This window comes from Akkermansia sp. JRP_AM1 (assembly GCF_049262625.1).
In the GTDB taxonomy this organism is placed as follows: domain Bacteria; phylum Verrucomicrobiota; class Verrucomicrobiia; order Verrucomicrobiales; family Akkermansiaceae; genus Akkermansia; species Akkermansia massiliensis.
This window is the reverse complement of record NZ_CP118234.1, coordinates 1,261,037-1,313,851: the sequence shown is the minus strand read 5'-3', so window position 1 is coordinate 1,313,851 and position 52,815 is coordinate 1,261,037. Positions and strand designations below refer to the sequence as shown.

The 52,815-nt window shown below is 53.4% G+C and carries 65 protein-coding genes, 2 tRNA genes and 2 pseudogenes (2 of these 69 only partly in view); 20 read left to right on the top strand and 49 right to left on the bottom strand.

Going from position 1 to position 52,815, the window contains the following annotated elements; translation table 11 throughout:
* The 12 genes from PVA48_RS06240 to PVA48_RS06185 all read right to left on the bottom strand — a co-directional run.
* A protein-coding gene (locus PVA48_RS06240; protein WP_423232411.1) for a hypothetical protein crosses the window boundary here: on the bottom strand, positions 1–1,014 show its 5' portion. It extends 12 nt beyond the left edge of the window; only the first 1,014 of its 1,026 coding nucleotides appear in the window; the start codon lies at positions 1,012–1,014; the stop codon falls past the left edge of the window.
* 92 nt (positions 1,015–1,106) lie between these two features.
* Entirely contained in the window at positions 1,107–2,075 is a 969-nt protein-coding gene (locus tag PVA48_RS06235) for a hypothetical protein (protein ID WP_423232410.1), read from the bottom strand.
* Positions 2,076–2,340: 265 nt separating this feature from the next.
* Positions 2,341–2,763: a hypothetical protein gene (locus PVA48_RS06230; protein WP_102727918.1), complete on the bottom strand. Its 423-nt coding sequence runs from the start codon at positions 2,761–2,763 to the stop codon at positions 2,341–2,343.
* 15 nt (positions 2,764–2,778) lie between these two features.
* On the bottom strand, positions 2,779–3,261 hold the full coding sequence (locus PVA48_RS06225; RefSeq protein ID WP_102727917.1) for an ERCC4 domain-containing protein: 483 nt from the start codon (positions 3,259–3,261) through the stop codon (positions 2,779–2,781).
* A gap of 207 nt (positions 3,262–3,468) precedes the next feature.
* A complete protein-coding gene (locus PVA48_RS06220) occupies positions 3,469–3,786 on the bottom strand; it encodes a hypothetical protein (protein ID WP_423232409.1) in 318 nt (105 codons plus the stop codon).
* A complete protein-coding gene (locus PVA48_RS06215; RefSeq protein WP_423232408.1) occupies positions 3,783–5,174 on the bottom strand; it encodes a hypothetical protein in 1,392 nt (463 codons plus the stop codon). Before PVA48_RS06215 ends, PVA48_RS06220 begins: the two co-directional genes overlap by 4 nt.
* A complete protein-coding gene (locus PVA48_RS06210; RefSeq protein ID WP_102727915.1) occupies positions 5,171–6,409 on the bottom strand; it encodes a toprim domain-containing protein in 1,239 nt (412 codons plus the stop codon). Before PVA48_RS06210 ends, PVA48_RS06215 begins: the two co-directional genes overlap by 4 nt.
* On the bottom strand, positions 6,399–6,806 hold the full coding sequence (locus PVA48_RS06205) for a hypothetical protein (protein WP_423232407.1): 408 nt from the start codon (positions 6,804–6,806) through the stop codon (positions 6,399–6,401). Before PVA48_RS06205 ends, PVA48_RS06210 begins: the two co-directional genes overlap by 11 nt.
* 311 nt (positions 6,807–7,117) lie before the next feature.
* Complete coding sequence (locus tag PVA48_RS06200; RefSeq protein WP_102727913.1) at positions 7,118–7,684, bottom strand: hypothetical protein; 567 nt, start codon at positions 7,682–7,684, stop codon at positions 7,118–7,120.
* A 246-nt stretch (positions 7,685–7,930) separates the two neighbouring features.
* A complete protein-coding gene (locus PVA48_RS06195) occupies positions 7,931–8,122 on the bottom strand; it encodes a hypothetical protein (RefSeq protein ID WP_102727912.1) in 192 nt (63 codons plus the stop codon).
* A complete protein-coding gene (locus tag PVA48_RS06190) occupies positions 8,119–8,313 on the bottom strand; it encodes a hypothetical protein (protein WP_102727911.1) in 195 nt (64 codons plus the stop codon). The genes PVA48_RS06195 and PVA48_RS06190 overlap by 4 nt, the downstream gene beginning before the upstream one ends.
* The gene (locus tag PVA48_RS06185; protein WP_215709442.1) at positions 8,310–8,462 is read right to left on the bottom strand and encodes a hypothetical protein; all 153 of its coding nucleotides are present in this window, start codon (positions 8,460–8,462) and stop codon (positions 8,310–8,312) included. Before PVA48_RS06185 ends, PVA48_RS06190 begins: the two co-directional genes overlap by 4 nt.
* Positions 8,463–8,588: 126 nt before the next feature.
* On the opposite strand from PVA48_RS06185, the gene PVA48_RS06180 reads away from it, so the two are divergent.
* The gene (locus PVA48_RS06180; RefSeq protein ID WP_146021057.1) at positions 8,589–8,921 is read left to right on the top strand and encodes a hypothetical protein; all 333 of its coding nucleotides are present in this window, start codon (positions 8,589–8,591) and stop codon (positions 8,919–8,921) included.
* 83 nt (positions 8,922–9,004) lie between these two features.
* Here the strand turns inward: PVA48_RS06180 and PVA48_RS06175 are convergent, their stop codons facing one another.
* The 7 genes from PVA48_RS06175 to PVA48_RS06145 all read right to left on the bottom strand — a co-directional run bounded on the left by PVA48_RS06175 (position 9,005) and on the right by PVA48_RS06145 (position 15,448).
* Complete coding sequence (locus PVA48_RS06175; protein ID WP_146021056.1) at positions 9,005–9,529, bottom strand: hypothetical protein; 525 nt, start codon at positions 9,527–9,529, stop codon at positions 9,005–9,007.
* Between the two features lie 240 nt (positions 9,530–9,769).
* On the bottom strand, positions 9,770–10,198 hold the full coding sequence (locus PVA48_RS06170) for a hypothetical protein (protein ID WP_343207018.1): 429 nt from the start codon (positions 10,196–10,198) through the stop codon (positions 9,770–9,772).
* 227 nt (positions 10,199–10,425) lie between these two features.
* Positions 10,426–11,598 (bottom strand): tyrosine-type recombinase/integrase, encoded by a 1,173-nt coding sequence (locus PVA48_RS06165; RefSeq protein ID WP_102727906.1) that lies wholly within the window; start codon positions 11,596–11,598, stop codon positions 10,426–10,428.
* A gap of 158 nt (positions 11,599–11,756) precedes the next feature.
* Positions 11,757–11,842, bottom strand: a tRNA-Tyr gene (locus PVA48_RS06160).
* A gap of 208 nt (positions 11,843–12,050) precedes the next feature.
* Entirely contained in the window at positions 12,051–12,536 is a 486-nt protein-coding gene (locus PVA48_RS06155) for a bifunctional nuclease family protein (RefSeq protein WP_022396415.1), read from the bottom strand.
* Positions 12,537–12,555: 19 nt separating this feature from the next.
* A complete protein-coding gene (locus PVA48_RS06150) occupies positions 12,556–13,083 on the bottom strand; it encodes a gamma carbonic anhydrase family protein (RefSeq protein WP_249853106.1) in 528 nt (175 codons plus the stop codon).
* Between the two features lie 136 nt (positions 13,084–13,219).
* Positions 13,220–15,448 carry a hypothetical protein gene (locus PVA48_RS06145; RefSeq protein WP_423232406.1) on the bottom strand — a complete coding sequence of 743 codons (2,229 nt, stop codon included), beginning with the start codon at positions 15,446–15,448 and terminating at the stop codon, positions 13,220–13,222.
* A gap of 289 nt (positions 15,449–15,737) precedes the next feature.
* On the opposite strand from PVA48_RS06145, the gene PVA48_RS06140 reads away from it, so the two are divergent.
* On the top strand, positions 15,738–16,391 hold the full coding sequence (locus PVA48_RS06140) for a nitroreductase family protein (protein ID WP_215451164.1): 654 nt from the start codon (positions 15,738–15,740) through the stop codon (positions 16,389–16,391).
* A gap of 8 nt (positions 16,392–16,399) precedes the next feature.
* On the top strand, positions 16,400–16,972 hold the full coding sequence (locus PVA48_RS06135; RefSeq protein WP_102727902.1) for a tyrosine-protein phosphatase: 573 nt from the start codon (positions 16,400–16,402) through the stop codon (positions 16,970–16,972).
* Between the two features lie 82 nt (positions 16,973–17,054).
* Here PVA48_RS06135 and PVA48_RS06130 read toward each other — a convergent pair whose 3' ends face one another.
* Positions 17,055–18,068: a beta-galactosidase gene (locus tag PVA48_RS06130; protein WP_423232405.1), complete on the bottom strand. Its 1,014-nt coding sequence runs from the start codon at positions 18,066–18,068 to the stop codon at positions 17,055–17,057.
* The gene (locus tag PVA48_RS06125) at positions 17,960–18,985 is read right to left on the bottom strand and encodes a beta-galactosidase (protein WP_423232404.1); all 1,026 of its coding nucleotides are present in this window, start codon (positions 18,983–18,985) and stop codon (positions 17,960–17,962) included. The genes PVA48_RS06130 and PVA48_RS06125 overlap by 109 nt, the downstream gene beginning before the upstream one ends.
* A 203-nt stretch (positions 18,986–19,188) precedes the next feature.
* Between PVA48_RS06125 and gpmA the strand changes: the two genes are divergently transcribed.
* From gpmA to PVA48_RS06095, 6 genes and pseudogenes are all read left to right on the top strand, one after another.
* Entirely contained in the window at positions 19,189–19,953 is a 765-nt protein-coding gene (gene gpmA, locus PVA48_RS06120) for a 2,3-diphosphoglycerate-dependent phosphoglycerate mutase (RefSeq protein WP_102721613.1), read from the top strand.
* Positions 19,954–19,969: 16 nt separating this feature from the next.
* A complete protein-coding gene (locus PVA48_RS06115; RefSeq protein WP_022396422.1) occupies positions 19,970–20,992 on the top strand; it encodes a 2-hydroxyacid dehydrogenase in 1,023 nt (340 codons plus the stop codon).
* Positions 20,993–21,421: 429 nt separating this feature from the next.
* Entirely contained in the window at positions 21,422–21,778 is a 357-nt protein-coding gene (locus PVA48_RS06110; protein WP_102721615.1) for a hypothetical protein, read from the top strand.
* A 295-nt stretch (positions 21,779–22,073) separates the two neighbouring features.
* Positions 22,074–22,964, top strand: coding sequence for a hypothetical protein (locus PVA48_RS06105; RefSeq protein ID WP_102733210.1), 891 nt, complete (start codon positions 22,074–22,076; stop codon positions 22,962–22,964).
* A 264-nt stretch (positions 22,965–23,228) separates the two neighbouring features.
* Entirely contained in the window at positions 23,229–24,386 is a 1,158-nt protein-coding gene (locus tag PVA48_RS06100) for an acyltransferase family protein (RefSeq protein ID WP_102721617.1), read from the top strand.
* Positions 24,387–24,501: 115 nt separating this feature from the next.
* Positions 24,502–25,909: pseudogene (locus PVA48_RS06095) on the top strand (DHA2 family efflux MFS transporter permease subunit).
* A 28-nt stretch (positions 25,910–25,937) separates the two neighbouring features.
* Here the strand turns inward: PVA48_RS06095 and PVA48_RS06090 are convergent.
* A complete protein-coding gene (locus tag PVA48_RS06090) occupies positions 25,938–26,405 on the bottom strand; it encodes an acyl-CoA thioesterase (protein WP_022396427.1) in 468 nt (155 codons plus the stop codon).
* Between the two features lie 406 nt (positions 26,406–26,811).
* Here PVA48_RS06090 and PVA48_RS06085 point away from each other — a divergent pair, with 406 nt between their 5' ends.
* From PVA48_RS06085 to PVA48_RS06065, 5 genes are all read left to right on the top strand, one after another.
* Positions 26,812–27,225, top strand: a complete 414-nt coding sequence (locus PVA48_RS06085) for a hypothetical protein (protein WP_180975125.1) — start codon at positions 26,812–26,814, stop codon at positions 27,223–27,225.
* Positions 27,226–27,357: 132 nt separating this feature from the next.
* Positions 27,358–27,594, top strand: a complete 237-nt coding sequence (locus PVA48_RS06080) for a hypothetical protein (protein WP_146021054.1) — start codon at positions 27,358–27,360, stop codon at positions 27,592–27,594.
* A 380-nt stretch (positions 27,595–27,974) separates the two neighbouring features.
* Positions 27,975–28,544 carry a chromate transporter gene (locus tag PVA48_RS06075; RefSeq protein ID WP_102727899.1) on the top strand — a complete coding sequence of 190 codons (570 nt, stop codon included), beginning with the start codon at positions 27,975–27,977 and terminating at the stop codon, positions 28,542–28,544.
* Entirely contained in the window at positions 28,541–29,107 is a 567-nt protein-coding gene (locus PVA48_RS06070; RefSeq protein ID WP_102721622.1) for a chromate transporter, read from the top strand. Before PVA48_RS06075 ends, PVA48_RS06070 begins: the two co-directional genes overlap by 4 nt.
* Positions 29,108–29,516: 409 nt before the next feature.
* Positions 29,517–30,416: an SDR family oxidoreductase gene (locus PVA48_RS06065; RefSeq protein ID WP_218957693.1), complete on the top strand. Its 900-nt coding sequence runs from the start codon at positions 29,517–29,519 to the stop codon at positions 30,414–30,416.
* A gap of 144 nt (positions 30,417–30,560) precedes the next feature.
* Here PVA48_RS06065 and PVA48_RS06060 read toward each other — a convergent pair whose 3' ends face one another.
* From PVA48_RS06060 to PVA48_RS06035, 6 genes are read right to left on the bottom strand one after another with little or no spacing between them, the layout of a single operon-like run.
* On the bottom strand, positions 30,561–31,370 hold the full coding sequence (locus PVA48_RS06060; RefSeq protein WP_423232403.1) for a nucleoside recognition domain-containing protein: 810 nt from the start codon (positions 31,368–31,370) through the stop codon (positions 30,561–30,563).
* Entirely contained in the window at positions 31,334–32,071 is a 738-nt protein-coding gene (locus tag PVA48_RS06055; RefSeq protein ID WP_423232500.1) for a nucleoside recognition domain-containing protein, read from the bottom strand. The genes PVA48_RS06060 and PVA48_RS06055 overlap by 37 nt, the downstream gene beginning before the upstream one ends.
* Complete coding sequence (locus tag PVA48_RS06050) at positions 31,954–32,712, bottom strand: FeoB small GTPase domain-containing protein (RefSeq protein ID WP_423232402.1); 759 nt, start codon at positions 32,710–32,712, stop codon at positions 31,954–31,956. The genes PVA48_RS06055 and PVA48_RS06050 overlap by 118 nt, the downstream gene beginning before the upstream one ends.
* Positions 32,709–32,933 (bottom strand): FeoA family protein, encoded by a 225-nt coding sequence (locus tag PVA48_RS06045; RefSeq protein WP_102721624.1) that lies wholly within the window; start codon positions 32,931–32,933, stop codon positions 32,709–32,711. The genes PVA48_RS06050 and PVA48_RS06045 overlap by 4 nt, the downstream gene beginning before the upstream one ends.
* 28 nt (positions 32,934–32,961) lie before the next feature.
* Complete coding sequence (locus PVA48_RS06040; RefSeq protein WP_423232401.1) at positions 32,962–33,252, bottom strand: FeoA family protein; 291 nt, start codon at positions 33,250–33,252, stop codon at positions 32,962–32,964.
* Positions 33,153–33,617, bottom strand: a complete 465-nt coding sequence (locus PVA48_RS06035) for a metal-dependent transcriptional regulator (RefSeq protein ID WP_423232400.1) — start codon at positions 33,615–33,617, stop codon at positions 33,153–33,155. Before PVA48_RS06035 ends, PVA48_RS06040 begins: the two co-directional genes overlap by 100 nt.
* Before the next feature lie 193 nt (positions 33,618–33,810).
* Between PVA48_RS06035 and PVA48_RS06030 the strand changes: the two genes are divergently transcribed.
* Positions 33,811–34,833, top strand: a complete 1,023-nt coding sequence (locus PVA48_RS06030) for an alginate lyase family protein (RefSeq protein WP_102721625.1) — start codon at positions 33,811–33,813, stop codon at positions 34,831–34,833.
* 30 nt (positions 34,834–34,863) lie between these two features.
* Here PVA48_RS06030 and PVA48_RS06025 read toward each other — a convergent pair whose 3' ends face one another.
* The 8 genes and pseudogenes from PVA48_RS06025 to PVA48_RS05990 form a co-directional block, all read right to left on the bottom strand.
* Positions 34,864–35,520, bottom strand: a complete 657-nt coding sequence (locus tag PVA48_RS06025; protein ID WP_423232399.1) for a thermonuclease family protein — start codon at positions 35,518–35,520, stop codon at positions 34,864–34,866.
* A 279-nt stretch (positions 35,521–35,799) separates the two neighbouring features.
* Complete coding sequence (locus PVA48_RS06020; RefSeq protein ID WP_022396437.1) at positions 35,800–35,994, bottom strand: hypothetical protein; 195 nt, start codon at positions 35,992–35,994, stop codon at positions 35,800–35,802.
* A 17-nt stretch (positions 35,995–36,011) separates the two neighbouring features.
* A complete protein-coding gene (locus PVA48_RS06015) occupies positions 36,012–36,527 on the bottom strand; it encodes an IbrB-like domain-containing protein (RefSeq protein WP_022396438.1) in 516 nt (171 codons plus the stop codon).
* Positions 36,524–37,323 (bottom strand): annotated as a pseudogene (locus PVA48_RS06010) (DUF3440 domain-containing protein). The gene PVA48_RS06015 and the pseudogene PVA48_RS06010 overlap by 4 nt, the downstream one beginning before the upstream one ends.
* A complete protein-coding gene (locus PVA48_RS06005) occupies positions 37,301–37,816 on the bottom strand; it encodes a hypothetical protein (RefSeq protein WP_423232398.1) in 516 nt (171 codons plus the stop codon). Before PVA48_RS06005 ends, PVA48_RS06010 begins: the two are co-directional and overlap by 23 nt.
* A complete protein-coding gene (locus tag PVA48_RS06000; RefSeq protein WP_102721629.1) occupies positions 37,813–38,022 on the bottom strand; it encodes a hypothetical protein in 210 nt (69 codons plus the stop codon). The genes PVA48_RS06005 and PVA48_RS06000 overlap by 4 nt, the downstream gene beginning before the upstream one ends.
* 923 nt (positions 38,023–38,945) lie before the next feature.
* Positions 38,946–39,383 carry a helix-turn-helix domain-containing protein gene (locus tag PVA48_RS05995; protein ID WP_418388648.1) on the bottom strand — a complete coding sequence of 146 codons (438 nt, stop codon included), beginning with the start codon at positions 39,381–39,383 and terminating at the stop codon, positions 38,946–38,948.
* A gap of 40 nt (positions 39,384–39,423) precedes the next feature.
* The gene (locus PVA48_RS05990) at positions 39,424–39,630 is read right to left on the bottom strand and encodes a type II toxin-antitoxin system HicA family toxin (RefSeq protein WP_418173230.1); all 207 of its coding nucleotides are present in this window, start codon (positions 39,628–39,630) and stop codon (positions 39,424–39,426) included.
* A 431-nt stretch (positions 39,631–40,061) separates the two neighbouring features.
* Here PVA48_RS05990 and PVA48_RS05985 point away from each other — a divergent pair, with 431 nt between their 5' ends.
* Positions 40,062–40,778: a hypothetical protein gene (locus PVA48_RS05985; protein ID WP_423232397.1), complete on the top strand. Its 717-nt coding sequence runs from the start codon at positions 40,062–40,064 to the stop codon at positions 40,776–40,778.
* Between the two features lie 395 nt (positions 40,779–41,173).
* On the opposite strand, the gene PVA48_RS05980 is transcribed toward PVA48_RS05985, so the two are convergent.
* The 7 genes from PVA48_RS05980 to PVA48_RS05950 all read right to left on the bottom strand — a co-directional run bounded on the left by PVA48_RS05980 (position 41,174) and on the right by PVA48_RS05950 (position 46,518).
* Positions 41,174–43,498, bottom strand: coding sequence for a hypothetical protein (locus PVA48_RS05980; RefSeq protein WP_423232396.1), 2,325 nt, complete (start codon positions 43,496–43,498; stop codon positions 41,174–41,176).
* Positions 43,491–44,357: a recombinase RecT gene (locus tag PVA48_RS05975; RefSeq protein WP_423232395.1), complete on the bottom strand. Its 867-nt coding sequence runs from the start codon at positions 44,355–44,357 to the stop codon at positions 43,491–43,493. The genes PVA48_RS05980 and PVA48_RS05975 overlap by 8 nt, the downstream gene beginning before the upstream one ends.
* 65 nt (positions 44,358–44,422) lie before the next feature.
* Complete coding sequence (locus PVA48_RS05970) at positions 44,423–45,031, bottom strand: hypothetical protein (RefSeq protein WP_022397175.1); 609 nt, start codon at positions 45,029–45,031, stop codon at positions 44,423–44,425.
* Positions 45,032–45,507: 476 nt separating this feature from the next.
* On the bottom strand, positions 45,508–45,741 hold the full coding sequence (locus PVA48_RS05965) for a hypothetical protein (RefSeq protein WP_102749466.1): 234 nt from the start codon (positions 45,739–45,741) through the stop codon (positions 45,508–45,510).
* A gap of 6 nt (positions 45,742–45,747) precedes the next feature.
* Positions 45,748–45,945, bottom strand: a complete 198-nt coding sequence (locus PVA48_RS05960; RefSeq protein WP_423232394.1) for a hypothetical protein — start codon at positions 45,943–45,945, stop codon at positions 45,748–45,750.
* A 75-nt stretch (positions 45,946–46,020) separates the two neighbouring features.
* On the bottom strand, positions 46,021–46,203 hold the full coding sequence (locus PVA48_RS05955) for a hypothetical protein (RefSeq protein WP_278614454.1): 183 nt from the start codon (positions 46,201–46,203) through the stop codon (positions 46,021–46,023).
* A gap of 105 nt (positions 46,204–46,308) precedes the next feature.
* Entirely contained in the window at positions 46,309–46,518 is a 210-nt protein-coding gene (locus PVA48_RS05950) for a hypothetical protein (protein ID WP_278614455.1), read from the bottom strand.
* A 126-nt stretch (positions 46,519–46,644) separates the two neighbouring features.
* Here PVA48_RS05950 and PVA48_RS05945 point away from each other — a divergent pair, with 126 nt between their 5' ends.
* Positions 46,645–47,457, top strand: coding sequence for a S24 family peptidase (locus tag PVA48_RS05945; protein WP_278614456.1), 813 nt, complete (start codon positions 46,645–46,647; stop codon positions 47,455–47,457).
* 209 nt (positions 47,458–47,666) lie between these two features.
* Here PVA48_RS05945 and PVA48_RS05940 read toward each other — a convergent pair whose 3' ends face one another.
* The 4 genes from PVA48_RS05940 to PVA48_RS05925 all read right to left on the bottom strand — a co-directional run bounded on the left by PVA48_RS05940 (position 47,667) and on the right by PVA48_RS05925 (position 49,309).
* Complete coding sequence (locus tag PVA48_RS05940) at positions 47,667–47,903, bottom strand: hypothetical protein (protein ID WP_423232393.1); 237 nt, start codon at positions 47,901–47,903, stop codon at positions 47,667–47,669.
* The gene (locus PVA48_RS05935) at positions 47,900–48,394 is read right to left on the bottom strand and encodes a hypothetical protein (protein ID WP_278614458.1); all 495 of its coding nucleotides are present in this window, start codon (positions 48,392–48,394) and stop codon (positions 47,900–47,902) included. The genes PVA48_RS05940 and PVA48_RS05935 overlap by 4 nt, the downstream gene beginning before the upstream one ends.
* Positions 48,395–48,455: 61 nt before the next feature.
* Entirely contained in the window at positions 48,456–48,569 is a 114-nt protein-coding gene (locus PVA48_RS05930) for a hypothetical protein (protein ID WP_423232499.1), read from the bottom strand.
* A gap of 110 nt (positions 48,570–48,679) precedes the next feature.
* On the bottom strand, positions 48,680–49,309 hold the full coding sequence (locus PVA48_RS05925; protein ID WP_423232392.1) for a thermonuclease family protein: 630 nt from the start codon (positions 49,307–49,309) through the stop codon (positions 48,680–48,682).
* Positions 49,310–49,505: 196 nt separating this feature from the next.
* Here PVA48_RS05925 and PVA48_RS05920 point away from each other — a divergent pair, with 196 nt between their 5' ends.
* Both PVA48_RS05920 and PVA48_RS05915 read left to right on the top strand, forming a co-directional pair.
* Positions 49,506–49,853 (top strand): hypothetical protein, encoded by a 348-nt coding sequence (locus tag PVA48_RS05920; RefSeq protein ID WP_102749471.1) that lies wholly within the window; start codon positions 49,506–49,508, stop codon positions 49,851–49,853.
* Between the two features lie 99 nt (positions 49,854–49,952).
* Positions 49,953–50,915, top strand: coding sequence for a P63C domain-containing protein (locus PVA48_RS05915; RefSeq protein ID WP_278614460.1), 963 nt, complete (start codon positions 49,953–49,955; stop codon positions 50,913–50,915).
* A 104-nt stretch (positions 50,916–51,019) separates the two neighbouring features.
* On the opposite strand, the gene PVA48_RS05910 is transcribed toward PVA48_RS05915, so the two are convergent.
* Both PVA48_RS05910 and PVA48_RS05905 read right to left on the bottom strand, forming a co-directional pair.
* Positions 51,020–52,186: a tyrosine-type recombinase/integrase gene (locus tag PVA48_RS05910; protein WP_290549967.1), complete on the bottom strand. Its 1,167-nt coding sequence runs from the start codon at positions 52,184–52,186 to the stop codon at positions 51,020–51,022.
* Positions 52,187–52,349: 163 nt separating this feature from the next.
* A tRNA-Asn gene (locus tag PVA48_RS05905) sits at positions 52,350–52,424 on the bottom strand.
* A gap of 165 nt (positions 52,425–52,589) precedes the next feature.
* Between PVA48_RS05905 and leuB the strand changes: the two genes are divergently transcribed.
* Positions 52,590–52,815, top strand: partial view of a 3-isopropylmalate dehydrogenase gene (gene leuB / locus PVA48_RS05900; RefSeq protein ID WP_102727896.1) — the beginning only. Its footprint extends 884 nt past the window's final position; only the first 226 of its 1,110 coding nucleotides appear in the window; the start codon lies at positions 52,590–52,592; its stop codon lies beyond the right edge, outside the window.

Genomic DNA, 52,815 nt, shown 5'->3' with positions numbered 1-52,815 from the left:
TACTCTTCGGATGCCCTGAATATTATATTCTACTTGTCTATTTATTCTTTTTTGAGTGCGTTCTAATTCATCAATTCTCTTGTTGGTCATGTCTTGCGCTCTTTGAATGTTTGCATTTATCGTTGTAGCTAAGTTGCTAAAGTTATTTACCACAGCAGCCATGAAGCGATCTGTTGATTCCCCTTGCCTGCGGAGGGTCTGCAACGCTTCATTGATGGCGGCGTTGATCTCGGAAGCATCAAGCGTGTTGTCGTCTCCGCCTATACCTTCCAGAAGCCGCTTTTTGCCGGCCTCCCATGCTTCTTGAACAGCTTCCACCCTTTTCTGCTGTTGGGGCGTTGGATGCTGGGGAATCCCTTCAAAGGGGGCGTTCTTGATCAGCTTCTCTTGCTGTTTGACTGCATCACGAGTTGCTTCTTTCATGGCGGCATCCCTGACTTTCTGTCGGGCCTCTTCTTTTTTCCGGGCATCCTGTATAGCTTTTTCTTCTTCCTGTCGTTGAGCGTTTTTCTGCTTTGCTTCTGTATTCCTTTGTTGTGCTGTATCTCTGGCACTTTGGGCTGCATTAAGCGCACGGCGTTCGGCCAATTCTTTTGTGGCCTGTTCAAGAGTATCTTCCGCTTTGTATTGTGCTTCTAAAGCTTTTGTCTGTTCTTCCCTGGCTTTCCTTAAAGCTTCATCATTGGCTTTATAGGCATTTTCCCTGGCCGTTTCTGTAGTAATATCATAACCAGCTTCTTTTAAAGCTTGATCGGAATTATCTCTTTGTTTTCTTGCCGCATACAATTTTTCCCAATCAGGGAATGTAATTTTTCCGCTTTCTATTTTAGAAATTTCTCCCTCAATTTGTTTCAATTCATCCAAAGAGAGAATAGGCGTATTTTCTAAGACTGCCAGACGGTCTTTTATTTGATTTAATGATTCAACGGCCTTGCTCAATTCCTTTCCCGCATTTGTAACGCTACCTTGCGCCGCTTCCTCTGCTTCCGTTCGATGTCTGGCATTTGCATCCATTCTTATTCCTTCTTGAACGCGGTCCAGCTTCCGTCTTGCTTCCGGGCTGTTAGGGTCTCCGTATTTTCCATTATAAAAATCAGTTTCAACATCTAGCAGGCGGGCGCGGTCTTGTTCATCAAGAATTTTGATTGCAAGTCAATCAAACGCCTTTGTTCCCGTACGGCTTCCCGTAAAGCTTCAACTTCAATTTTCCTATTATCGGCAATTCTGGCCGTAAGATCATTTTCTTTTTGTAAAATAGATTCATTATTCAGTTTCGCCTTTAGCTCATTTGCTTCTTTAATGAGCTTATCCATATTTTTCTTTTTTTCCTCCGCTTGCCTTTCAAGTTCATCACTTTTCGACTTAAAATGATTCACCAAGGCAGTAATGCCGGCGGTAAGCCCCTGAAACAGCAGCAAGGCCCAGCCAAGCGGCCCCATAGCCGCCTTGATGGACGTTCCGAACAGACGAATGAACGGAATTGCCCCACGGAGGGAAGAGGACATTCCCAGGATGCGGGCGGCCGCTTCCGTCACTTGCGCGGATAAGCCCCGGACCTGGCGCCGGGTAAGTTCTCCGGCCTTTCCGGCAGCGGTGATACGTTTTTCCAAGTCCTGGATATTCTTCAGGGCGTCCGCCTGGGCTACGTTGTCGCCGGCCTTCCGGGCTTCTTCAAGCTTGGCAATATAGATTTCCAGTTCCGCCCGCAATTCCTCATAGGACGCGGCGGCGCGGCGGTTCCCGGCTTCCAGCCGTTCCACGGTTGCCGCTGCCTGCTGTTGCTTCCGGGCCTCCGCAGCAGCCGCTTTTTCCGCGGCCTTGTCGGCGGCGTCCATTTCCTTATTGTAGCCGTCGAGGATCTTTTGAAGGTTTTCATCAAGGTTTTCGCCCCACTTCGCCCCCAGGTCCAAATCTGACATTTTGTTATTGAGGACTTCCGCGACGTCATCAATCTGTTCAAATTTCTTCTTGAGTTCTTCCGCCGTCAATACGGCTCCGGTCGCGTCATCGATAAACGCTTCCAGTCCGGGGTTGTCCTGGAACGCCGCCCGCATGCGAGAGCCGGCATCTGTCATCTTATCGGCGAATTCCCCCAGCTTCTCATTGGCGTTTTCAAGGGCCTTGTCATAGGCGGAAAGGTCGCCTCCGGCCTCTATCCTGCCGAGTTCTTCAATCTGCTGCTTTGCCTCTTCGATGCCCTTGGCGTCAACGGAGTACTTAAGCCCTACTTCGATTTCTTTCTTGATTGTCCTGGTGCTTGATGGTCTTTAGGTGTTTCTTCTTTTCCCCTCCCCCCGTCCAGTTCCGGGCAGGGAGAGGGGGGCTTGGTTCTTTCAACGGTTAGAGGGAAGCTTCCTGTTTTTCGAGTTTCTGGCACTCCTGTACTTGCTGAAAAATATGGTCAGGAATTTCCCCTCTGGAGAGGGCGAGCTTGTTAAATTCGAGCCTCTCTTTTAACATCCGGTTTTTCCTCTTATGAAGCTTGTATGCTTTCTTTGAAAGTTGAGTCATTTTCTGATTATAGTAATATTGATTAATATCCGAGATGAAGCCAGCGAGAACAACAGGTTGACAAATCCCCGCCTGTTCTGATGTTTTCAGAATGTCGGGCAAAAGCTGATGGATCTCTTTCAACGCAAGTGGGCATTCATACCAGAACTCGCGCATGGATTCAAGGTAACGTACTTGAAGTTCCGCCAAGACGGATTCTGTATTCTCACTATTTATTTTATTTTCTTTATTATCGGGTTTGTTCTCAATCATATTATTGATATTGGGTTATTGTGTTATTTCTGCCGCCCCGAAAGGAGCAGGCAAAATCTTGAAGGGCCTCCATGCTTCCCGGTAGAAGTACCAGGCCCATTTTTCTATCAGGGCTGCCGCCCGCGCTTCTGATGGCTCCCACACGATAGGCAAGCGGTATCTTACCTCGAAAGTTCCCAGGCTCCCCAGAATGGCCTTGCTGGTCGTCTTCCTTCTGGACAGGTGAAAGGGCAGTTCGTCAGGATGCCCCACAATCAGCAGCCGGGCAAAGTCATATCCCCGGAGGCGGTGGCATTCCCGCTCGAACCTGTCACGCCCCGCCGTCAGGCTTCCGATCAGGTCAACAATGCTCTTCCTCTCCACCGTGAACCGGGTTTCAAATCTGTCCAGGGAATAATCCCCGCTTTGCAGCGTTCCGCGCCGGGAGGAGAAATGCTGAAAGGTGAGGGGCGTTTGCTCTCTGTTGTCGATGATGATAAGGGGCGTTTCCGGGGTCATTGTTGTCTCTCTCTCGCGCGTGTGTATAGGTGTGTTTTTTCGCAAAAATTGTAAACGGCGTAGTAACTTATTGATTTATCAATCTGAATTTGTGTACAAACGTTTGTAAACCAATCCAGAAGGATTTTCATTAAATCTTAATTATCAATACATTATTTGTGTAACAATTTGTAAACCGCAATTTGTAAACCTTTTCCCATTTGATAGTCAATGCGTTATAAAATCCAGCGGTATTTTTACGCCTCTCGCCGTGGTGTTTACCCTGCTGTTCGGCCGGAAAAGCTGCTCTTCCATTCCCTTCACGTTCAGGAGAACCTTTTTCACGTTCACCCCCTCCCATTCCGAACCCTTGAATATTTCCCCTATCTTCCGGTTCTTCCTGGTGGCGGCAAGGTAGACGTATTTCTTCCCGTCCGCCGCTTTTCGGACGTACAGGCCGTAGCGTTCAAGGACGGTGGAATCTTCCGATACTTCCGCGCTGGCCGCTTCCTTGATGAACTCCCGGAGGGTGCGGTTCCCCATCATGGGCGGGGAATACCCAGGAGCCATTCCAGGCAGCGTTCCCCGTCGTCGTCCAGCACGCGGGCGTAATCACTCCCGGAGGCCATGGCGGCGCATTCCTGCATGTCCCGGGGCGTCAGGTCTTCCCCGCTGGTGACAAAGTGCGCGGCGGCGTACACGGTGGAGAACATTTCCGCGCGGCGCCCTTCTTCTCCCTGGTCGGAAAGGTATTGCCTCAGGGTTTCAATGTTGCGGCGGATGGCTGGCGCATGGTGCATGATTCGGGTCACGTATTTGCGCCCCAAGTCCCCGGACCGGATGACGGCGGCCAGTTCATCATGCCTTCGGAAAACGGGTGCGGCTTCGGAAGGTTCCTTCTTTTCCAGTTCCAGTTCAAAAATGCGTGATTGCTCGCTGGCTTTTTCAATCATGGAGCGCACGGAGAACAGAAGGAAGGCGTTTCTCATGAGGTAGGTGACGCTTTTGCCGTCCGCGCCTCCCTTGGTGATTCCAACATCCCCGTCCGTGGCGGTTCTCAATAGGGCAAGGATTCTGACCATGTTGGCCGTCTTGGCGGGGTTGTCGGAGTCCGCTTCATCAAAGATGACCGGGCAGGAATCGCTTTCAAGCTTTTGCCTTAATCCGGCGTCCGTAGTTTCCAGCCCTTTGAAGTACCGAGCAACGCCCCCAATGAGAAGTTCAATGCTTTTCCTCAAGGTGGTTTTGCCGGTTCCCGCCGGGGCGTTGATCCAGCCATGGGCGCGGAAGTGGAGATACCCGGAAAGAATGGCCTGCGTGACGAGGCCCAGGCAAAGGAAGGCGTCTTCCTCGCGTTTCCATGAGTGCGCCTCGATGAACTCGGCAACGACTTTTCCTTCTTCGTCCGTCAGAATGTCATCTGACGGGGCCAGAAGAGGCTTGCCGGGCAGGTAGAGGGGCTTTCCCGTCCGGGCATGGTCCACGGGCAGGAAGGGGAGTTTCTGTTCGTTTTCCGGGGAGAATAGATAGACGGCATTTCCCGCATGGTACACGGCGGCCCCGTCTTCGTCCCATACGCCGCATTTCCGGATGGAGTCAGGGTCAAATTTGCGGTTGCTGGTTGTTTCGATGCAGTAGTCGATGGCCCTGTCCATGACCTGGCGGGGCGTTAGCTTACCGTCCGGATCAAGCGTCTTCTGCCACCATTCCACAGGGGCCAGAAAGCGCATGTTCACCGGCGTATGTTCCTTGGTGTTCCAATGGAAGAGAATTTCCGAGCGGCGCGCGTAGTAAACGAATTGCGCCCCCTGTGTTCCCAGGGCCAGAAAGGGGGGCTTCATGGCCTCTTCCCGCTCTTTCTGCAGGGCGGCGGCTTCTTCGTCCATGGAGCGCGCGCCGGGGGTCAGGGGCGTCGGGGCTAAGGGCGTGTTCATCCTTGTGCGAGAGTGGGCACGTTAGAAGTTTTCATGGAACGCATGGATGAAAACAAGCTTTCATAAAGCGCATGTTCACCGGCGCATAGAAGCATGTTCCGCGCGTCTTTGTAGGGGGGAGTCCAGTCGCGGATGACGCAGCCGGCGGCGGTCAGCCGTTCCCGAAGTTTGGCGGCGGCCTCGCGTCCTGCCTTGTCCGGGTCCAGGGCAAGAATGATGTTTTTACCGGCAAGCGGGGTTTCCCATCCGGTTTTGAAGCCTGACGCCCCGGGAATGGCTATTACGGCGGGAATGGTGGCTTCCAGGCTTCCGCGCCCGTCTTCGTAGGGGCGGCCCGTGTAGGGGTCAACGTCCTGCTGGTAGGCTTCCCGGAAGCATTCAAGAGCCTGACCTACGGCTAAACAGTCGCTTTCACCTTCCGTGACGATGACGAACCGCTTGCCGTGAGTGGAATCAAGTCCCCAGGGGGCCGCTGCGTTCCCTATGGGCCACAAAAAGCGCAATCCGCGCGAGTTGCCTTTCGTGGGGTTCATGGTTCCACGGGGTTTCCATTGCCCGTTTTCAAGCTTCAAGCAGGGGTTGGCATGGTGGTCCCTCCGGCGCAATTTGGCTCCGGTGTAGCGGGTATTCCCTTCTTCATCTTCCGCCGTGTACAGGTATAAAAGCCGGTTGTCCGGCGTCACCCCCAAAAGGCCCCGGCCCAGTTCCCGCGCCGTATGGATCAGCATCATCAGGGGATGAATGCCCAGTTCGCAAGCCAGTTCTCCAGCAAGGCGTTCATCTTTTTGCAACCTTTCCCGGCAGGCGTCGAGTTCGGCTTCATCCGGTGCGGAGACGAAGCGGGAGGGCTCCGCCGGAGGGGCGGCGGCTATGGATAGAGACGGGCGCGGCCTCACGGGGCTTTTGCGAAACGGAAGGGGCGTTCCGTCATCGTTGGGCGGCCTCACTCCTAAAACGTCACAGACGCCCCGCAGGACGCCGGGAAAGTCTCTTTTCGTGTCCAAGCCGTTCATGCCGGCGTGAAGGTCGAAGATGTCGCCGCCCCGGTCACAGGACCAGCACTTGAAGCGGCCATCTCCCTGGTATTCCGTGACGTGCAGCTTGAAACGCGCATGCGTTCCAAACGGGCACGGATAGATCATGAGGCTTCCGCGCTGCTGGGGCTGGCCCAAGGTGCGCCGGCAGTATTCATTCAGGGCGTCCGGGGTTTTCAGGTCCGCGAGTTCAAACTTCATGTTTTCCCTCCTTTCCCTTCCCCGTCATAAAGGCGTCCATGTCCTCAACGTTGTATCTCGCATTCCCCGATTTCCCGCCCCGTTCTGGTTGTAAGATACGAACACAATGCGATTCTCTTGCCTCGGATAAATACCGCCCCATACTGGATATGCTCATATCATACCGGGCGGCAAGCGTCTTCTGGCTGGCCCATACGGCTTCTATGCTTGTGGGGGCGTCTGTTTCCCTCATGTCCGTTTTCAGGCGTTCAAGAAGCCATTCAGACCAAGCCAGAGCGGCGGTTACGGATATGGGCATCATTCCCATTCCATCCGCTTCCAGCTTCTTCAACGGATTTTCCGAGAGGGCATTCATTTTCGCCCTCCTTTCTTCAAAATTCTTGAGACCTTTTCTCAAGCCACGCTGTTACGTCGTCAAGTTTGTAACGCGGGTGTGTTCCTTTTCCTCCCAGCCCGCCGGAAAAATAAACACGGGGACAACCTTCCTTATTAAGTCGAACTAGAGAACCCTTGCTAATGTTCAGGGTCTTGCGTAGTTCCTCGCTGGTGATGTATGGTGTATTCCTGGAGCAGTCCTCCTGGTTGAATTTTATATTTTTTCTTACTGCACTCTGCTTTTGAGTGCTACCGTTTTTAGAAATACATCCGTTTTTCATGAAATGTCAAATTATTTTTTAGTCTTTTTTGTAATCGCCTAACCGTCATCCATTAAGGTTCCATCATTTTTTTATACCTTCTGTTGATACTCTTGAGACAGTCCTTGAGCAATCGGGAAGCAAGCTCGGAGGGCACGGGTGCGGCTTCCGGTGTCGTCCTGTTGGTTGGAATCCGTTCGATGTCCGCAAGAAACAACATAGGGAACAATGAGGGGTTTACTTGGCAAATCACGCACAAGTCATCAGGCCCCGGCAATTCCCGTAAGCCGTCTTTCATCAGGGCCGCCGCTTCCTTGAGTTTGCGGACGGCCTCGGTGACAAGGGCGGCGGCCTCTTTCGCTTTTTTCTGCGTTTCGCTCACAGATGAACCCATGGCGGAAATGTGGATGTCTTTTTCAAGGCATTCGGCTATGGCCGCCATGCTCATTCCCTGCTTCATCCATTTTTCCAAAGTGTCCTGACTGGCAAACCCCATGCGCTGAAAAGGCCGCTGATAAGGAGTTTTTACTTTTTTGCCGGAGGGAAAAGTGATCAGCTTCCCTTTCTCCGCATATCCCTGAACGGCCTTGCTCCATTCGCCGGCGTCAGGTGTTCCCGATTCCGATTTTACTGTGTTCATGTCGAAGTTCGTTTGCGATTTGTTCGTAGTCTTCCGCCTCCAATTCAACATTGAATATTGCCTTATCTACCAATATATCAATAAGTTGAGGCACGTTTACATGGCATCTTTCCGCCAGCCTCCGCAGTTTGAAACTCCGTTCATGGGAAAGGAGGAGTGAATAGGTTTCCCGAATGCTCTCTTTCCGGGTCTCCGTATTGTTCCCCAGCGCAGCGGCATAGAGCCATATTTTCAAGGATGGTTCTTTCATTGGCGGTCCGCGTGTTTTTTGGCATCCAGGAACAGGAGAAATTTCTTCTTCTCCAATTCGTCTTTCATGATGCCGATAACAATCTTTTTAAGATACTCTTCACAGGATAAACCGAACTTCTTCGCCTCTTCCGTGAGCGCATGAAGAACAGGGGCGGGAAGAGGGATTTCCATTTGATCTGCGTTCATCGAACAATGCCCCCTTTCCATTTCGTCAGGGCCGCGCGATCTTGCACGTCCTGATTGTCCATTTCTACGGCCCGCCAGAACAGGCAGACGGCAAGCCATGCCATTCCGGCAAGGATGATGCCGCGGGCCAGGCTGCACAGAACCGCCCCTGCCAAGGGCAGAACCGTATCAAACAGCGTTTCAAGTCTCATGCCGCTTCTCCTTTCCCGGTTGGAGATTCCTTCAATGACGGGCACGCCCGCCTGTTAATAATGCCGAGTATGTAAGCATCCAGCGAGAGGCCCTTCTTAGCGGCCTCCTGTCTCAACGCCTCCATGGCCCCGGGGTCAAGCTCTACCATGATTTGATGTTGCTTCGTCTTCATGACAAGACAAATATACAACACACGTTGATTTATTACAAGCAACATGTGTTGTATGTTGTCATATTTCTTGCAACCTAAGTTGTAAGAATGTATTAAAAAGCCATGCAGAAAAAAGAGGTGAAAATATGGCTCAAAGCTATAGGGAAGAATCGTGATTGGTTAGCAGAACAATGCAAAACAGGAAAAAGAATCGTAGATTCTTGGCTTTCTACTTCAAGAGCTATCCCTTCACACGCTCAAGCAATGATTTCGCTTCTCATGGAGCAGTACCCCGCCGCGGGAAACGCCCCTGCAACGTATCCAAGCGCGGCAGAAAATGCAATCACCCTCACAGTAAATGATGCCACCTTTGACGCCTGGAACAAGGCCGCCACGGCGGAAGGCAAGCTTCTCCGTCAATGGTGCGTGGACGTGATCAATGAAAGCCTTGAATAAACCGGCCCCCATCCCACGCCCAAAAGAAAACGCCCCGTAACGTCTTGTACGTCCGGGGCGTTCCTGTGTCCAGGGGGAAGCGGTTATTGCTTATCGGAAAAAGAATCAAACTTCCTGGCCAGGGCGGAAAGCAAGTTGACCGCACGAGAAAGCAAGGTGATGACTTTAGCACACCAGAAGCAGCCAAGGCAGGAAAAGGCCCCAGAAAATAGTTCAAGAACGGCAAGGGACGGACTGCTTTGAAAAGTAAACAAGGCCAGTACTACACCCGCAATCAGGGCAATTATTCCGATACCCCGGAACATATCTTCAACCGTTATTTCCGTTAAAGGCTTTTGAGCAACATTGATCTCTTGGGCTTCGTCTTCAGAAGAACCCCAAGCGGGATCATATAATTTTTCCCTGACTTCTTCTATCTTTTTACGACTCGGAACCGTTTCTCCCTTCTGCGCCAAAACCGTTTTGAACTCCACCCATTCTTGGCCTCCTACTACACACACTAAAGTTTCTGGTGTTATCATTCCACAATTACATTGAACTTTAACTGATTCCAAGTAATACGGCCCCTTTGTCTTTCCTTCCGCCGTGGCAATGTAGTACTGTTCCATGCTCCCTATCATTCAAGCTAGGGGTGTTCGTTCAAGTCCAAAATGGAAAAGGGGTGCAATTCATCTCCCCTCCCACTCCTATTTTGTAAACGAGACGGCTATTTTGTAAACGAATGTAAACGGGTTTGTAAACCAACTAGCATTGATAAATGAATGTCTTATAAATACGGTTTACAAGTTACAAAAAAATATACCTATATATGCGCGCGTAGAGGGAAGACATGCTTTCAGAAAACGCTCTTATCTGCTCCAGAAGACGTTCTCCGCTTCCTGGATTTGCTCAAGCTGTTCCGGAGCAAGGGAGATTTTACTTTCGAGAGGCACCCCAGGGACGCCCGCTACATCCTGCCGAACTCGGTCGCCGAATTTCTCGGGGGCGAAGCGGGCGGCCACTTTCAGCCGCGTTTCAATGGCGAGCTTCTTGGCGGCGACGGAGGCGGATCCGCATTGCGGATCGAGGGCAAGCCGGGATGCTTCATCCGCCAGTTCAATACATTCTTCAATCATTATTGCCGCCCCTGCTACGCGCGCGCATAGAAAGATGTCTCTAAACTTTGGATATTCATTTATCCAACGATATATGGAGGCGCGCGCCGGCATAGCCGGATCTTCACAAATATTCCGCAGTGTTTCACCGCTGGCCAGACGGAGACATATTTTTTCAGCCAGGGCGGGCGAGTATAGGGACGGCCGGCCCGTTTTTTTCTTTCCTGTCAGCGTATTCCTCTGTTTCCTGCTGGATAAAATCTAAAGCGGATGGCGTAAAAGGGGAAGCTTCTTCTCTGAAATGCGCCTGATTTGGTCCGGCGTGCCCCGTGGCTGGGCGTTCCACCATGGAGACAGTACACAAAGGCGCGGAAAAGGAGGAAGCGGCCTAAAAACGGGCTTTCATTGTCTTAAAGCGAGAGGTGTTTCATTGCTTCCGCTATGGCTGCGGAATCAGGACGGAAATATACCCGTTCAATCTCTTCGGAATCGTGTCCGACAATGACCCGGCAAAGGTCGGAAGGAACGCCAGCCAACCTCAACGCAGTAACGGCAGTTGCCCTCAAGCTGTGAAAGCTCAAATCAGCCTGTCTTCTTCTGTCCCCGTGACGAGGGGCGTTATTCATGTTTTCAATGAAGCCATGTTCCTTCAATAGTTCATGGAACTCCAAAGATAGCTTGCCTGATGTATTGTCTGCCTGTGCATGTTTCATAGCTGCCAACGGGAAAACATAATCACTCACCCGCCCCTCATAACGACGCTTCAAAACGTCCTTCAAGGAAGAAATGATAGGTTTATTCATTCTTCTCTTTGTTTTCTCCGTTGTCATGGCAATTAGCCCTCCCTCAAGATTGATCTGTTCCCATTTCAATTTGGCAATGTCTCCCAATCGCTGGCCCCCCGTATAGAGACACACACGCACCATGTCCGGCCATTCACCCGGTAAAATTTCTGTCAGGCGTTTTGCCTCCTCCATGGTAAAAGCTCTTCGTTCATGCTTGTCCGTCTTATCCAGCTTTCCGGGTGTTACCCTGTGAAAGGGATTGCTCCCAATCAGTTTGCCGTCTATGGCCCTGTTAAAGGCCGCCCGTAAGCAATCAGTTAGATTCTTTACTGTTCCGGAAGAAACCCGTTCCAGCTCCTTTTCCATGAAACGGCGGGCATGTTCAGACGTTACCATGTCTAACGGCATGTTTTGTGAATCTCCAAGCAATGCGAGAAACCGCTTTACAGCTACCCGATCATTCTTCAGTGTCCCATTCTGGCGGCTCTTCATCCATTCTTCCAGGTATTCCTTAACACCCTGCATGTACTGCTTGCCTCGCAAAAGTTTTCTTCCCGCCCTTTCCCCGGCAATGGCTTTCACCTTCTCGGCATCCACCCGTTCCCCGTTGGCGGCTTTTTCCAGTTCTTCGGCTATCAAACGGGCTTTGGCTTCGTTCTCCCTCATCACAGCCATTTTGCTTTTTCCTGGAGGAATAACGGAAGGGGTAACGGCTATTTTCGTTGTTTTCCGGATCTGCTTTCCCGCAACGCTGAAAAGGGCAACCCATGAATTCTTTCTTTTGATCAATCCGGCCATGTCTAACAGTGTTTTTTAATGATGTACACTTGGAGAAGATGAAAACGTACACTTGAGTGTACACCTATTTCATGCGTACTCATGATAACTCATGCAAGCAAGAAATGAAAAAACCCTTGAAGAATCAAGGGCTGTGAACAAATATGAAAGTAATAAAGTGGTGGGTAGAGAAGGATTCGAACCTTCGAAAGCGAATGCTAACAGATTTACAGTCTGCCCCCTTTGACCGCTCGGGAATCTACCCACTTGAAGTGATGTGCGGCGAATGTATAGGGATTCCGGCGCCTTAGCAAGTTTTTTTTGTAAAAAGTAGGTATGCCCAAGGACCGGAAAATCTTATGCCGCAATCATGCCTCCGGGCGGCAAACCGGGAGACGGTTCCTCAAGCCGCCGCCGCGCCGGATGGCGTGCCCGGGAGGCGGGAAAAGGTCCGGCAGCCGGAAGCGCCGTTCCTACGGCTCTCCCACATACACCGGCGCGCGGCTGTCCGGGGAATCCGCGTCCAGCTGTTCCAGCTGGGGCAGGATGTTCTCCATGCTTTCCCAGACGGCGGGAACAATCTTGATTCCGGTCCCGAACTGGGCCGCAATCATCAGGGCGTCCGACGGGCGGGCGTCCAGCTCCACCAGCTTGTCCATGACCTCGTTGGCGGCCTCCACCGCCACGCGGGCGTAAAAAACTTCATCCTTGCGGCCATTGATGAGCACCAGCCTCACCCGGCACTCCATGGCGGATAAAAAATGGGACAGCAGGGAGGACGTGTCCGGCCGCACCGGGCGTTCCCCGTTCAGGCTGCGCTCCAGCGCCATGCCGTCCGCCAGCTCCATGAAGATAACGCCCGCCTTGCCGGTCAGCGGATCACGCAGGCACACCCCTGCCCCGGCCCGGGTATAGAGCAGGGCGTACGGTTCCAGGGTGATCAGCTTTTCATCCGGCATGGCGTGCGGAAATCAAATGTTAAAAACCGGGATTGATGACTCGCTCCGTATACCGGGTAGCGACCTTGACGTATTTCTCCGCCCACTTGCGGTTATTATCCGCGGATTCCGGGCCCAGGTCCTTCACCACCTTGGCGGGGGACCCCAGCACCAGGGAATTGGGCGGAATGACGGTGCCCTTGGTGATCAGCGCGCCCGCGCCCACCACGGATCCCTGGCCGATGACCGCGCCGTCCAGAATGATGGACCCCATGCCGATCAGGCAGTTGTCCTCCACCGTGCAGGCGTGCAGAATCACGCCGTGGCCCACGGTCACGTACTTGCCTACATGGCAGCCGAAGTCGTCCGCCAGATGGATGCAGCTATTATCCTGGATATTGGAGTAATCTCCAATGACGATCTTGTTGATGTCCGCGCGCAGCGTGGTGTGGTACCAGATGCTGGCGTGCTCTCCAATGGTGACATCTCCGATCAGGTCGGCGCTTTCCGCCACAAAAGCGGTATCCGCCACTTTGGGCCAGAAGTTCGCGTAAGGTTCTCTTGCCATATAGGTCATGTATTAGTTGAAGATAAGACAGCATTCCAGCCTAAAAACGTTCATTCCACGGGTATGCCGCAGCCGGAGGCGGCCAGGGCCGCGCGCCTGGGGAAATGATGGATGGGGCCGCAGGCGGCCTGCCGGGCTATCCCTCCTCCCGGATGCCCTTCTTGCTGTTCTTCTCCCGCTTCTCCGCGTCCTTGCGCAGGGAAGCGGCCTTCTTTTCATTGCCGCCCTTTTCATAGTACCCGGCTATCTTCCTCTGGATGGCAACCTCCTTCTTCACCTTGAAGTAGTCGTCCGACTTGGTCCGGATATAGCGGTTGTAGGAGGATTCCGCCTCCTTGGCGAGCTGAAGAACGGCCTCCGGCTCCTGGGAGACATACTGGTAATACTGCCCCATCAGCGCCTCGAACACTTCCGCGCGGCGCGCGTAATCCTTCATGGACTTGCGGTACAGGGAAGCCACGCCGGCCTTGTCCCCGTTCTCCATCAGGATGTCCGCCTGCCGCTTGATGGCGGCGGAAGTCAGGTCGCTGCGGCCCTCGTCCGTCTCCTTTTCCAGCTTTTTCAGGTCCCGGGCCACATTGCGCTTGTTGGTGGAGGCGTCCCGCATGGGGAAAATGTATTCATCCTCCACGCGGGCGGCCATGGCCAGGTAATCCGGCCGGGAGCGGAACTTGCGCTTGATCATGGTCACCAGCGCATCCCATTCCTCCAGCTTCGTGCCGCTTTCCGGACGGCTCATCAGCGCGATCAGGCGTTCCCAGCCCAGAGGGCTTCCGGGGGTGGCCTGCGTGGCGGCTTCCAGCATCACCCGGACGCAATCCGGCTTCTGCATCTCTTCAAACAGGTCCGCTAGGGAAAGGTAATCCAGGGAGGTGTCCAGCCGGGAGCCGTTCACCTTCTTGTCCATGCCCTGTAGAAGAGTGGATTCATGCTTTGACTTGCGGTTGTGCGGATGGGAAAAATGCCCCGTATTGTACCCATACCCGCCATAGGACTGCCAGGTTTCGTCCGTCGTCAGCAGATTGATCCAGGCGTGCGGGCCGCGGTTGCCGTCCCCGGTGACGTAGGCGGAGGGAATGCCGTTGCACTTGGCGGTATTCACGGCAAAATAGGCCTGGTCCATGCAGATGCCGCCTTCATCCAGAATCTCCTGGAAGGTGTAATTCGTGTAAGGGTCCTTGCCGAGGGCGGCGCGGTCCATCCGGTAGCGGATCATGGAATAGGCGCCGCCCCAGCCTTTCCGGGTAAGGCGCACCTTCTTGCGCGCCCAGTCCATCTCCGACCTCGGCAGGCGCACGTCCACCACGAACAGCAGCTCGGAAGGGCTTAATTTGGTAATATCCGTAAGAAGCTCGTGGGCTTCATCCATCTCCACGAAGTACTCGAACACCTGTTCCAGCGTCAGGGGAGTGGTGGAAATGTTGGTGGAAGAAGAGGCCCGCAGCCTGGACGGACTGGAGGCGATGCGGGGGTCCAGCATGGCGCAGGCCAGCGCCAGGGAGGAATACTTGCTCCGGGGCATGGCGGAGGTTTTCATCCAGAACTCCGCCCACTTCCGCAGGATGCCTCCCCATTCCTCCCTGGGAGTCTGTTCCCGCGCCATCGTGCGCAGGAAGAGCCGCAGGGGGTCGGAGGGGTCTGAAAAAAGCCATGGATAGAAATACCTGGGGGAACTCTCCTGGATCTGTTCCTGAATGGTTTCCGCCCCCACCTTGCTGATGAGCTGGTACAGCTCATTGGCGCGCATGAGATAGGGGCTTTGATCGTACATGGACACGTCGAATTTGCCGAATTTGATGACCTTAACGGCGTCACGTTCCAGATTGGACCGCAGGAAACCGGCGTACAAGTCATAGCGGCCCGTCTCCAGGGCCAGATTGAAGGCGTCCGTAAACAGCTTTCTATTGGCGGCGTTATTGGCCTTCAGGCTGACCAGCAAAACGGGCTTCTTAAAACTCTCCAGCCGCGGATCTTCCTCCTGGACCACGGGCTCTTCCTTCAGTTCCGCGGGAGCAGGCTTCACCGCTTCCGGTTCCTTCTTCTGCCGTTTTCTGGCGGCTTCCTCCGCGGCCAGGCGTTCCGCTTCCAGCCGTGCTTTTTCCGCCGCCTCCGCACGCGCCCGTTCCTCCGCAGCCTTGCGCGCCGCCTCCAGCTCCGCAGCCTTCCGTGCGCGCGCCGCTTTCGCTTCCGCCTCCCTTCTGGCCGCCAGCTCTGCGGCCCCCGCCTCCCGTTGAACGGAAATGCGGTGGTAAACCACTCCGCCGCCGGCAAGAGCCAGCACCAGGATAATGGTCATGACAATTCCCCCGGAGGAGGATTTTTTACGCTTGGGAGAACCGGGACGCAAGGGATTGACAGGATTCATGGGATAAGGCTTGAACGGGTTGGAGCAAATTGGGCAGGGAAGGAAAAAAGATTTCCATCCCTGTTCCGTTTGACATAAAAGCGCAATACCCTCCCAAGGTCAACTTGAAACAACGGTCTTTTCCGGAGAGTCCATCTTCCGGAACCCGTTAAGAATCAAACCAAGGGATTTTTCCTTGTGTTTTCATAGCCATTTTATAGGATGAGGTTCTCACGTGTTCCCAAAAACATGAGAAAAATACAAGTATCCTGCTGATTATTCCATCATCTTTATCCGTCTTTCGCCACCTATGAATATTTCTCATGCTCTCAGCCCGCTTCTGGCCGTCATTTCGGGAGGCCTCCTCTCCGGAACGGCCCTCAGTGACAACATCGTGCTGCCTCCGCCGGACAAAAAGGGCGGCAGGCCGCTCATGCAGGTTCTGAATGAACGGCATTCCACCAGATCCTTCGCAGACAAGCCCATTCCGATGGAAATCCTGTCTTCCCTGCTCTGGGCGGCTCAAGGCGTCAACCGGGACGATCCTGATTACCGTACGGCGCCGTCCTCCCGGAATTCCAACGAAATAGAAATCTATGCCGTCCTGCCGCAGGGCGCCTATCTTTACAAGCCGGAAACCCACCAGTTGGAGCGAGTGGTTCAGGGCGATATGCGTGCCGCCACGGGAACGCAGGAATTCGCGGCTACCGCGCCGCTGAACCTGGTCTATGTGGTGGACCAGTCCAAACAGCCCGGAGACTTTGACGCCAAAAGAAAACTGGTCACGGCCTGCACGGGCGTGGGGTTCATCGGAGAAAACGTCTATCTTTTCTGTACTTCCGCGGGCCTCGGCACCGTCTTCCGCGCCATGATTGACGCCGACTATATCCAGCGGCGCTTGAAACTCCCCGTCTTTAAAAAAGTCCTGTACGCCCAGAGCGTCGGTTACCCGTCCGATTCCTGAAAGAAACCATGAACCGGAACGCTGTGATACTCGCCGTTCTGGCGGCGCCTCTTCCCCTTGCCTGCGCAGAAATCTTGATGGACCCCCCCGCTCCCATCAAGGTAAAAGACGCCAGAAACTGCTACCGCCTCAGCCCGGAGCTGTACCGTTCCGGACAACCCGGCGGCGACGGGTTCAAGGCCCTGGAAAAGCTGGGGCTCAAATCCGTCCTGAACCTGCGGGAATACCACAGCGACGCCGATGAGGCGGAACATACCGGACTGCGCCTGTACCGCATTAAACTGGCGGCAGGGAAAGTGACCCGGGAAGAACTCATGGACTGCCTGCTGGTCATCAGCAGAGCGCCCAAGCCCGTTCTGGTGCACTGCTGGCACGGGTCCGACCGCACCGGCATTGTCTGCGCCGCCTACCGCATCGTCATGCAGGGCTGGAAGCCGGAAAAGGCGCTTGAAGAGCTGATGGACGAACGCTTCGGGCACCACCGGTCCTACTACTCCAACCTCGCGGAACTGGTCAGAGACACGGACTGGAAGGCGTTCAAAGAGGAATTCCGGAGAAAAAGGCAGGCTCAGGGCGTCTGACACGCAGGCTACGGCTCCCCCCATGGCGCGGGTTCATGGAAAAAAGCTTTTTCCGGTGACGCGGGCAGAAGGCCCGGCGGTTTTACCACTGGTTGTCCAGGTTTTTGGTATCTATCTTTCCAGGCTCCTTGTTGCGCTCCTTCATGCCGCGGATGGGCTTGGGCTCCTTCTCGTGAAGGTCCAGGACATCAATCACATTCTCCCCTTTTTTCAGGAAGGGGGCCGGAACATACAGCCTTAATTGAGGCCCCACATTCCAATACCGCCCCACATTCACGCCGTTCACCCACACGTATCCCTTGGCATAGCGGGACATGTCCAGGAACGTGTCCTGCGGCTCTTCAATGTTCACGACGGCCCGGAAATGCGCTCCTTCCCGTTTCCGGGAAGGGCCCTTTCCCTTGGGCGCCTGGACAATGGAGTCAGCCTTCAGGGGAAGGGCCCTCACCGTCCAGTTCTTCAACTCGCGCGTTCCCAGCTTCACAGGGCCGTGCAGCCCCTTGCGGTCGCTCTCCATGCTGATGTGGAAATTGATATGTCCCATGGCCTCCACCAGGATTTCCAGCGTTCCCGGCTTCTTGCGCTCCGGCAGCTCCACGCTCTTCTGTCCCAGGCGTCGGTCCAGCGTGCCGACCGGCTCCCCGTTCAGGTACACCTGGGCATAGTCATTGACGTTGGCGAATTCCAGCGTTTCAGACGGTCCGGCCGGAACGGTGGCGCTGTAAACGGCGATGCCCTGGTTCTGGTTCCACTGTTCGAAATAGGGCGGCTGCGGGAACTTGGACCGGAAGGGCTTGGGCAGGTTCTCCCAAAGGCCGGCATGGACCACGGGCGTGAACTCCGGAATCTCCATGGCCGGGATGTCCGCGGGAGGTTCCGGCACGGCGGCTTCCGGAGGCAGTTTTTCCAGGATGATTTCCCTCATCTGGGCGTAATATTCATTCATCCGGCCCTGTTCGTCCACGGGAGAGCCGTAATCGTAACTCGTCAGGTCCGGCTGGTATTTTCCCGGCCCCCCGTTGTTGGCGCCCGCCGTAAACCCGAAGTTGGTGCCACCGTGGAAAACGAACAGGCTGAAGGAGCGCCCCTTGTCCATAAACCAGCGGACGTGGTTGACAATGCCTGGGGTGGGGGCCCAGTTCCCCTCCCCCAGTGCCGCAGCCAGCCCGGATACGTTTCCGAGGAAAAAACGGGAACGCCCGGATTGCACTTATTAGCCACCTCCCAGTGGCCGTCGTTCAGCCCCGGGTCCAGTCCCACGGCCACGCCGGGAAGCACCACCCCTTTCAGGAAATGTTCCCCCGCGCCGTCGGACGTGTAAAAGGGGCCGAAGCCCTTCCTGGTCCAGAACGCTTTCAGCCACTCCATGTACTTGCGGTCCTTCCTCTGGTAGCTCCCGTATTCGTTCTCAAGCTGGGTCATCAGGATAGGGCCTCCGTTTTTGACCAAAAACGGCTCCGCCACACGGGCCACGGCTTCCAGATACCGCGTCTGCGCCTTCATGAATTTGGCGTCTTCCGTAGTCCTCAATTTGGCCTTGGGATCCTTCAGCAGATAATGGGGCAACCCTCCCAGGTCCCATTCCCCGCACACATAGGGACCGGGGCGGAACAGAACCCACATGCCTTCCTCCTGGCATATCTTGAGAAACTCTCCCAGATCGCGGTTGCCCGTCTTGAAGTCAAAGCTGCCGTCCGGCTGTTCATGGTCGTTCCAGAACACGTAAAACGCAATGGTGTTCAAGCCCATGGCCCGGGCAGTCCTGATGCGGTGCCTCCAGTACTCCCTGGGGATGCGCTGGGGATGCATCTCCGCTCCGCGTATCTGGAACGGTTTTCCATTCAGCATGAACTCCTGGTTCCCTTCCCCGCCGAACTTGAACACGGCGGGGGCTCCACCGGAAGGAGCGGGCTTCTGCACATTCCGGACAGCCCCGGGACCGGCCCATGCCAATGCTCCCACTCCGGCGGCCATCAGGGCGGCAGCCCAACTGAAACCATATTGCTTCATCATGCTGAACTGTTAATCCATTTGAAGACGGTTGCCAATCACAATTTTACCCGCCGCCGCCGCACCTGTGAGGCGTCCTTCCCTTCCCCCGGCGGACTACCGGGGCCGGACGGCAGGAATTTCTCCTGCGGCGAGGAATATTATCACGTCATACGCCTCCATTCCTTTGCGCGAAAGCCGGAGGGCGCCTGTCTAAATTCAGCGATATGAAAACAATTGTTCTTCTGCGCCATGGAGAAAGCACGTGGAACCGTGAAAACAGGTTCACCGGATGGACGGATGTGGACCTGACGGAACTGGGGATAGAGGAAGCGAATCATGCGGGCGACCTGCTGAAAGACAAGGGCATGGCTTTTGACCAGGCTTACACCTCCTACCTCAAGCGCGCCGTGAAGACGCTTAACTGCGTGCTGGACCGTCTGGACCAGGACTGGCTGCCCGTCGCCAAAAGCTGGCGGCTGAATGAAAAGCACTACGGCATGCTCCAGGGGTTGAACAAAAGTGAAACGGCCCAAAAATACGGAGACGAGCAGGTGCTGATCTGGCGGCGCAGCTATGACGTGGCGCCCCCTCCCCTGGCGGAGGATGATCCCGCCAACCCCAAGTGGGACCCCCGCTACAAGGGGGTGCCGGATAACGAACTTCCGCGGACGGAATCCCTGAAGGAGGCCATTGACCGCATGATGCCCTACTGGGAGGGAACCATCCTCCCCTCCCTCCGGACGCTGGACAATATCCTGATCGTGGCCCACGGCAACACGCTGCGCGGCATGATCAAGTACCTGAAAAACATCCCCAACGACCAGCTTCTTTCCCTGAACCTTCCCACCGCCATTCCCTATGTGTTTGAATTTGACGATTCCCTGAACCTGGAGAAAGACTACTTTCTGGGAGATCCGGAAGAAATCCGCAAACGCATGGAAGCCGTCGCCAGCCAGGGAAGCGCGAAAAAAAAACCGCCGACCGCCTAACCCCCCTCCCTTCCACATGACCGACCATTCCTGCCGCATTGCGTTTTTTGACGCCAAGCCCTACGACCGGGACTCCTTCAATCCGATCAACGAGCGCGAATTCCATTACGACATCCGCTACTTCAAGGGGCACCTCACCCCGGACAGCGTGCCGCTGACCCGCGGCACGGACGTGGCGTGCATCTTCGTCAACGACACGGCAAACCGGGAAGTGATCCGGAGCCTGAAGGAAAACGGCGTCAAACTGCTGGCCCTGCGCTGCGCCGGATTCAACAACGTGGACCTGAAAGCGGCGGAAGAAGCGGACCTGCCCGTCGTCAGGGTCCCCCAATACTCCCCCTATGCGGTGGCGGAACACGCCGTAGCCCTGATGCTCTCCCTGAACCGCAAGATACACCGCGCGTACTGGCGCACCAGGGACGGCAACTTTTCCCTGCACGGGCTGATGGGCTTTGACATGAACGGGAAAACGGCCGGCATCATCGGAACGGGGAAAATCGCCAGAATCCTCATCCGCATCCTCAAGGGTTTCGGCATGAACATCCTGGCCTACGATCCGTACCCCGACCAGCGCTTTGCGGAAGAAGCCGGCATTACGTACACCACGCTGGACGACCTGTACGCCCGGTCCGACATCATTTCCCTGCACTGCCCCCTCACCCCGGAAACGGAATACCTGATTAATGCGGACTCCATCGGCAAAATGAAGGACGGCGTGATGATCATCAACACGGGACGCGGCAAGCTGATTAATACGGAAATGCTGATTGACGGCCTGAAATCAAAAAAAGTGGGGTCCGCCGGCCTGGACGTGTATGAAGAGGAAGGTGAATATTTTTACGAAGACAAGTCCGACCGAATCATTGACGACGACACCCTGGCGCGCCTGCTCTCCTTCAACAACGTCATCCTGACCTCCCACCAGGGCTTTTTCACGAAGGAAGCCCTGCACAACATTGCGGAAGTCACCCTGCACAACATCCGGGACTTCCTGGAAGGCAAGCCGCTGGCCAACCGCGTATCGCTCCAGTCACACTGAACGCACCCGGCACCTGCTTCCGTGAGAGGAATGCGCGCGGCTCCCATCCGTGTTTTCCCCGCAGGGCCGCCGTCCGGCATCCGTATGCCGGACGGCGCATGAAGTTCATGCGCCAGGGAATGCGCCCCGGCGGAGTGAGCGGAAAAGACGCCGCCGCTTTTCCGCGCCAGAGGACAGGCACGTCATAGGAAACAGTTTCACCCCCCTCTTTCTCCACTACCGGCCGCCTGACCGCGCGCATCACATTCCCTTCATAATCCCAGCTCTCCAGCGACCACTGCACGTTGTAAATGGGCGGAGCCCGGTACACGCATTCCACGGAAAGCTCCGGTATCCGGTACGGCGGGAAGGGAGCCGGAAAACAACAGCCTTGAACCAACTGGGAGAACGGGTTGCCGGGCATCCAGGAACAACTGCCTCCCCAGGGTAATGGAACAGCCGTTCAACTGGAAAAACAATTCGGCGGCAATCCAGTCCGTTCCCGCCTTTCCATTCAGGCCCGGCCATCTGTTTGCGGCCACCTCCACCACTTGCAGCAAGCACGGCACGGACGGCTTTTCCCGTTCCGCCGGCGGAAGGCTCTCCCATATAGGCCGCCACAGGCGACAGGCGCGTTTTTTCAGGCAGGATTACGGGCTGTTCAAAAGGTTCCTCGTCAAAGCCGTCCAGGACCTTTTCAGCCTTCAGCGCTCCCGTGTCCATTCCGGACAGGAGGAAAATCAGCAAATAACGTTTCATCATCAATCATCAGGGCAGCCAGGGGGTATTCCGGCCATCGTTGATTAAATGCTCTTGACGCATGGAGAACAAGCAGCTTTTCCTCTTTCTTCCTTCTCAACATACTACTGGAAATTTCCGGAAAATTATCCGGCCCAGCGTCAAGCTTCCCAGCTGTAAAAACTCCCTTGTTAAGTCCCTCCGGAGGCCGGAGAATCGCCGGCCCTCTCGCCATTCCGGAACCATATCCGGAGGGAAGGCACGAAAAATCCTGCCCACTTTTTTATTGACGGCAACAGCGTCTTGAAGGACAAGATGAAATAGATTAACATCTGTCTTTCAACTCCAACCATCCATATCCAACATGAAACTGCTCTTAATGCTGAATGCCTCCCTCCTGCTCTGCGCAGCCGTCCAGGCCAAATTCCCGGCGGACGGACTGATTAAAACGGCAGCCTCCGGCGCCATTCAGGGGAAGACCGTCCTGATGAAGGCTGAAAATGCGGAACTTTCCAAAAGCAAGCTGGCAAAAATACGGTCCGTCAAATTCATCGCCGGCATGGCGGAAAAAGACTCCGGCGCAAGCTGGGAAATCAACGTCGCCCAAGACGGGGAATACATCCTTGAAGCCTGGTACACGTTCCCCTGGACGGCTACCGCTTCCGCCCGCTATGAACTGAAATGCGGCGACAGCGCCCCCTTCCTGTGGAATGTGCCCACTTCCGGCGGCGGTGAGGCCGATGGGGGAATCTACCATCTGGGCCGCATGAACCTGGTTAAGGGAAAACAAACCTTTACGCTCAAGAAAAAAGGGAGGGACGGCATTTACATCCGCTATATCCGGCTCATTCCCGCCTCTATCTTCCCGGTAGTCCAGCCGGCGGCCAGCGGCAAAATCACGCTCTCGCCTGAAAACTGCCTCATCACGCATGCCCTGGCAAAAGATGCGGGAAAATTCAACATCCTGTCCCACTTCAGCTCCGTCAGCTGGGAAATCTTCACCAAAAACGGAGGAACCTATACGGTAACGACGGATTATGCCATTGCCGATCCCGCCTCCACCCTGTTCAAGCTGGGTTATTCCATCAATGACAAGCTGACGGAATTCACTTTTCCGGGAACCGGCGGATGGTCCCGGTTCGTAAAGCACTCCCCCGGCGTCCTTACCCTGCCGCCGGGAAAATGCACCCTGACCGTCAAGGGAATCACCAGCGGCGCGGAAACAAAGTCCATTGTACTTGCCCCCGCGCCGTAGGCGCCGGGCCTCTTTTCCTCCGGAATCCGGCTCTTTAAAGGAAAAAGGGAGAAGGAACAGCCTTCATCATTTTTCTTTACGTCTCACGCCGTCTGTGGAAGATAGGAAACGGCTTGCCTGTCCGCCGGGCAAGCCGTCTCAGTACCAGCCTGTACCGGGACTTTCCCTGCGGAAAAACCCGTTCCGGGGTTCCGCGGCCGCGCACGTAAAATACGCATCGCCCCTTTTTCTGTAAGCACAATCACTTTTCGCCGTACTTATACCATGAGCACTCCGGCCCCTCTCTCTCCCTCCGTTCTGGCTCCCAAACCGCATTATGCCGCCCTGGACGGCCTGCGCGGCGTAGCCGCCGTCATGGTGGTCCTGTTCCACATGTTTGAAGGAAGCGCCAGGGACTTCCAATTCCACACGGACCAGATCATCAACCACGGCTATCTGTCCGTGGACTTCTTCTTCATGCTGTCCGGCTTCGTCATCGGGTATGCCTATGACGACCGCTGGGGAAAGATGAGCCTGTGGAATTTCTGCAAGCGGCGGCTGGTGCGCCTTCAACCCATGGTGGTCATGGGGATGCTGCTGGGTGGAGCCCTCTTTTACTTCCAGGGGTCTGAAATCTTCCCGAACATCGCACAGACCCCTGTATGGAAAATGCTGCTGGTCATGACCGTGGGGTTCACGCTGCTGCCCGTCCCCGTTTCCCTGGATATTCGCGGATGGACGGAAATGCACCCGCTGAACGGTCCGGCCTGGTCCCTCTTCTTCGAATACATCGCCAACATCCTTTACGCCGTGCTCATCAGGAAATTCACCAGCCGGTGGCTGGCGGTCCTGGTCTTCCTGGCGGCCTGCGCCCTCATCCACCAGTGCTACACGCAGGGCAACAACATCGGCGGCTGGACGCTGGACGTGGAACAGTGCCGCGTGGGATTGACGCGGCTCATGTTCCCCTTCTTCGGCGGCCTGCTCCTGTTCCGCCTGTGCAAGCCCGGCCGGGTCAGGCACGGCTTCTGGTGGTGCAGCCTGCTTCTGGTGGGAGCGCTGGCCATGCCGCACGTGGGCGGGGCGGAAAACTTCCGCCTGAACGGCCTGTATGACGCCTTCTGCATCATCGTCATCTTCCCCGCGGTGGTCTTTCTGGGAGCCAGCGACATCCCAGGCGACATCTCCTCCCGGGCCAGCCGGTTCCTGGGAAACATCTCCTACCCCCTTTACATCACCCACTATCCCATCGTTTACCTGTACCTGGCCTGGGTGCACGATGCGGAAGTGCCCTTTTCCCGCGCTCTCCCCGTGGCGGTGGGCGTCCTGTTCATCTGCATTGCCGTGGCCTACGGGTGCCTGAAGCTTTATGACGAACCTGTGCGCGCATGGCTTTCCAAACGCGTGCTGGCGCGGCGCGCACCGGAACAGCCCAGGCCGTAAAACGGAGCCCAGGGCATAACAGCGGTTCGGGGCGCCAGGAAAACAACGGGAGCGCCGGGACAAACATCTGCCTTGCCCCCGGCGCGGCCCAGCCGGATACTGGCGGCGGTCTTCCATGGAAAAACTGCCGACATCCTCCAAAGCGCTGCGCTACCTGCCCTTTCTTGTGGCATCGGCATTCTTCATGCAGATGCTGGATGCCACCATCCTGAACACGGCCATCCCCACCATCGCCCGCAGCTTCAACAGCCACCCGCTGCAGCTTCACTCCCTGGTGACGGCCTACATGCTTACCGTCTGCGTCCTGATACCGGCCTCCGGATGGATATCCGACAAGCTGGGCTCGCGCCGCACTTTTCTCTTCGCCATCTCCGTTTTCTCCGCGGGGTCCCTGCTGTGCGCCCTCTCCACCTCCGTCGCCATGATGACGGCGTGCCGCGTCATCCAGGGAATCGGGGGGCCTTCCTGATGCCCGTAGGGCGTCTGGTCGTCCTGCGCTCCTATCCGCGCTCCATGTTCGTCAACGTTCTGAACATCGTGACGATTCCGGCGCTGCTGGGGCCTCTCCTGGGGCCGGTGCTGGGCGGCATCATCGTCCAGTACGCCTCCTGGCACTGGATCTTCCTGATCAACATTCCGGTGGGCATCGCAGGCCTGTGGGCCACCTGGAAACTGATGCCGGACCTTAAAGCGGTCCGGGAACAGAAATTCGACTGGGCGGGCTTCTTCCTCTTCTCCTCCTCCGCCGTGCTGGTCACCATGGGCCTCTCCACCGCAGGAGGCGCAGCCGACAAGACGCGCATGGCCCTGCTCCTGTCCTCCGGAGGCGTGTTCCAGCTCCTGTACTGGGTGCTGGCGTTCCGTTCAAAGGCGCCCATCTTCAGCCCCTCCCTGTTCCGCATCAGGAACTTCGCCATCGGCATCGCCGGCAACATCGTCTGCCGCCTGGGGGAAGCTGCCTGCCGTACCTGATTCCGCTCTTCTTCCAGGTGGTGCTGGGTTACTCCGCCCTCCAGTCCGGCATGTCCCTGATTCCCCTGGCGCTGAGCAACCTGCTGGCAAAAACGGTCGCGCCGCGCCTGCTCGGCAAATTCGGCTACCGGAACATCATGGTCGTCAATACCTTTACCATCGGGACGCTGCTGGCCGCCTTCTACTTCATCAGCCCCGGCACCCACGAACTCACCCTGCTGGGCATGCTCGCCCTGCTGGGCGCGGCCAACTCCATTCAATTCACCTGCATGAACACCCTGACGCTGATTGACCTCCCCAACGCGGACGCCAGCAGCGGCAACTCCCTGCTCTCCACCATCATGCAGCTCTCCATCGCCGTCAGCATTGCCGCGGCCTCCCTGCTGCTGGACAGCTTCGGCGGCCATTCAGCCACCTCCGGAAAGGCCGTGGAAGCCGCCTTCCACGCCACCTTCGTCACCATCGGCGCCATTGCCGCGGCCAGCTCCTTCATCTTTGCCCTGGTGGATAAAAACAAGGGCATCACCCGCAGACGGAAAAAAGCGGCCTGACGCGCGGGAACGCGGCCCCCGCCTCTGTTCAGGAACAGGAAACGCTGTCCCCCGTTTCAAGGGAGCAGCACTGCGCGAACTGGGCGCGGGACTCTTCCAGGGTAATCGGCTTCTTGTCCGCCCCCAGGGCCACGTAAACCAGCTCCGCCTCCGTAATCTTGGCAATATTATTGCAGAGCTTCGTCAGGCGTTCCGCGTACACCTCCACCTTTACGGTGACGGAGGTGCGCCCCACCTTGATAATCTCCGTATAAAAGGAAACCACATCGCCCACCAGCACGGGAGCTTCAAACGTCAGGCTGCTGACTGCACGCGTCACGATGTAGCGGCTCAACGCATAACGCATGGCCGTATTGGCTCCCGCCAGGTCCACCTGGCTCATCACCCAGCCGCCGAACACTTCCCCGCTCTGATTGGTGTCCGCAGGCATCGGTTCCACGCGCAGGGCGGGAATGCGTCCCTCCGGAAGCTGGGTATGGTGGTATGTATTTTCCATAAATAAGAACAATTATAAATTAACGGGCTCATGCTCATCTATCCCGGCCCTCTTGTAAAGAGCAAAACGCGGAAACGGAAGGCGGACAGCCCCGGAGGATTCCTCCAAGAAAGGGGAATACGTTTTCGCAGGACAATAAAGTATTGACGATAGATGTGTTATCAGTTTAAAAGGAACCATGCGGATTCCTCCTTCCCCGCCCATTGCCCTCGTCTCCCTTTCCCTGCTGGCCGTGCCGGTTTCCATGGCTGATACAACAGACTCCGGAACCTCCCCTTCCATTCAAAATGAGGGAAAAGAAAAAAAGGCGCCTCAATTCAAACTCACGCTGAGGGAATATACCCATCCCGGCGGAGAAGCTACCTGCGTGTTACGGGACAGTTCCTTCCCTTATCCCAAAGATTACATGCTGCAGGATTACCTGGCGGCCCTGGAGCAATTCCTGGAAGAACAGCAGGCCAGGGGAATGCCGCTGGAAAAAATCACTTGCTTTTCCACGCCTTCCCTGGGACGGGCAAAGGACGTCCAGGAAAAATTCAAGCAGCTGGCGAGGGAGGGGAAAAGCCGTGTCTCCAAAAAGGACGGCCATTACATGAGCGTCTGCGTGAGGCTGGTACGGGAGGAAAAACTGCTCGCCCCCTACAGGGAAACCTTCAAGCGCTTCGGATTGGAGGTGGACGACACCCTTTTTGGAGAATCCAAAATGGCAAGGGCTCCCTTGGACGTGCCGGGAAGAAAAACCCCCGTCTATTATTTTACGGGAGGGATGGTGAACCTGAAGCTGGCTCCCCTGAAACCGCTGGAACAAAAGGCTCCATAAAAAATAAAAATGCGCCGGGACAAGCCGCTTTTACACCGGACGGTTGAATTTGTGCGTCTTATCCCGGCCTTTTTTACAATGGCCCGCAAGGACGGTTGTCCATTCCTTATGGACCGCGACCATGAACCCAAAATGAAAAAAGTGGACGGGGAGGAACATCCCGCTTCCGACTTCGCCTATGTTCCCGACCCGGAAAAGCCCTCCACCTGGAAACTGCCGATTTTCAACATGCATCATGTAGGGGGCGCCCTGGCCGCCATGACCAGTGACTACCGCGGCAATCCCGTGGAAATCCCGGAAGGAGACCGCCACGCCGTCATGAAAAAAATCCTGGCCCGGAAAGCGGAGCTGGAACAGGAAAAAAGCTGACTCCGGCTTCTTGCATTCCTTTTTTCTTGCGCCTGGAAACAAGCCGGGAAAGATGGCTTTCTCCCCGGCTCCCTTGATTCTTTGCCATCCGGCAGGGTAAAACCTGCCGGACTTTTTTTGTTCCGCCGCCTGCTGCGCGCCGCGGGAAGCTCCGCAATTGTCCCCCCCACTTATAAAAGAGGCAGACCTTCACCTCTTTTCTCCCCTTTATCCATGTAATGGCATGGCCTTCCACCGCCGCCTGTGATAGAATCCCTCCACCCCTTATTCCGGGAAAACGGGAACGGCGCGGCGTTCAGCCGCCTTTTCCCGGACAACGGCTGCCGAATTTCCCGCAAAGGCGGAATACCCGGAACGCCATTCCTTCCTCTTTAAACGCCATGACCGGAGAAAAAGTGAAAAAATGCCTTTGGCTCTTCTGGATCAACCTCTTTATCGGGGCATTCACGTTCGGGGGCGGCTACATTGTCGTGCCGATGATCAATAAATACTTTGTCTGGAAAAAACGGCTGTTTTCCAAAGAGGAGCTTCTCTCCATGGCCGCCATCGCGCAATCCACGCCCGGAGCCATTGCCGTCAACCTCTCCGCGCTGGCGGGGCACCGCACCGCAGGCATGGCCGGAGTCATTTGCAGCTGCCTGGGCGCCATCATCCCGCCGCTGGTCATTCTTTCCATCATCACCGTCTGGTATGACGCCTTCAGTTCCAATCCCGCCGTGGAAGCGGTCCTCCGGGGAATGCAGGCAGGCGTGGCGGCCCTCATTGTGGACATAGTCGTGGACATGTGGCAGATGATCCTGCGCAGAAAATCCGCCCTGCTGAACGCGCTGGTTCCGGGCGCGTTCCTCGCCAGCTTCGCCTTTCACGCCAACATCGCCGCCATTCTGGCCGTGTGCTGCCTCCTGAGCCTGTGGCACGTCCGGAAAACGCTGGGAAGGAGGGCCGGATGACTCAGGCATTATGGCAGCTTTTCAGCGTCTTTCTCCAGATCGGAGCGTTCAGCATCGGAGGCGGCTACGCCGTCATCCCGATGATCCGGGACCAGGTGGTCATTCACCAGGGCTGGATTACCCAGAAGGTTTTTACCGATATCATCACGATTTCCCAGATGACGCCAGGCCCTCTGGCCATCAACACCTCTACCTTCGTCGGGCTGCAAATCGCCGGCATTCCCGGCGCCGTGGCGGCCACCCTGGGCTGCATCATTCCCGGCGTGGCGGCGGCGCTGCTGCTGCACCTTTTCTTCCAAAGGCATAAAAAATCCGCTTATGTTTCCGGGGTGCTGGAAGGGCTGAAAGCGGCTTCCGTGGGCCTGATCATGTCCGCGGGCGGCACCATCCTGCTGCTGACCTTCTGCGGCACCTTTGACTGGCACGCCATCGCGGAAGTGGACTTCCCGAGCATTCTCCTGTTCGGCGCGGCCCTGTTCGTCCTGCGGAAATGGAAAATGAACCCCATCCTGCTGATGACCCTGACGGGAGTGGCCGGATACTTCATTTACGGACTGTCCTGAAATCCGGCGCGGACGCGCTGAAAAACGGAGGAAGGTTCCCGCCCTCCCTCGGCGCAAATAGGATGAAAGGATCAAATCATTTGATCATCAAGCGGGTTAATCAGCACAATATAGCGGCTTTTCCCGAAAACGGATTGGAGAAATTCAACAGGATTCAAGGAAGACCAGTGAATGAACGGCTCTATCAGGATCAATGGAAATAACATTCAGAATAATCCTATATAAGTGAATATCAATGACATGCTGAAATAAAAGCATGTCTTCCCTTGAACAGGCCATCCAAATCCCGGTCATCACGGATAGGAAATGCGGAACACCGGAGAAAGGGACGCAGCCAGCTATCTTACGCATGGCGGGCGGCGCCTTCCTTCTCCCGGCAGTTTCACGCCAAAACATGACTGATGAAAAAATGAGTACTAAAGACATTCACGAAATGCAGGACCCGCGCGACGAATTCCGCCAGGAAGGGTATGAAAAACAGCAGCAGAAAGCTCCCGGGCTCCAGTCCGAAATGGAACCCGTGCCGGACGCCGGAGAACAAAGCTATCATGGCTGCGGCAAGCTCCGTGGACGGAAGGCCCTGGTCACGGGGGGAGATTCAGGCATAGGCCGTGCGGCCGCCATTGCGTATGCACGCGAAGGAGCCGACGTAGCCCTGAACTACCTTCCCGAAGAACAGAGCGATGCCGAGGAAGTGGCGGAGCTCATCAGGAAGGAAGGGCGGAACGCCGTTCTGCTGCCGGGCGACCTCAGCGATGAAGCCTTCTGTCAAAAACTCGTCAGGGACGCTCTGGAAAAACTTGGCGGCCTGGACATTCTGGCCCTGGTGGCCGGCAAGCAGGTAGCGGTGGAGGACATTCAGGACATTACCACGGAGCAATTGACTAAGACATTTGAAGTGAATGTTTTCTCCCTGTTCTGGATTGCCAAGGAAGCCCTTCCGCACCTCAAGCCGGGAGCGAGCATCATCACGTGTTCTTCCATCCAGGCCTACCAGCCCGGCAAGAACCTGGTGGACTATGCCTCCACGAAAGCGGCCATCATCGCCTTCAGCCGCGCCCTGGCCAAGCAGGTAGCCTCCAAGGGCATCCGGGTGAACGTGGTAGCTCCCGGCCCCATCTGGACGGCTCTGCAAGTGACCGGAGGCCAGTTGCAGAAGGACCTGCCGGAATTCGGGCAGAAAACGCCCCTCAAGCGGGCCGGACAGCCCGTGGAGCTCTCCGGCCTGTACGTCTTCCTCGCCTCCCAGGAATCCAGCTTCATCACTGCGGAAGTCTTCGGCGTCACCGGCGGCATGCATCTGGCCTGATACGGAAATCCGCGGCCCGGGAAAAGGCTTCATGCTGCCTGCCCGGCAAACCCGGAACCATGGCCCGTTCCCTTTCCGGACTCCCGGAAAGGGAAACTTTTGCCGCCTTCATCCCTCCGCGGAAGCATGAACTCCATTCATCCGTCAGGCAAACCCCAGCAGGCGCGCCGTTCCCGCCACCAGAAGGCACATCACGACGCCGCAGGCCGTCGGAATGGCGAAGGCAAGAACAGCCCACTTCCATTTGCCCGTCTCCTTGCGGACGGTGAGAAGAGCCGTTGAACACGGCCAGTGCATCAGGGAAAACAGCATGGTGCACAACGCCGTCACCCAGGTCCAACCGTTATTGGTCAGGAGGGACTTCAGCTCGTTCATATCGTCCATGTCCATCATGTTGTCGGAAGCCAGGTAACCCATGATGATGAGGGGGAAAACGATTTCATTGGCCGGAATGCCGAGGATGAACGCCATCAGGATCACGCCGTCCAGACCCATCAGCCGCCCGGCGGGGTCCAGCCACTGCGTGCCGTGGACAAGCAGGCTGGAGTCTCCAACGCGGATATTCGCCATCAGCCAGATGACGATTCCCGCCGGAGCCGCCACCATTACCGCGCGCCACAGGACCGCCAGGGTTCTGTCCAGAAAGGAGCGGACGATCACGCGGCCGATCTGGGGCTTGCGGTAGGGGGGCAGTTCCAGGGTAAAGGAAGACGGAGTTCCCTTGAGAATCGTATGGGACAGGAGGGCCGTTATCGCAAACGTCATTCCCACGCCCAACCCGATCAGCAGCACCAGGCCCGCCACGGAAGCCAGCGGCTGCAACCCGGACGCCACCGTCCCCGCAAAAAACATGGTCATGAGGGCAATCAGCGTCGGGAACCTGCCGTTGCAGGGGACGAAATTATTCGTCAAAATGGCTACGAGCCGTTCCCGGGGGAATCGATAATCCGGCATCCGGTGATGCCCGCGGCATTGCAGCCGAACCCCATGCACATGGTCAGCGCCTGCTTGCCGCAGCCGCAGCACTTCTGGAACACCTTGTCCATGTTGAACGCCACGCGGGGCAGATAACCGGAATCCTCCAGCAGCGTGAAGAGGGGGAAAAAGATGGCCATGGGCGGCAGCATGACGGACACGACCCACGCCACCACGCGGTAAACGCCCAGCACCAGCACGCCGTGCAGCCATTCCGGAGCATGCGCCAGGCGGAACAGGTCCGTCAGCGCCTCCTGGCCTTTTCCAAGCAGGTCGGCCAGCCATTGGGAAGGATAATTCGCCCCCACGATGGTGATCCAGAAAATCAGCACCATCAGGGCGAACATCAGGGGATAAGCCGTCCACCGCCCCATCAGCACCTTGTCGATGCGCCTGTCGCGCCCCAGCCCCCCTCCGTCCGGCAAAGCGACCACTCCCCTGCACAGGCGTTCCGCCTGTTCCACGAATACCGCCGCCACGCGGTCGCCAAAAGAACTGCCTGAAGAACCGGCCTCCGCGGCGGCGGCCTCACGGAGAATCTCCTGCACCTCCTTCTCCTCTCTCAAACCGGTTCCCGCGTACTGCTCCAGAAGCCGCAACGTTCCCTCGTCCCCTTCCAGCAGCTTGACGGCTGCCCAGCGGGGCGACAAACCGCGCCACGGAAGACGCCCGGCCAACATTTCCAAACGCGCCAGCCACGGTTCCACGTGCTCCCCATAGGGCAGCCGGAGGGGGGCCGCCTCTCTCCGGACCACGCCATCCGCTGCACCGTATCAGCCAGAACGTCCAGGCCTTCACCTTTCGCCGCCGATGCCGGAACCACGGGAACTCCCAGGCGTTTTTCCAAAAGCGGGCAGTCGATGCGGATGCCCTTCCGCCGGGCCTCATCCATTAAATTGACGCAGACCACTACATTTCCCGTCGTTTCCATCACCTGGAGGGCCAGGTTCAAATCCCGTTCCAGATTGGTGGCGGAACAGACGACAATGACGGCATCCGCGTCACCGAAACAAATGAAATCCCGTGCCGCCTCTTCATCCGAAGAACAGGCCAGCAGGGAATACGTGCCCGGCGTATCCACCAAAAGGTACTCCCGGGGACCGCGCCCCACAATGCCTTCCGCGCGGACGACCGTCTTGCCGGGCCAGTTCCCGGTATGCTGCCTCAGCCCCGTCAGCGCATTGAACACCGTGCTCTTTCCCACGTTGGGAGCGCCCGCCAGGGCCACGATGGGCATGCGTTCTTCCGCCGCGCCGGAAGATCCGCCCTTCTCCGTTCCGCTGTCCAGCCTCACCCGTTCTCCTTCCATGGCTGATTTCACGCGGACTTAACGGTAATCATTTCCAGATCGGAAGACCTGAACGCCATGACCGTTCCGCGCACAAGAAAAGCGACGGGGTCTCCGAACGGCCCCCGTTCCAGGCATTCCACCCGGGTGCCGGGAATCATGCCTATATCCATCAACCGCCGTCTCAAACGGCCTTCCATCCCGAGAGACTCAATCCTGGCGGTCTCCCCTTCAGGCAACTGGTTCAATGTCATTGTTAGTTTTCTCCTTTCCATTAATTGTTCATGCAGAAACTTCCACGAGGATGGCGTCAGCGGCGGCGGCAGGCAATTCCAGCCGCTGTCCTTCTTCCGCCTTCACCAGAAACGCTCCGCTGTGCGCTTCCGCCTCCATCAGGGCTACCGTTTCATGAAGATGAATGCCCAGGGAGGTGAGAAGCTCCAGCAGCTCTTTCGATTCGGGAACGCGCCTGATTACGGCCGGAATCCCTGCCGGGATGTCGGACAGGCGGGAAAGCGGCCCTTCCGGCAGCGGCCCGTCCTCCCTCCCGGAATCCTCCTTCCGTGGGGGCACATCTCCGGATAACCGAGAAAACGGTCCAGTTTTTCCATCAAGCGGGGGGAAGCCGCATGTTCCAGCTTCTCCGCCTCTTCATGAACGTCCCCCCACGAATACCCGAGATGTTCCACCAGGAAAACCTCCCACAGCCGGTGAATGCGCACCAGCTGCATGGCGGCTTCCTCTCCCTTCCGCGTCAGGCGGATGGAGCGTCTTTCCATGCTCTCCACCAGGCCTTCCTTCTCCATCTTCCGGATAATCTCGCTGACGGAAGCGGCAGAAACGCCCAGATAATCAGCAATATGCCTGTTGCCGACCCTCTCCCTGCTCCGCTGGAGCTCGGCGATCGCTTTCAAATAATCTTCACGGCTGCTGGTCATGGCTCTGATGATCTCCTTCGTTATAAGGTATACCTAACAAAATGATATTTCGCTCAAACAAAAAAGCCTCTCCCGTGTCAGCAGAGCCATTTTTTTCCATTACGCAAACGGCAGGGAACGGCTTTGAAAAGGAATTAGGCGCATTCCTTCATTTCCCGGTTGTCCCCGCAGAAAGTTCCTGCTTGAATAAGGCATGTCCTTCGGCGGCACTGCTCTGTCTTTTCTTCTTTTAACGGCCCTGCTCCTTCCCACGGCGCATGGCGGCCCGCTGGATGCTCCCGTCATCACCCTTGGAGAGAAAAAAAGCCTGTTCGGAGAAAAGGCGCAGGCTAATGAATACGTCAGCTATGCCCTCTACTACTGGCCTGACCCCGCCAATCCGGAAGGCCCCTACAAGCCCATTGACGGCAAAAAGAACCAACGGCTCCGCAGCATGGACGACAGCGGCAAGATGGCCGCTTTTATCGGTACGGTTTGCAGCCTGGGACGCCAGTACGAACTCAACAGGGACCCGCGAGCCGCTTCTCGTGCCGGGGAATGGCTGAGAGCCTGGTTCATTGCTCCGGCAACCCGCATGCAGCCCCACCTGAAATACGCCCAGATCCGCCCCGGACACCGGACGGAAGGCGACGGAGGCGGCATCATAGACCTTTACCGCATGCCCGATTTTCTGGATGCCCTGGCGGCGTTGAAACGCTCCGGGGCCTTGACAAAAGAGGAATGGAAGCGGGTGGACGCGTGGCTGAACCAGTACTACGCATGGCTGGCCACCAGCAGGCAGGGCAGGCATGCGCATACGCGCAGCAACAACCATTACCTGTTCTATGTGGCGCAATGCGCCCATCTGGCTCACTTTCTGGGCCGCGACAACGAAGCGCGCCAATGGCTGGCGGAAGCCTTCGCCAACATGGACCGCCACATTGCCCCCGACGGTTCCCAGCCGGAAGAACTCAAGCGGGCGGAACCATGGCAATACAGTGTTTACACCCTTCAGGCCTGGGGCTACCTCGTGCAAATTGCGGAACGCATGGGAGATAAAAACTACCGTTACCGGAAAACGGCCGCCGGGGCTTCCATCCAGAAAGCTGCGGACTATCTCCTGCCGTTCCGTACCCATCCGGAAGCGTGGCCCTGGAAAGGCTCCAGGGCAGGAACCCCGCTTCCCGCCATCTTTGAACCGTCCCGGCCGGATAAGGAAAAACAGGACCGCCCTTGAACAACGGCAGCTATTAAAATTGCCTTTGATTCATTGGAAAACCCCTTGTTCGGCAGCATCACGGCACCCGGAAAGAGACGTTTTCCCGGGAAACCTGTTCAGTAAGGAACATTCCGGCGGCATCTTCCCTTCTCTTCGCGGCTTTCCATTCCCACGGCGGGATGGGATTCGGCTCCGCCCAAAGGCCTTTTTTGGACTTCCTGGCCTCCGCTTCAAGGGAAGCGAGTTTCCGGCTGGCGGAAAAATTTTATAAATCCACGCCCATCCATCCTTCACCAACTCCTCATTGACGAACACCTTTCCATACCAGACTTCCCCCAAAATACGGCCGTACCTGTCATGCTGGCTGTACTTGACTGTAACCGTCTCTCCCCAAATCAGCTTTTCCAGATACTCCTTGGCTCCTTCATACCCGTTTTGCCCCCTTTCCGGCGTATCAATTCCTTCAAGCCGTATCCGGTAGGTCCGCTTCTGTTCGGGCGTTTTTTCCAGGAGAGTAATGGTATCGCCGTCAATCACGTTAATCACAACTCCCCTGATACTTTCACCAAAAGCCATGCAAGAGCTCATCAGGAAAACCAGTAGCCATCTCATAAAAAAATGATATAATTCAAAAAATTGCAACAAGCAATCATTCTTTGGAGAAAGTCTTTCCCGCACCGGCCGGTCGGCCGCAAATGAAAACAAACATCCATGGCAGCACCGTTGGAACATGAGGTTCCAGAACGTTCATTGCGCTTCCCGGCACACCACACCGCAATCCCTGAACCTATTCCGAACCTGGCCGGAGCATTGATAGGCCAGACTGCATCACTGCTCCGCGCGGAAAAGCCTGCATTCCGCTGCCGGCTTAAGGATAACAGGAAGTTTCATGCAGTTACCCATGAAACCGCTTGCGAAAACCGCGCGTCCAGCATGGAACCGGATGCCCAGCGGCATTCAGCAGGATGAAACACGGAACCCTGTTCACTTCTTCAATTCCTCGGCAATTCTGCCGAGGTTCTTTTCCGTTGCCTTCCTCAACTTTTCCTGCTGTTTCCAGTTCCAGGCTGTTCTTTCGGATACTCCGGCCTGTTCCGCCAGCCAGCGCACGGCGCCGCTCGTGTCACAGCCCGTTTTCTTCTGGATGACTTCCAGCAGTTGAGTGACATATTTGTTCATGGTTTCCCGGGTTGACGTTATTTCGATTCCCACGCCCGGCTGAATTCGCCGTCCCGGAACAGGGCCGCAATGCCGCTGAGCTGCTTGAGGCGCAACAATTCCTCCGCATCCATGCCGAGGTTTTTGAGTATCCACGCATCCGACATGCCCGCTTCCGTCAGTTCCTGGATAATGCTGGTCATCAGTCCGATATTGTGAGACCCGCGGGCACGGTTGTGCCTGATGGTGGAGGCCATGCGGTTTCCAAGAGGCTTGTCGATAACGGCCACCGGCATCATGCCATCCTCCCGTTCGTAGATGTCGCGGTAAGTTTTCATGATCTGGCAGCGGTGGAAGCCGTCAACGATTTCATAGGTGCCGTCCTCCAGTTGATAGCAGACAATCGGCATCGTGTAGCCGTCCTCCTTGATGCTCTGGTAGAGCAGCTTCATTTCAGGCGGCGCCACACTGTTCGGGTTATAGGCATTGGAGCGGATTTGGTCCAGCGGAACACGCCGGATTTGATAAACGGGGGATTGATAGGGGGGGTTCATGAAATGTTGCGGTATTTGTTGACGGCGGCACGGCGCCGGGCAATCGCTCCCTTGGTTGGACTGAATCCGGCATATCTGCAGAAATAGTCATTTTTCATGATGCAGATGCACATGCGCTTGTAAGAGGGCACCTGCCGGAAATTGCTGACGGGCATGTCGTCGGGATAACCCATGAATTGAACGATATCGCGTCCATCGTAGCGACCCGATTTTCCCGTCACGGCAGCCAGCGGGTAGGCCGCCAGCACTTCATCGGCGGTTCCGGGATCGACGGTTCCCCCTGCATCCAGTACCTTTTGGATTTTTCCAGGATGTTGTTGTAGTGGGCCGCCGTCCTCGCATCCATCGTGGAAAGCAGGAATTCATAATACGATTTCCAGGTATGGCCGGGCGGCAGCTTGATGGTTTTCCAGCCCATGGCCGTCGTGCCTCCGTACAGGCCCGTAAAATTGACGCCGTTGACCCGGCCGATCATGCGCGCCCAGTTGGAGGGATCGATCACTTTGTAGAGCTTCAGGCTTTCCTGGGCACAGTCGTTGAACGGGCTTGCCACCCGCATCTGCCCGGCAGTAAGGCCCGCCTGGTACAAGAGGTCATAGAGACGGTTGTAGTCAAAACCAAAGCGGGCGGTGGCCGTCCAAATATCGCTGACGCGCCAGTCATAGAGAGGGTAAACGTTGGCCGTCACGGCACTGGTCTGCGTAATCCACTTCCTGCCCTCGTAGGATCTCCTTTTTTTGCCGCGTGCCACGGCCGCGTACCTGTTGAGGCTTTCATCCGCCCGCAGCCCCACCATGACAGCGGTGGTGCCGCGCTTTTTGGCAAAATGGCGCGAGAGCTTGTCCTGGAATTCGTAGTCCACCATGCCGTGCCGGAACGGAACGTCCAGATTCCCTTCGTGAACCACATAGGGATTTTCCGGCATGGCCCGCACCCACAGTTTTTTTTGGCGGCGTCCCACGGCGTCCAGTAAGGTTCCCCAGGGCGCATGCCGACTGGGCCTTAATCGGCACGCAGTACCACATTTTACGGATGCCCGGGAACTGTTCCAGGAACGTCCGGGTCACATACTCGGTCGTCATCTGGTACTGGGCCTCATAATCAAGGTGGTACATGGTCAGCTTGTCCAGCAGACCGTGTTCGTCGGCGTAATTGTAGCACAGATTGAGCAGGACGCCGCTGTCCTTGCCGCCCGAGAAGGCCACCAGAACATTGTCAAACTCCTGGAAGCAATAGGCTATGCGCTCCAGGGCCGCTTCATAGACGTTTTTGTCCAGGTAGGTTTTCACAATTCTTCCAGAGCCTTTCTTCCGTCACCCATCGTCAATTCCCTGCCGGGCGGAAATACGCCGGCACGGATACTATTGACGGAGGCCATGTATTTTTCCTGAAGTTCTTTTAGTGGCTTGCAGTCGATAGGGATATCCCATGCTTTTCCAAACAGGGCTGCAACGCCTTTATGCCCGCATAAGTAAATAACATCATGTTTTTCCATGTTTTAAAATACGCAGTAGGTGATTGTTCGCTGTTTTCCTGCAACAACGCCAACCTACTCAATTATTATAGCAGGTCAATGCTTTTACTGCAATTATTTCAGTAATTTTATTTCAATTCGCCTTCTTCTCAAAATACCTATGCTTTTTAGCGAGTAACGCCATTCCCGACGTTCCGCGCCCATGACGGCATGGCCGCCTTCTCTTTTCCGGAGCGTCCGCATCATTTTCAGCATCAATGTTCCGCTATGGGAATCACGGCCCTGAGCCTGGGGATGCAGGAGCAATTACATCCTTGGGCGTCACGTTGAATGGACAAATTCTGCGATGACGGCGTTATGCCCGGTCTCTCGTCACGAACGTTTTTCCCAAGCGCCATCCTGCGTCCGCATTTTTCAGATTGGCGAGGCAGCCTGCTGTTCCCTATTGAAGGAAAGATATCTGGCCTTTCTTTTTCAAAAGCCAGGAAGCCTGGCGGAATACGGCTCTGCCAGTCACGCTTTGAGCAAGTTGCCAGGTTCGCCTTCAGCGTTTCATGATGCCCTCCGGCACACCAATTTCATGCCAAGACGGAATCAAAATCATGCTTCACTATGATTCACGGCCGATTTCGCATGAATTCCGCCTTTTTCACCCTGAACCGGGCAAAAAACAACCCTCACAAGCAGTTGCACTTGTGAGGGTTAGAAAATTAATGGCTCCCCCGGTTGGGCTCGAACCAACGACCTAGTGATTAACAGAGAACCAAACAATAATCGCAACTTATTCTTTGTTATATATTTATCAAATTATTAGTACGCCAACTATACGCCACGTCGAGATTCAAACGTGAAGACTTGCGGTCATTTATCATCATTTCTCGTGTTTCTTTCTTGTGTGGAATCCTGAAAAAAGCTACCGCACTCATTTTGGCGTGCCGGGGACGTCAGGCCTGGAGAAGTTCAGGATGCTTGCTGACCAGTTCCAGCAAGCGGGCGGAGGAACCGCTGGGGCGCCGCTGACCGCTTTCCCACTTGATCAGTGTCGAAAGACTCACGCCCAGCAGACGGGCAAAATCCTTTTGAGTGACGCCCCGGGACTGGCGAAGCTGGGCAATGGCGTTTTCATTGGCCCATGCACGGGACTTGCCGGGAACGATGACCGCCGCCCGGGGTTCAGGCAGGGGTGTCCCGTCCGTCAGGCAGTCCTCAACGTACAATTCCGCGCATTCATCCAGATTCCGCGCTACTTCTTCGACGGTGTCTCCGTGGGTGCAATCGCCGTCCAGTTCCGGCAAGGAACCGATAAAGCATTGATCCTCGTCACTCCACCGGATAAGCCTTGCATAAGGACGGGCAAGGCATTTTATTTCTTTCTGGTTCATGGTCTTTTTGATTCATGGTTTGGACAATCGGCAAGGGGACTTACGCCCCCTTGCCTTTTGCTTCCTCGATCTTTTTGCGGACTTGCTTGATCAGGTAAGGCTTGGCATCGTCTCCGTCCTTCCCGGGGATGGTAGCGGAAACGCCGGACGGGTGTTTGAACCGTCTATGGGAGCCTTTCCCTCCTGGTGTTCGTTGGAATCCGTTTTGGATCAGGGAGGCAACAATATCGCGAATTCTTGTTGCCATGTCGGGAGAATATAACACTATGTGTTGTTTGGCAAACAAAAAATAACACATAGTGTCATTCCTCAATCGGTACGTGTAAAAATCATGTACCAATTTTTGATTTTGCGAATCACCTCTTTCTCGTGTTCCCGGCAATCTGTTCCAAGAGGCGGATAATGACTCTGATGTCTATCCAACCAAGCTTGGGAAGAAAAGAGCATGTATAGTTAGTCCACCCAAAGTTAGGCTTTATACCCTATTCCAAATCATCTCACTCTAAAATTTCATATTTATAATATATTTATTTTAATAATGTTATGAATATAAATAGGGGGGGGGGGGGTATTTTTTTCTTGCAGTGAATAATGGATTCTTGTAAAAAATAGGTAACTTCCCTGCTCCAATATTGTTCTAACAAAAAAACTATTGCTATGCGTTTCTTACTCTTAACTGTGACAATACTGTCTATAATTGGAGCTGTCTGGTACAATAACAAACTGGAAACATCACAACAGCGAGAAAGCGAGTCTCTTGTTGCTGAATACGAAAAAGCCGAAGAGACTACCCAGCAGAAGATTGATAAATTGGATAAAGAAATGAACGAAGCATCTACTGCTATTGATCTAGAGGAGGATATTTATCAAAAAAAGATTTTGGCTTTGCAAGATAAAAGAAAATTGGAAGCGGAAACAAGTCAGCAAAATGCTGAAAGAGCTCTGCGAAGAAAAAAAGCAGCTTTAGAGGCAGCTCTTGTTAAAAGAAAACTGAACGCAGAAGAATGGAAAGCCACCTTAGCGACCTTTAAAACACGCCGAGCTGAAATCGCTAAGCTTCTGAAAGAAAACAGGGAACAAATAGCCTCCAATAATCAGAAACTGGCTGATAAAATCAGCGAAGACAGGAACGATATGGCAAAACGGGAAGACGAAATGAGAAGACAAGCCTCCTATAATCTTACCTACGAAAAAAAATCAGGGAGAGGAACTACTTATGCTATCATAGAGGCTAAGGAAGCTATGGTGAAGAAACATCAATCCATGACGAGAGCCGTTAATCTGCAAAATCAAAGACTCATGGCATCTATTTCTGACATGGAAAATGAACTTGTTCAAATGGATAGGGCTGAAGAGTCTTTCATGGATAAAATTCTCCTCATAATAAGCCAATAAACGCTAATTTAAATCACTCCAAAGAATTTGTAGCTGAAATTGATAGCGCAGACCCAGAACAAGAAAAACTAGCCAATAGCCACAAGGAAACGCTAGAAGAATTACAGGATCAATTTGATAACGCAGAAGAGAAAAAGCTAGGCTTGTAAGAAAATGGGAAAAAGAACGTCAAGAGTTCAACAAAACCAAAACAGAATTGAATAGGAAACATTACTCCGCCCGAAACAATGCACAATTCACAGGATATGGCATTATCGGACTTTTTGCCTTGCTCTCCTTTGTGTCTTTCTGTTTCTCCAACAGATATGGAGCTTAGATAGGATCATTTAAGCGTATCAAGGATTGAATACGCCCCCCCGAGGTCAGGGGCGTTGGTGTTAGAGTGTTGCTGATGATTATCTCCGGAAGGGCGCATTAACAACACCACCAGGGCGCTTTTGTCTTTCCGTCGTGTTGGCCCACCTCTTAATGGCGTTAAGTTCTGCGTTAAAAGTACTCATATTGTTGTCCATTTGTTGTTTCAAGCCCTTGATAGCTTTCCTTGACGCAATACCCAACTCGGTTAATTTGGCAACATAGAGCTTTCCAATCTCACGCATTTCTTCTGGATCAATATATCCATCGGCTGCGGCAGCTTGGATATTTTTCCTTATTTCGTCCAAGGCTTTATTGGCTATAACGGATTGTTGATTCTTTGACCCCTTGCCGGTCTTGACAATCAAGCCTTCCACAAAGGTCTTGATAGCTTTATCGGCTTCTTGCTTCTGTTCCCGCTGAAGGTTCTTCAATTCACGTTCCCGTTCTTTATCAAGCTTCTCCTGGGCCTTCTTAGCTTCCTTCTTGTCTTCATTCTTCCATTCCTTTTTTCCTACCCTAGATTCTTTACTTCGCACTTGCTCATTTCTCGCTTCTTCTGTTTCAAGACGCAACATTCCTTTTTGAATAATCACACGCTCTTTCAAAATACCATTTAATTCTTCTTGGTGCTTTCCGGCCTCCTCTATTGCTGTTTTTTGTCTGGCTTCAATCTTTTGAAGGGAGGTTTTATATTCTTCGGTTCTTTGTTCGTCAGTAACAGGTTTTCCATCTTTGCCTGTACCGTAAGAAGGTTGAAACGATATACCTTCTTCTTCCAGTCTTTCTTTAATTTTATCAATACGAGAGTTTGAGTTATCAAATATCTTTTGGCTGTTATCTCTCGTATTTTGAAGTTTTTCCCTTTTTGATAACAAGGGTTCTAAAGATTGCTTCACAAGCGCCTGATTAGAAAAATCATTTGTCCTTGTGAAGAAATCCAATTGTTTTTGTAATTCTTCTATTTTCTCCTGTATTTTTGCAAGACTCCCGCCTGTTGCGTTAAGGCTATCTTTTGCAGAACTTTGTTCTCTAAATAATCCAGCCATTTCCTCTACAGTTGGAAGAGACATTTTCATATTCTGCAGGCGTGAGTTTTCATCTAACGCGGTATTTCTTTTCCCTTCGGCATCCCCCTGTTTGTCAGCTAAGGCAAGGTCTTCCTCATGGGCGGTTTGAATCTTTGCCCGCTCCGTTATTCTTTCAAGCTCCTGATCCAAGAGCAAAAGCTTGTACTTTCTTTCGTGCTTGCTGATTTTGCCATCCTGGTATTGTTCCTCTACATCCAAACGTTCCATCTTGTTTTTCCAGGTGTCCGCCCCCTGCTTTTCGGCAATCTCCATCTTGCGAAGGGTAAGCTGATACTCAATTTCCCTTGTCTGCTGCTGATATTCGTACGTAATGTTTTTGACGTACTGTTCATACTCCCGGTTGACGACGTTGGCCGCATCCTCCTGTTTCGTTTTCTGAACAAGAGCAAGGCGGCCCTTTTCGGCATCCCTCAAATACTGGTTGATTTCATCATGCTTCCTCTTTGCCTTCTCGGCTGCCTTGTCAAGTTCATCGCTTTTGGCCTTGAAATGGTCAATCAGGGCACTAATGCCCGCGGTAAGCCCCTGGATCAGCAGCATGGCCCAGCCAAGCGGCCCCATGGCCGTCTTGATGGTGGTGCCGAACAAATGAATGAATGGAATGGCCCCCCGCAGGGAACTGGACATGCCGAGGATGCGCGTTGCCGCAATGGTGATTTGTCCGGCCATCCCCTTCACCTGCGTCGTGGTGAGTTCTCCGGCTTCTCCTGCCGTCTTGATGCGCCTTCCCAAATCCTGAATATTCTTCAGGGCATCCGCCTGGGCTACGTTGTCCCCCGCCTTCCGGGCCTCTTCCAGCTTGGCAATGTAGGCTTCAAGTTCGGCCTGCAATTCCTCATAGGTGGCAGAGGCGCGGCGGTTCCCGGCTTCCAGCCGTTCCACCGTAGCCGCGGCGGCTTTCTGCTTCCGGGCCTCCGCATCTTCCGCTTTGTCCGCTGCCTTGTCGGCGGCGTCCATTTCCTTGTTGTAATCGTCGATGATCTTCTGAAGGTTTTCGTCAAGGCCATCCCCCCACTTCGCCCCAAGGTCCAGGTTGGAGGCCCTGTCGTTGAGGACTTCAAAGACGTCATCCACCTGTTCCAGCTTCTTCCTGAATTCTTCGGAGGTCAGAACACCGTTGGTTACTTCGTCGATAAAGCCGGTCAGTCCGGGGTTGTCGTCAAAGGCGGCTTTCATCCGGGAACCGGCAGCGGTCAGGGCGTCGGCGTATTCGTCAAGTTTGCTCCTGGCGTTTTCCAAAGCTCTTTCCTGTTCCGGCCCTATGCCCTCATTCATGGCGGCGCCGGTTTCCTCGGCTGCCGTTTTGGAATTCTTCAGGTGCTGGCGCGTTGTTCCACGGGGTTTCCCCTTCGGCGGGTCCATCGGTTTTTTCCGGGGTTACATTCCGCATTTCGCTTCCAAATTCCTGTTCGTCGGAGACGCTCATGGCTTGCTGGATATACAAGGGCAAATCCCATTGCTTGGAGGCGCGCTTGATCACTGTTTTCAAGCCCATTTGTTCAAAATCGGTTTTCCAGGGTCCTACGATTTCCCCCTTCTTGTTACGGGAGTTGGAGCGGGCCATGATATCATTGACGGCTTTCAGACTCATCCGCTCCCCGTGCAAGTAGCTATCCTTGTCTGTCCAGATACAGTAAAAACCCCTGATGGGTTTCTTGTCGTCATCCCATCCGGGGGTGTGACCCATGACAAATTTCCCGTCCTCGATATTCCAGTAAAACGGCTCTCCCTCACGTGCAATGCCAATGTTGAGGTTGGTGACGCCATTGGAGCGGGCCATACGCATCAGGCCGCGGGCGGAGGGCACCGGCACGCAGGTTAGCACGGGCTTTCCGGTTGCCTTGTCTTTAGCCCAAAATGGAACAAGATAGCCGTGGATGCCGTCAGGCTCACAACGCATCATCAGCAGGTTTTTCAGGGATGCAATCAGCGTTACAGGGGCGCATTGCTGAAGGAGTGGGGTTTTCTGGCAGCAGTGCCAGAAGATACTGATACAGCGTTCCGGCGTCATCATGCCCTCTACAAGCTGGGCAATGTGGCTCTTCATGTCCTCCGACATCACAATTTCATGGAGTGTCTTTTTCGGGACTGGCGCCTGGGGCAAATCTAGTTTATGTGTAGGTGCGTTACTCATAATCTTTGCATGGTTCTGTGTAACAGGCCGGGGATCAGTTGGCGCTGACCCCGGCCAACTGCTTTTTAGGCATTCAGGGATTCCTGATGCTTGCGGTTCAGTTCGTCGCAAAGCTCCTGCGCTTTCCTTAAGGCTTCTTCCTTGTTGTAGGGAGATGTGAGACAAGCGTCTGAATTCCACCATATTGTGTGCATATAGTAGATATCTCTCGTGACCCGGAAATTAAAAGCCATCTCTTCGACCCTATAAGGCTGTTCCGCTTCAATTTCTTCAATCGGCTTGACAAGTTTGATACAAGCAACTGAAAGGTAATTGTTTCGGTTTAGTAAAACGCCATCAGGGAGGCTAACATCCCCTCCCGCAATCTCGTCTCCACAAAGGGCCACTTGGCCTCCAATTGCGTTATTTGCGGACAACTCCCGATTACCTCCACTTCCGAAAAGCCTCCCGTGAAATCCGGTGATTCGAACTAAATCCCCCTTGCGGTATTTCCGCGCCGGGTCGTATTTCGCCTGGGCGGGCTCAAGAGCAGAAGGGTCAAAAAAGCCATCTTCCGTTTTGCCGTCATCACGGCGGATAGTGATTTTGATAGAGTTAAAATCCGTTCCGTCATCTTCACTGATTGTTCCCCGGATGATGACTTCGGTTCCGGGCTTGCATTCGTTTCTTTGCATGGTGTTTTGTTCTATTGGTTTGTTGTTATTTTAGTTAGGTTAGTTGGAAATGGTACTTGAGGGGTTCCTCTTCCGTTTTGTGGGAGGTCTGTTCATGTCAACCCCTGTCTGAGAGATTTTCTCCTTAGTCAGAAAGCGGTACACGCTCACGGCAGAAATGCGGTAGTCGCGGGCACTGGTACCAAGGTCTTCTATGTGTTTGTCCCGTAGAAGTTTAATAGTCTTCTTGCGTGACCATCCGCAGGCTGGATGCTGCGCCAGGTCGTTTATAGAGAGTTCCAGCTTCCCGCCAAACATGCGGGTTGCCTTTTCCTCGTCGCCTTCATTTACGAGCAGCAAGCCTCGGTCATGCAAACTCTGAATAGTCTGCTCCACAATGGACACTATAAATTGCTTCAATCCTTCCATGATTTTTGACAATTAAGATTTAACGATGAAATAAATGATCATGCCGCGGGCTTCTTGGGCTGGAAGGGTTAGCGGGCTTTCGCCACTGAACGGGGAGCCACGTTTTTGTAGTAGTCTTCGAGGAACTCGGAGAGCAGAAACCGGGGGCGCGTCAACCCGCAAACGACGTGCGTTCGAATCTTTCCGGCTTTTACCCATTTCGCCGCATTGATAGCGTGAATAGGCTTTTCTCCGGTTTTCTCACGGGCGGCCTTGCATACTTGAGCAAGGGACATTGTCTGTTCGTACTGTTGTTCTTTCATAGTTGTTTATAAAAAGGAGTTAATGGCGAAATAGACGATTGTTCCGAACCCTGTTACCAGGGCACAAAAGACAAGGCCCTGCACGATGCCGGACCGGGGCTTGAGGTCGTTTTCCGGCAAATCCAGCGGGCAGCCGTATAGGAATTCTGTTTTTGCGTCGCGGTCTCGGCGCATCCAGTATTGTTCATTCGTCATTTTTCTCATTGTTGTTCGGGGTTGGGTTTAAAGCTCGTACCAGCCGAGCCGTTTCAATTCTTCGATAAGGACCTCTTCCATAGTTCAGTCTCTATGGCCGTCAGGATTATCCGTCGTGGCGTGATCCCGTTCGTACTGCACAAGGGCGTTTTCGAGGGCTGCGGCTGCGGTTTCATGCTCGTTCATGAGCCGTTCGGCTTCTCCATGGCTCACAGCTACGTCGTCCACGCGGATGCAGCGGTCTTCGGTGTCGTATTCGATAATCATATTTACCTTTCTTTTTTTGGATATTATCGTTCTAACAAATCCTGATTTACTATTTCAGCAGAAGAATTCAACAAAATATTTCCTATTTTGTCATTTTTCTCTGGATTAAACCGTTGGATTCTTGGTTTCAGGATGCTTATCCTTGCGAGGACGGGGAAGCTTGCTGGGAGGAGTCAGAACAAATCCCAGTCGTCGGGCTTCTTGGACAAGAAGAGTCTTGATCACTTCTTTGGGGCGAACTCCCTGCTCGGCATAGGCCAACAGGCAATTCTTAATGCCGTCCTCCATTTTATCGAGTTTGATGATTGAGTACATAGTGTTGCGTTTGATGATTATTTTTTACAGTGTATGCTGACATTATGCAATAATTATTTCCGCATTTGGTGAATAATGTTTTTAATAGGACGTTGACATTTCATCAAAATGCTGTAATATCAATGTATGACGCCGACCAAGGAAGAGATAAAAAAATGGCTCAAGACCTCACGCAAATCCCGCGAATGGCTCGCAGAACAATGTGGAGTTTCTAAAAGACAGGTTGATAATTGGCTGAGTTCTGCGCGTCCTGTTCCTGCAAAGGCTATTCTGATCATTCAGCGCCTCATGGCAGAAAAAGCTTGTCCCATTTCTCCCCAGGTAGAGCTTGATTTCACGGATGAAGAATGGGCCGTGGTGAGCGCAGCCATGACAGCCACTCAACAGACATTCATGGAATTTATCAACAGTGCATTCCGTAACGCACTCAAAGAGTTCGCAGATATAACGCTTCAGAACGCAGCTAAAGAAAAAGAAGATGCCCGCAAGCAGTTTGTCCCGGTGGAAGCATTCCCCTCTATAATATCAACCAGCAACGAAAGGTACAATCTGTCCGTGATCGGCAATATCGCCGCTGGTGGATTGCAGGCAGGTGATACCATTCCTTACCATATCACCGCAAACCGCCCTCTGGGAAAAGATGAGTACGTCCTACGCGTAGAAGGAAAATCCATGGAGCCGATCATCCCAGACGGGGCCCTTGTCATTATGCGTAAGCACACTATCCCCCCCATACCAAAACCCGGCACAATCGTGGAATACTACGATGAACGAGGTGTAACGCTCAAAAAACTGGCCAGGAAGAAGAATCCGGAAACCGGGAAGATGGACTACGTCCTACACCCGCTTAACCCTGCTTTTGGCGACATTGAACCCATGGACGGGGGCCGTGTTTCCGCCGTGTATGTGGAAACGCTGAAAGACTGGCGTAAGATATAAATTCTGAAACTGGCTGAACATTTCCCAATACCAGCAAAAGCTCTACTTATCATCCTTAGTATAATACAAGAGAATCCTTATAATGTTTCAAAAAATCCCTAAACTCAATGAATAATACGTGGAGTCACTAAGAAACAACACCGGACAGACGGTAAAGATATAATCTCATCCGTTTGGCTTTAATAATTATGAAAAAATCAGAAAAGACCTCAATCTAACTTTTTTTCATCATGGTGAAACTCAGCGTTGCTTTCACCCAATAAAAATTCCATTTTTTTTCTTTTCCACACACGTATTCTTGAAGAAGAAATTGCGCTCCGTCTCCGAATTATCGGCTTTCTTCTTTTCCTCGTTGTCTTACGCTTCTTTTTAGGAGGATTATTACCATCCTTCGGAGGAAGAAGTCCTCCTCCTCCTTCATTAGCAAAATGTTTTTCCTCTGTCATTTTTTGATGAGAATAAATAAATAGTAGATACAAGTGAACAATATCATAAGAAGCAGTCCAAGAATGAAGGAGACAAACCCCCACTTGTTACATTGTCTGATTCTTTTCCAGTATTTCGAGTGAACTAAACATTCTGTATCGCCTTCTTTTATTTCACTCCAAGCAGTTTTTCTGATATGTTTAGCTGCTGCTTTAAAATGTCGTTGTGCAAAATAAAAAGAACACACAGAAAAAAACAAACTCAATCCCCAGCATACAAGGACAATCAAAAATAGAATTAATAAATAAGGAGGAATTGCATTATCTCTTAAAAAGGTAATGGCAAAAACGATACCTCCCGATGACAAGGCAATCACATATTTGTCCCACAAGGCTTGTGCCTTGCATTCTTGTTTTTCATTATATTTCAATAATTTGCAATAATCTCCATACGTATATCCATCCGCATTGTATTCAAGATTATTTTCTGATTTTTCTTCGGGAGAGCTCATAATATCAAATAATGCAATTCATTTTTACTATAATGATTAAATTCTACTCGTTCTCATCAATTTATCGCTTGATGTATGTCTTATTTCCATTCCTGTTGATGTAGTATCTACCTCCACGTGGACCTGTGTAAATGGTACGCGCCTTTGAATCCGTACTACTGCTTGGAATGAACACATCATCCAGGAAGGGTTCGTAACGCGGTTTTGAATAGGACCTACTTGGAACCGTTGGTATTCTTCCACCCTCAGAAGTGGGATCATAAGTCAATTCTGACTGCCGGATTTTTATTTTAGGAATCTTCCAGCACAATTTACAGCAATCTGCCGTTCCAAGCTCGTTAAATGACCCTTGCCCCACGCCATAATACCGGCATCCTGGAAGGTGTGTCTTTCCCGTCGAACTGATCCAGTAAGAAATTTTCTTATCGCTCTTTTCGGCAGCTGCACCACCCCTTTTTCCGGCTCTCCATTCCCACGGGGGAATTGGATTCGGCTCCCCCATAGTCCCCTTTTGTCTTTCCGAGCGTCTATTTCAAGCGAGGCAAGCTCATAACTATTTGAGTACTTTTTAAAATGCCATGCCCACCCTTCTTTGACCATTTCATAGTTGATGAAAGAAGCATTGTACAAAACCAGTCCAAGAATGCGCCCGTATTTATCCCGCTTCGTATATTGAACCGTCACGGTTTCTCCCCAAAGCAGCTTCTTCAATGAGTATTTAGCTCCACTGTATCCATCTTGCCCCTTTTCCGGTGCGTCAATCCCGTCCAGGCGAACTTTATGAGCAACCTTCTCTTTTGGCGTTTTCTCCAAAACAGTAATTGTATCACCATCAGTTACATCAATCACAATTCCCCTGATGGTTTCACCAAAGGCAAGGCAGGAGCTTATTATGAAAAATAGCAACCATCTCATAAAAAGATGATATAATGCAAACAACTACAACAAGCAACAACTCTTTAGAGAATAGCTACTCGATAATAGAGCCTCGATCTTTCCTTATTTGGCAAACACTTACCATAATAGGAACATTTTAGTATTAAGTTATTCCTAAAAAGTAGAATCATAAGAAAAAACTTGCCGCTGTTTGCCATTTGGGAAAAATGCCCACATGGATGACATAAAAGACAAAATCCGGGTGTTCCTGAAGGATATGGAAATGAGCAGAGAGGTTTTTGCCGATCTTTGTGGCGTCAGCAAGAGTCAAGTTGATAAGTGGCTTTCCTACCTTCCAATTCCAGAAGCACGGCAACGTGTCATTGAGCGCATCATGAAGGAAGAACATAGCCGTCGTCAAAAGAGTCAGCATGACCCTGACATGGATATTATTGAGGTTCCCTTTCCTCGAAGCCAATTTGACCGGGTTCGAATGACGGCGGACATCCATGGTATGACGATTGAAAAATGGGCTTCCAGGACGCTTATTGCACTCTCCAACGTCCCGCATCATAATCTTTAACGTATTGCAAAATATCCTATCTCAAAACAGATACACGATACATCTCCTAAAAAACCAGATAATTTATTGACGGTACATGTCGAAAACTATAAACTATTCATGATGAATACCGAAGACGTAGATCATACGGATTTACAGTTGCACAAAAACACTGTGGAAACAGAAATCCAGTTATTAGCAACGCACAGAGGCAACTTTAAAAAAGACTTTGGAATTGATGTCGATTGCTATGTTCTGAATGATGAACGACATACCGCGGTCATTAGTAAACGCGGTATGGCAAGATCATTAGGAATGAGCGATAGGGGAAATAGTATTACGAACCTTGTTCAATCTAAATCTCTATCTGAAATTATTACATCGGCGGACGGATTGAGGGAAAAATTAAGTAATCCGTTAATATTCAAAGATAGCCTGTCGGCGGACGGAAAATTAAATCCAATAGTTCACGGGTACGATGTAACAATTCTAATTGATCTCTGCCAAGCTATTAAGAAAGCCAATGAAGAAGGAAAGCTCGCTCCCAATCAAAAACACATAGCACGGCAAGCAGGAATCATTGTAGCAGCATCTGCAAAAGCTGGAATCAAGGGCTTAGTTTATGCTTTATCTGGATATGATGTTACCAGGGAAGAAATTATTAGTTCTTTTAAACGCTTCGTGGCTCAAGAAGCGAGAGGTTATGAAAAAGAATTTCCTGATGAATTATATAAAGAATGGTATAGGCTCTATCAAGAAAAACGTCCTAAAAAGAATAAGCCTTGGAGGTTTATGCATCTCACTAATAGTCAAGTTTATAAACCACTGGCACGAAGTAATGGTAGGCTTTTAAAGCTTTTAAAAGTACATAAACGAGAATATGGAAATAAAAACAATAGGCTCCATCAGTTCTTAGCAGAAATAGGTGTAAAAGCATTGAGGCAACATCTAGGACAATTACTTGCTATAGCTAAGCTTGCTAAAAGTAGAGTAGAATATGAATGTAATTTTGAAAAATTATTTAGTGATCAATTGCCTTTGGATCTAAGTTTAGATGAAAATGATGGCAATATCAATAAATGATAAAGTGTCTTATCTACGGCAAGGATGTGCTCCCACGTTATAGGGAAAGGGGTGCCTATGAAGGAATGATTTTGAGCAGCCGGAAGATTTCCGAACTCTGACATTCAACTGGCGCCTCTGTCTTCAGGGAAAATCTGCCAATAGGCGGGCACCTCTTCCGGATTGCAGGCCGTCAGGTAGTATTTAATCGTCGTCTTGCTAGTGGTGTGTCCCATGTTTTCCAGCAAGCCGTGCGTGTCCCGATGGGCGGCCAGCCAGTACGAGGCGTAGGAGTGGCGGCAAACGTCGTTTAAATGGCTGATGCCGGCTCCCCGGCGCACTGCCTGCCATTTGCGCTGCCAGTTCTTCGGGGCGAGCTTCCCGGAGCGTTTTTCTGGCGGTACGGTTTCCAGCCACGCCTTGAGATTTGCTTCAATCCGCACCAGCCGCACGGAGTTGGTTTTGCTGACCTCTGGTTCAATCCTGATATAGCCATGGGCCAGTTTGACGTGTTCCCATGTCAATGCCGTGACCTCTTCAGGCCGGACGCCGGCAAAGAGCAGGACGGCCACTGCTATTTTCATGTCCGCCGCATTTACACGCAAGTTTTCCGGCATAGTCCCATCTCCGGAATAGTCTCTGCAGGCATCCAGCAGGGAATGAGCTTGCGCGGGCGTAAGAATGGAAATGGGCGCCCGCTGGTGCTTACGTTGCTTGATTCCTTCGGCGGGGGACTGCACGGCATATTTTTTGCTGATAGCCCAGGCAAAAAACGGCTTAATGTGGCGCAACGCGGAATTGTATGAAGGAGGCGTCGTTTTCCATCCGGTCAGCCATTTTTCAAATTCATCTGGCGTCACGTCGTCAATCAGGCAATCCCCAAATACAGAGGCAAAAGCACCTAAAACCTGTCTTACACGGCTCCGGTAATGAGAAGAGGTATCTTGTAGCGTATCACGGTAAAGAGGCTCAAGAATGGATATTTTGCGGGCATCGCTGGCCCGATGCCGTGTGATGTAATAGTCAATAACATCCTTAAGCGTCACGTCAAACGGTGCTAAACGGGCAAGTTCTTCGATGACGGCATCATATTCTGATCTCGTCATCAATGTTTCCCCCAAACGCAACCCCGCAGCCACGTCTTCCAGGTTGGTAATATATCCCATTGCTTCCGCCTTGGTCGGGAAATACTTTGTTTCCCTCTTTCCGGTTCCGGAAAGCTTGACAGGGATGCGAACCTGCCAGCGTCCGCTTTGAGCGTGCTTCACCGGAGTTATTTTCAGGCGTTTCATGATGCCCTCACAGTACGCCAATTTTACGCCAGAACGGAATCAAAAAATGATATTTGGTCAGCATTTATGGCTATTTTTCCATGGTTTTTCACATTTCCGGCCCCAAAACAGGCAAAAAAGAAGCCCCGTAAGTCATTGAACTTACAGGGCTTTAGAAAAAGAATGGCTCCCCCGGTTGGGCTCGAACCAACGACCTAGTGATTAACAGTCACCCGCTCTACCGCTGAGCTACAGGGGAGTTTGCGTTCCATGGAGCGCGGAGGGATTTTTACTGGAGGCACAGGCGTTTGGCAAGTACTTTTTTGTTTCTGTAGGCTTTTTGACGCAAAAAGGCTTCCGCGGCGTGGGCATGCCAACGGTGTTTCTTGACCTTTGAGGGGAGAATGCCCAGACTTTCAGCGACATGAGTGAACATCACCATCATATTGCTGTTCTGGCCGGCGACGGCATCGGGCCCGAGGTCATGGCGGAGGCCCTGAAGGTTCTGGACGCCGTAAGTTCCAAGTTTGGATTTACCGTGAGCCGCAAGGAGGCTTTTGTGGGCGGCGCGGGCATCGACCATTGCGGCAAGGCCCTTCCGGAAGAGACCATCCGAGCCTGTGAAGAGGCGGACGCCGTCCTGTTCGGCT

What these genes read in the sequence shown, in the direction of transcription:
- PVA48_RS05990 (WP_418173230.1), bottom strand. Translation starts at nt 39,630, where the DNA reads ATGGCAACAAGAATTCGCGATATTGTTGCCTCCCTGATCCAAAACGGA.
- PVA48_RS06030 (WP_102721625.1), top strand. Translation starts at nt 33,811, where the DNA reads ATGTCCTTCGGCGGCACTGCTCTGTCTTTTCTTCTTTTAACGGCCCTG.
- PVA48_RS06135 (WP_102727902.1), top strand. Translation starts at nt 16,400, where the DNA reads ATGAACCGGAACGCTGTGATACTCGCCGTTCTGGCGGCGCCTCTTCCC.
- gpmA (WP_102721613.1), top strand. Translation starts at nt 19,189, where the DNA reads ATGAAAACAATTGTTCTTCTGCGCCATGGAGAAAGCACGTGGAACCGT.
- PVA48_RS06100 (WP_102721617.1), top strand. Translation starts at nt 23,229, where the DNA reads ATGAGCACTCCGGCCCCTCTCTCTCCCTCCGTTCTGGCTCCCAAACCG.
- PVA48_RS06200 (WP_102727913.1), bottom strand. Translation starts at nt 7,684, where the DNA reads ATGAACACAGTAAAATCGGAATCGGGAACACCTGACGCCGGCGAATGG.
- PVA48_RS05910 (WP_290549967.1), bottom strand. Translation starts at nt 52,186, where the DNA reads ATGAAACGCCTGAAAATAACTCCGGTGAAGCACGCTCAAAGCGGACGC.
- PVA48_RS06045 (WP_102721624.1), bottom strand. Translation starts at nt 32,933, where the DNA reads ATGACATTGAACCAGTTGCCTGAAGGGGAGACCGCCAGGATTGAGTCT.
- PVA48_RS06065 (WP_218957693.1), top strand. Translation starts at nt 29,517, where the DNA reads ATGAGTACTAAAGACATTCACGAAATGCAGGACCCGCGCGACGAATTC.
- PVA48_RS06060 (WP_423232403.1), bottom strand. Translation starts at nt 31,370, where the DNA reads ATGCCGGATTATCGATTCCCCCGGGAACGGCTCGTAGCCATTTTGACG.
- PVA48_RS05975 (WP_423232395.1), bottom strand. Translation starts at nt 44,357, where the DNA reads ATGAGTAACGCACCTACACATAAACTAGATTTGCCCCAGGCGCCAGTC.
- PVA48_RS06235 (WP_423232410.1), bottom strand. Translation starts at nt 2,075, where the DNA reads ATGACAGATGCCGGCTCTCGCATGCGGGCGGCGTTCCAGGACAACCCC.
- PVA48_RS06000 (WP_102721629.1), bottom strand. Translation starts at nt 38,022, where the DNA reads ATGGAAAAACATGATGTTATTTACTTATGCGGGCATAAAGGCGTTGCA.
- PVA48_RS06080 (WP_146021054.1), top strand. Translation starts at nt 27,358, where the DNA reads ATGAAAAAAGTGGACGGGGAGGAACATCCCGCTTCCGACTTCGCCTAT.
- PVA48_RS05950 (WP_278614455.1), bottom strand. Translation starts at nt 46,518, where the DNA reads ATGTACTCAATCATCAAACTCGATAAAATGGAGGACGGCATTAAGAAT.
- PVA48_RS05945 (WP_278614456.1), top strand. Translation starts at nt 46,645, where the DNA reads ATGACGCCGACCAAGGAAGAGATAAAAAAATGGCTCAAGACCTCACGC.
- PVA48_RS05970 (WP_022397175.1), bottom strand. Translation starts at nt 45,031, where the DNA reads ATGCAAAGAAACGAATGCAAGCCCGGAACCGAAGTCATCATCCGGGGA.
- PVA48_RS06180 (WP_146021057.1), top strand. Translation starts at nt 8,589, where the DNA reads ATGCAGAAAAAAGAGGTGAAAATATGGCTCAAAGCTATAGGGAAGAAT.
- PVA48_RS05920 (WP_102749471.1), top strand. Translation starts at nt 49,506, where the DNA reads ATGGATGACATAAAAGACAAAATCCGGGTGTTCCTGAAGGATATGGAA.
- PVA48_RS05925 (WP_423232392.1), bottom strand. Translation starts at nt 49,309, where the DNA reads ATGAGATGGTTGCTATTTTTCATAATAAGCTCCTGCCTTGCCTTTGGT.
- PVA48_RS06155 (WP_022396415.1), bottom strand. Translation starts at nt 12,536, where the DNA reads ATGCCGGATGAAAAGCTGATCACCCTGGAACCGTACGCCCTGCTCTAT.
- PVA48_RS05935 (WP_278614458.1), bottom strand. Translation starts at nt 48,394, where the DNA reads ATGAGCTCTCCCGAAGAAAAATCAGAAAATAATCTTGAATACAATGCG.
- PVA48_RS06015 (WP_022396438.1), bottom strand. Translation starts at nt 36,527, where the DNA reads ATGAACCCCCCCTATCAATCCCCCGTTTATCAAATCCGGCGTGTTCCG.
- PVA48_RS06150 (WP_249853106.1), bottom strand. Translation starts at nt 13,083, where the DNA reads ATGGCAAGAGAACCTTACGCGAACTTCTGGCCCAAAGTGGCGGATACC.
- PVA48_RS05965 (WP_102749466.1), bottom strand. Translation starts at nt 45,741, where the DNA reads ATGAAAGAACAACAGTACGAACAGACAATGTCCCTTGCTCAAGTATGC.
- PVA48_RS06145 (WP_423232406.1), bottom strand. Translation starts at nt 15,448, where the DNA reads ATGAATCCTGTCAATCCCTTGCGTCCCGGTTCTCCCAAGCGTAAAAAA.
- PVA48_RS06220 (WP_423232409.1), bottom strand. Translation starts at nt 3,786, where the DNA reads ATGATGGGGAACCGCACCCTCCGGGAGTTCATCAAGGAAGCGGCCAGC.
- PVA48_RS06215 (WP_423232408.1), bottom strand. Translation starts at nt 5,174, where the DNA reads ATGAACACGCCCTTAGCCCCGACGCCCCTGACCCCCGGCGCGCGCTCC.
- PVA48_RS06020 (WP_022396437.1), bottom strand. Translation starts at nt 35,994, where the DNA reads ATGAACAAATATGTCACTCAACTGCTGGAAGTCATCCAGAAGAAAACG.
- PVA48_RS06225 (WP_102727917.1), bottom strand. Translation starts at nt 3,261, where the DNA reads ATGACCCCGGAAACGCCCCTTATCATCATCGACAACAGAGAGCAAACG.
- PVA48_RS05960 (WP_423232394.1), bottom strand. Translation starts at nt 45,945, where the DNA reads ATGAGAAAAATGACGAATGAACAATACTGGATGCGCCGAGACCGCGAC.
- PVA48_RS06190 (WP_102727911.1), bottom strand. Translation starts at nt 8,313, where the DNA reads ATGAGACTTGAAACGCTGTTTGATACGGTTCTGCCCTTGGCAGGGGCG.
- PVA48_RS06110 (WP_102721615.1), top strand. Translation starts at nt 21,422, where the DNA reads ATGGAACAGCCGTTCAACTGGAAAAACAATTCGGCGGCAATCCAGTCC.
- PVA48_RS05955 (WP_278614454.1), bottom strand. Translation starts at nt 46,203, where the DNA reads ATGATTATCGAATACGACACCGAAGACCGCTGCATCCGCGTGGACGAC.
- PVA48_RS05995 (WP_418388648.1), bottom strand. Translation starts at nt 39,383, where the DNA reads ATGAACCAGAAAGAAATAAAATGCCTTGCCCGTCCTTATGCAAGGCTT.
- PVA48_RS06140 (WP_215451164.1), top strand. Translation starts at nt 15,738, where the DNA reads ATGAATATTTCTCATGCTCTCAGCCCGCTTCTGGCCGTCATTTCGGGA.
- PVA48_RS06070 (WP_102721622.1), top strand. Translation starts at nt 28,541, where the DNA reads ATGACTCAGGCATTATGGCAGCTTTTCAGCGTCTTTCTCCAGATCGGA.
- PVA48_RS05980 (WP_423232396.1), bottom strand. Translation starts at nt 43,498, where the DNA reads ATGAATGAGGGCATAGGGCCGGAACAGGAAAGAGCTTTGGAAAACGCC.
- PVA48_RS05940 (WP_423232393.1), bottom strand. Translation starts at nt 47,903, where the DNA reads ATGACAGAGGAAAAACATTTTGCTAATGAAGGAGGAGGAGGACTTCTT.
- PVA48_RS06085 (WP_180975125.1), top strand. Translation starts at nt 26,812, where the DNA reads ATGCTGCAGGATTACCTGGCGGCCCTGGAGCAATTCCTGGAAGAACAG.
- PVA48_RS05915 (WP_278614460.1), top strand. Translation starts at nt 49,953, where the DNA reads ATGATGAATACCGAAGACGTAGATCATACGGATTTACAGTTGCACAAA.
- PVA48_RS06090 (WP_022396427.1), bottom strand. Translation starts at nt 26,405, where the DNA reads ATGGAAAATACATACCACCATACCCAGCTTCCGGAGGGACGCATTCCC.
- PVA48_RS06125 (WP_423232404.1), bottom strand. Translation starts at nt 18,985, where the DNA reads ATGATGAAGCAATATGGTTTCAGTTGGGCTGCCGCCCTGATGGCCGCC.
- PVA48_RS06195 (WP_102727912.1), bottom strand. Translation starts at nt 8,122, where the DNA reads ATGAACGCAGATCAAATGGAAATCCCTCTTCCCGCCCCTGTTCTTCAT.
- PVA48_RS06185 (WP_215709442.1), bottom strand. Translation starts at nt 8,462, where the DNA reads ATGGTAGAGCTTGACCCCGGGGCCATGGAGGCGTTGAGACAGGAGGCC.
- PVA48_RS06230 (WP_102727918.1), bottom strand. Translation starts at nt 2,763, where the DNA reads ATGATTGAGAACAAACCCGATAATAAAGAAAATAAAATAAATAGTGAG.
- PVA48_RS06210 (WP_102727915.1), bottom strand. Translation starts at nt 6,409, where the DNA reads ATGAAGTTTGAACTCGCGGACCTGAAAACCCCGGACGCCCTGAATGAA.
- PVA48_RS06115 (WP_022396422.1), top strand. Translation starts at nt 19,970, where the DNA reads ATGACCGACCATTCCTGCCGCATTGCGTTTTTTGACGCCAAGCCCTAC.
- PVA48_RS06175 (WP_146021056.1), bottom strand. Translation starts at nt 9,529, where the DNA reads ATGGAACAGTACTACATTGCCACGGCGGAAGGAAAGACAAAGGGGCCG.
- PVA48_RS06105 (WP_102733210.1), top strand. Translation starts at nt 22,074, where the DNA reads ATGAAACTGCTCTTAATGCTGAATGCCTCCCTCCTGCTCTGCGCAGCC.
- PVA48_RS06130 (WP_423232405.1), bottom strand. Translation starts at nt 18,068, where the DNA reads ATGGACAAGGGGCGCTCCTTCAGCCTGTTCGTTTTCCACGGTGGCACC.
- PVA48_RS06035 (WP_423232400.1), bottom strand. Translation starts at nt 33,617, where the DNA reads ATGACCAGCAGCCGTGAAGATTATTTGAAAGCGATCGCCGAGCTCCAG.
- PVA48_RS06165 (WP_102727906.1), bottom strand. Translation starts at nt 11,598, where the DNA reads ATGGCCGGATTGATCAAAAGAAAGAATTCATGGGTTGCCCTTTTCAGC.
- PVA48_RS06055 (WP_423232500.1), bottom strand. Translation starts at nt 32,071, where the DNA reads ATGTTGGCCGGGCGTCTTCCGTGGCGCGGTTTGTCGCCCCGCTGGGCA.
- PVA48_RS06075 (WP_102727899.1), top strand. Translation starts at nt 27,975, where the DNA reads ATGACCGGAGAAAAAGTGAAAAAATGCCTTTGGCTCTTCTGGATCAAC.